Genomic DNA, 57176 nt, shown 5'->3' on the forward strand with positions numbered 1-57176 from the left:
ATGTTCCTGTGATTTTACCTAATCTGCCGTTCAATGATGAGGATTTTGATCTGACTTTTTCTGCGCATTTCCTATTTATGTATAGTGATCGGCTGGACTATGATTTTCATCTAAGGACTGTTAATGAACTTATGCGGGTGACTAGCGGAGAGCTTCGTATTTTCCCTTTAGTTGATCTGTCTTGCAAAAGATATGAGCATCTAGATCGCCTTATAGATGAGATGGTTCAACAAGGTTTCGCTGTGGAGGAGATGGAGGTTCCTTATGAATTTCAAAAAGGGGCAAATCAGATGCTGAGCATTAGAAGAATGAAGCCATAAGATAGTAGATAGCTATAGTTTGTAAAATAAAAAACGAGGGCGTTCCTAAGCAGTTTTCATCGCTTTGGAACACCCTCGTTTTTTAATATAGCCCTATAAAAAATTACGCCACTTTCTCTTTACGTTCTGCTACATAACAAGCAATCCCCAGTACCAGACCGAGTCCTACTAGAACGGCACCGACCCATGGCAGCGAAGTAATCGCAAGATGAGAAATGACCCATCCGCCGATGAAGGCACCTGTTGCGTTTCCGAGATTGCCTGCAGAATGACTGGTTGTAGAAGCGAGAGCAGGAGCGGCCTGAGCCAGACTCATGATCCGTATTTGTAGTCCTGGCATGACCGCAAAGGATACCAAACCCCAGAAGAATATTGTGATGACCGCAGCTACTGGACTATGCATTGTGAAGGAAAAGATCGTAAGAATGACACTAACCGCGAAATAAAGTCCCACGATAGAAGGCATCAGCTTCCAATCTGCAAGCTTCCCGCCAACGATATTCCCGATGGTAACACCACAGCCGAAGAGAACTAGAATCCATGTCACACTATGCTCGGCAAAGCCGGTAACTTCCATTAGCAGTGGCGCTATATAAGTGAACACTGTGAACAAGCTGGCGTTACCAAGCGCACCGATCAGTAAGAATAGAAGCAGTTTAGGATTAGCTAGCGCAGAAATTTGCTGGATTACACTAGCAGGTTTGTCTTGTTTAATCTTTGGAATGAAAATAAGAATGCCGATTAGTGCAGCGACTCCCATGACTGCTATCGCAGCAAATGAGGCGCGCCAACCCATGTTTTGCCCAATAAATGTTCCTAAAGGAACACCGATGATATTAGCAATCGTTAGACCAGCCATCATAATGGATACGGCTCCGGCCCGCCTATTGGGCTTGACCAGATTAGAAGCGATCACTGCACCAACGCCAAAGAAAGTCCCGTGTGTTAAAGCTGTGATGATACGAGCAACCATAAGAACGGTATAGTTTGGAGCAAATACAGAGATTCCGTTGCCTAAAATAAATAATACCATGAGCAGGCATAACAGTTTCTTTTGCGGAATTCGTTGTGTAAGGATGGTTAGAATAGGAGCACCGACGGCTACCCCAAGGGCATACATCGTGATGAGCTGACCTGCAGTAGAAATACTAACCTGTAAATCTTTGGCGACATTTGGTAAAATACCCATGATGACAAATTCAGTCATTCCAATCGCAAAAGCGCCTACCGTAAGCGAAAGAATAGAGATGGGGAAAGGTTCTTTGCGTGTTTTTTCCACACGGGCTGGTTCCTTGTTGAGGTTTGGAATTGCGTTCATGGTGCCGATGTTCAACCTTTCTTCTGTCTGTAATGAAGCTCCACCCTTATTAAGATGATAGATCCGACATGTAGTACTGCTTTATATTATTTAGTTTTCTGAAATTATTTTCAAGAGAAATATTTATTTCAGATATTTTCATTTTAAATAATCATAGAAGGGATGAATTATTCATGATGGATGAAGGTGTAGTCCAAGTGCTCGAATTACCGGAGATGAAGCTAATAGGCTTGAGTATTACTTCTTCCTTTGTAAGGCACGAGACGGAAAGAGTAGAAGCTATGAAGCGAGAGCAGTATGTTCATGTAAAATCCAAAGGTGATCCCTATGAGGTTCTTCATGGTTATGTAAGGGAAAAAGATTTGCATAGTAATGATCGTGCACTGGCTATTGAAGTTTATCAGTTTGCTAATCCTACGTGGCCTGATGAGGTTGATGTGTACATTCCATTGCGATGAGAAATAATTATAAGCAAGCAGCTTTAATGGCGCTCCAGCACTTTGACCTCGATTGGACACAGATTCGTTTCAATCAACGATCGGACACTTGCACTTTTGTAATAGAGACAAATAAAGAGGGGACTTTTTTGCTGCGTCTTCACTCGGGGAGATCTAAAGAGGAAATAAACTCCGAAATCGCATGGCTGGAGCTTTTGAAGAGAAAAATCGATGTCCCCCTGCCAAAAGGCGTTCATGATCGAACAGGTTCTGTTACGTTCAAAGTGGAGCAAGGTCATGAGGATGGTATATATGCATCTTTAATGCGCTGGGTTGAAGGCGAACATGCGAACGAAAGACTTACCGAAGAACAAATTTACAAAGAAGGCGTTCTATTAGCCAAGCTACATAAAGCGGCACAGGAGCTTGAGTTACCTCCAGGCTTTAATCGTCCAGTGTGGGATGAACATAGCTTTAGAAAAGCAATGCTCCGATTAAAGCTGCACTACCATAGTTTTCTTTCGGATGATGAGTTCGTGCTGTATCAGTCTGCGGCTGAGAAATTATACAACTGGTTGAGTAAGCAGCATAAAAATAAGAACAGAAGGACATATGGCGTCATCCACGGTGATTTACATCAAGGGAACATCATATTTAAAGAGGGTGAACCTCGACCCATTGATTTCGGAAGATGTGGCTGGGGCTATTATCTTTATGATGTGGCACATACCATTCTAGGGTTGTATCCTTTACAAAGAGAACTGGTCATTAAGGGTTACGAAAGTGTGGCCAAGCTTGAAGGGGAGTGGGTTCAGACTTTAGAGCATTTTACGGTCATGGTTATGATCGAAAATTATTGCCATCACGCACCCGACCCTAGAGAAACCGAGGGACTGAAAGCAGAACAGCCTTATGCACAAGCGATTCTAAGGAATTATCTTAAGGGAGATCCTTTTCTTTTTAACACAATTGAGATTTAACGTATAAAAATAGGGCCTCTTTGGGGAATTTATTAAAAGTTCCCTAAGGAGGCTATTATAATGAAAAAAAGCTGGATTGCACCTCTTCTTATCGCAGTTATGCTCTTGTTGGGGCAACAACCTTGCTCCGCTAATGGGTTAGTTCAACCGCAGCCCGAGGCTCCGTCCAGATCTGATTCGGAACCGAAGCTTCCAGATCAGGATTCCCGCGAGCTCATGTACAAAGACACACTGATGCTCTTTCTTTTACCCCATATTGAGAAAAAAATGGCTGAGATTTATTCGCCACTTCTGACGATAACTCCGACAGTGTATCCTTATTTAGTAGAAGTTACAGATATGAAGAGAGTGAATGGATTTCGTCGGTTTGATTTCTTAATTACACTCAACATACACCCTACAGTGGGTCCGCATCTTTCCGTTGGAGAGGATACTATGACTTTTAGAATCACTCCTGGTCCTAAGGTGAAGTTAGAATCATTCAAGCATTTGAGAGACCCGCGTAAGTCTGACCTTACTCCAAATTATCAGAATATCTTAAGATAATACGGTAATTAACTCTTGCAATCACAATTTCGAACGCTTACCCAGCTAACCACACACTCCGATCTATGGGGTGTTTTTTTTGTGTCTAGAATGGTGGTGGATTATTGGCATGTATGGTATTATGAAAATAGTGGTTATATTGATTTTGGTTACTAAATTCAAATTATGAGGTGTGAGGATTGAGTGATCATAAATTCGGAGACGAACACAGAGATGAAATTTTAAGTGAATTCAATGCTAAAATCACAAGCGATATCACAAGTAGCTCTAAGGATAAAGTTAAGGTAGGCATAGCTACTAAAGACGGGCAGTTAGGGTTTCTTTTTACGAGGGGAGGTCTTCGGGAAGGGGCTGGCAGAAAAAGCACCGGTATAACTAAAAAGGTATCTTTGACGTTACCAGAAAAAATCTGGCAGGAAATAGAGCAGGCTTGTGAGGAACAGAACGTATCTCGCTCCCAGGTATTTCGGAACATTATTGAGGCACATTTTGCAAAGGAATCTAAGGAGAGTTAGGTGAGGTCTTTGCTAATCCATGTGTCAAAAGATTCTCTTAGCACTGCACTACAAGCAGCCTTAAAAGCTATATCCCCGAATAGTTCCTCCCGTGTTCTTTCCGGAATACATATTCAGGCGCAAGCGGAGGGTCTGACTTTAACAGCCAGCAATATAAGAATGACCATTGAATATAAGCTTCCTGTGAAGATGGATTCGATGATTGTACACAAACCAGGTGAGATCGTAGTGCCCGCACGTTATTTTTATGAGATCATCCGCAAGCTTGACCCTGGATTAATTAGGCTGGAAATCGCAGAGACATTGATTCTAAATATCCAATCGGGCAATACTCAGTTTCGTTTATGCGGGATGGACACTGCAGAATTTCCGAGAATCCATTACGTGGATCATCCAAACACCCAAAAGATACGCATGAAGAACACACTTTTGAAGCAAATATTTAAACATGTGGTTTTTGCGGTCTCTTCGTTGGAAACTAGACCTGTGCTCACAGGTGTTTCACTTCAAATAGATAATCAAAACATTCGCGTAGTCGCCACTGATGGCATCCGCCTCGCTCAGCATGTTGTTGAGAACGTAGAAGATTACGGAGCAAGTCCTTTAAATGTCATTATACCGGGTAGCACCCTTGAGGATCTTTTAAAAATAATAAACGATGATGAGGGCAGCAGCACCCAAATCGAGATAGGTCAGAAACAAATCAGATTTATTTCTGATGGCTTGAGGGTTCAGTCTGCGCTACTTGAGGGCACTTATCCCTATGTCGATAATTTAATTCCACAAGTATATATATCCGAAGTGATCGTTAAGACAGAGCGTTTGTTACGTGTGGTTGAACGTATTGCTATATTGGCTGGTGAAAGTGTAACGCTCGGTGTATATCCATCCGGTATACTTCATTTAATATCCAGGACCGCCGACGTGGGTGAGGCAAAAGAGGAAATTCCATTGGAGTATCTAGAAGGTGAATATTTTCGAGTAGCTTTTAACGGAAAATATTTCAGAGACATCCTTCGGGCGATCGATAGTGAGACGCTTAGAATAAGGTTTGCTGGAAAAGAAAGACCACTAGTGATACAGCCTGTAGACATGACTTCGTCCACACTTTTTTTAATTACACCAATGAGGACGCAGGATGGAGGATAGGCATATGAGCTTGCTAAGAAGAGTTCTCTTTGCTGGAAAAATATTATATTAATTACTTGGAGGGATGATCTATGAATCTGTTTCAGATGGGATCAAAGCCGCTTGGGACCGAACGAATCACAGCATTTTTAGAGGATAATTATGTGAGTATCGGATATCCCGGAATAGGGGATTTGGAGAACATCAGTAAAGTGGAGCTCCGTGATCGGATGATTCATACATACCAATACAGTGAGTTGGAGCTTACAGAACATATACAAGCCATTCAACTCTTCGTACATACGATGCAGGATGGCGATTATGTGCTGGTGTGTGATAGAGATTGGGTACATTTAGGTGATCTAGGCGATTATTTTTACAATGAATTATTTGACGCACCAGACATCGGTACATGCCATCGACGTGGTGTAACTTGGCTGAAAAGTCTTCCTATAACCGATCTAAACGCAGAGATAAAAGAGTTTCTTAGCAGTAGTGGAGTGGTCAAACAGTATAAGGGGCCGATGCCTAGTGCTCGTGTGGATCTGTGGATTACAGGTTCTTCTGATTCAGAGCAAGCGGTGAGTAATCGAATGCATGTGGATGAAGAGACATTATCAATGGCGCTCGATATTTTGAAGGAAGCTCTTGTTAGTGAGAACACCGAACGACGGGAACGAGCAGCGATTGCAATTCTTCAGTATGCTAAGTAGTGAAGAAAGATTTACGCTCCACATCCTTAGTAAAAAAGCGTTCCATCCGAACTTCAAATATCGGATGAAACGCTTTTGTTATATCTATCGATATCTTCCAATAATCCTCAGATAAATTCAACGAATTCATTGACCGGTTTACGATAGCCACGTGGTCTGATTTTATGTTTCTTGTCTTTGCCGATAGTGATCAGCATAACCGGTACCATATGATCGGGTAGATTTAAAGTGGATTGAATCGCTTCCGGATCAAAGCCGATCATCGGGCAGGTATCCCAGCCTTTATCTTTGGCAATCAGCATGAAGTGCATGGCAGAGAGTGAAGCATTCCGAATAGCCTCATCTCTTTGGAAAGCATCATTTCCTTTGTATGCATTGTTAATCGTTTCTATCTCTGCATCATAATCCTCTTGACTCATAGCCCCTAAAGCTTTAAGTCCTCCGAAGATTTCTGGGGCTTTCAGATAAGCATTCTTATCCCCGAGTACCACTATTACCGCTGAGGCGGAGTGGATTTTATATTGACCGTAAGCCGCTTTACGAATCTCTTCTTTTAAATTCTCATCAGCAACCACTTTATAATTGGCATGTTGAAGATTATATGCAGATGGAGCCAATCTGGCGTAAGAGAACATTTCCTCTAGTTCATTCTGAGGGATCTTCACCCCTTCAACAAAATTCATAGCAGACCTGCGGGATTCAATCAAATCTGTAAAAGCGCTCATGAGTTATTCCTCCATTTGTTATGTATTTGCTTGTTAATTATAAATAAGTGATATTTATAAATGAACTAACTATTAGTTACTAACTCAAAATAGCACAGTTAATTATATTCGTCAATGATTAAATTCACTACATTTACATTCAGCTCGCTAAGCACTTTGGAGTGTCGAAGAATAAATACTATGTTGTAAAATATTGGGATGTAAATTAGGATATTAGGATACGAAAAATTTAAATTGCTTTTATTAATGAAAGGGTGGGAATGTTGAACGATACTAGAGAGCAGTTGATAAAAGACTTGCAAAGAATTGAAGAGAACGATTACGAGCTTAGAAGTGGGGAGCAATTAAGGGATTATGTGAAATTGATGCTTGAGTACATAGGAGATCCACAGCCGAAGCTACGAGATGACTTGATCTATTCCACCTTCTACAAATGGATTAACGAGAAACAATGGTTTAGTGATGCGGAGCTTCGTGAACTACTTTTGATTCTCCTTGACGAGCAGCATTTGTTCTATCACATTGGCAGCAAAGGAGATCAGGCTGTGTTCACAAGAACGTTTTCGGTACTGATCGTTGCGCTGATTCTTCAGCGGCATAGGGAACAGGCTTTTTTAGATAGCGCAGAGTGTACAAATGTGAAGGAAGCGCTGATTAGATATTATGAGGAAGAACAGGATTTACGAGGATTTATGCCAGAAGAAGGCTGGGCACATGCTGCAGCCCATGGCGCAGATGCCTTGGATGAACTGGTACTCTGCTCGGAGAGTGATGCTGCAATAAGGGAAGAGGTTTTGGCAGTCATCCAAAGGATGCTTTACAACGATCAGCACATATTTAGCGACGAAGAAGATGAACGGATCGCTACGATTGTAGCTACAATGATAGATCATCATTTACTTCCACAACAATCTATTGTCGACTGGATTCGTAACTTGGAGCAATGTGGGGGGTGGCCGAGAAGCCGCGGCCAGTACGTTGCTCGTGTGAACACCAAAAATTTCGTTCGTTCTCTGTATTTTAGATTGCTACCATTAAAGAACAATCCGGCAATGGTCGAGGCTTTATTGAAAGCGGAGATGAATTTGAATGAATTTACACAATAAGCATTTAATCATCTATGCAAGTATAAATAATATCGAAAATTATGAATGATTTATTTTAATGTAATAAAAATCACAAAACTTTAGAAAAAATCAAAAACTTTGTGACATTTATAACTTGATAAGTGCTATAATAGAAATATGGCGTTATAAGTTTTTATTTTTTTATTACTATTAAGCAGCAAAGCTTATTTGCAGAGGAGATTCGGATATGTCAGAAACAATCACTCAAACACAACCTGAGCAAGAATCACCAAAATTAGCTGTCACTCAAGAACAAATGAATGTTCTAGAGCAGCTATTGAAGCCTGAAGTTCAGGAGTCGTTAACTGTCTTAGTGGAACAGTTGCCAAAATTAACAGAGCTTGTCGGCGTGCTCACAAAGTCATATGACTTTGTTCAAACTGTTGCTGCGGATGAAGTCTTGAAAAGTGATACGGTAAGTGCAATTAAAGAACTTGCTGAACCAGTGGTGCATTCGGCGAAGAATATGGCAGCTACAGTGATCGAAGCGCAAGATCGTGCGAATGAAAATAGCGATGTGATCGGTGTATTTGGTCTTATGAAGATGATGAAAGATCCACAAGCACAGAAGCTTTTCCGTTTCGTAAATGCTTATCTTCAAGTTGCCGGCGAACGCAGTCAACAGAAATAATATTTTTTATATCTCATTCGTAAGGACGGAGGAAACATCATGTCTAAACATATTGTCATTCTAGGAGCAGGTTATGGTGGTCTACTAAGCGCCTTAACTGTACGCAAGTACCTGAAGAAGGACGAAGCTAAAATTACAGTCGTTAATCAATATCCTACACATCAAATTATTACAGAATTGCATCGTCTTGCAGCGGGTAGTGTTGCAGAAGGTGCTGTTGCTATGCCATTAGCTAAGCTTTTTGCAGGTAAAGATATCGACCTGAAAATTGCAAAGGTGAATTCTTTTTCTGTTGAGAACAAACAAATTACACTATCTGATGGTGTGACATTGTCCTACGATGCTTTAGTTGTGGGTCTTGGAAGCACTACGGCTTATTTTGGCATTCCAGGTCTTGAGCAATACAGTATGGTATTGAAATCGGCAGCAGATGCTAACAGAATTCATCGTCATATTGATGAGCGTATCCGTGAATATGCGAAGTCTAAAAATCCAGCGGATGCAAGCATCCTAATCGGTGGCGGTGGCTTAACAGGTGTTGAACTTGTTGGTGAAATCGCTGATGTGTTGCCAACACTCACTAAGAAATATGGCGTGGATCCTAAAGAAATTAAACTGATGCTGGTTGAAGCAGGTCCTAAGATTCTACCAGTATTGCCAGATGCATTGATTGAACGCGCAGTGGCAAGCTTAGAAAAACGTGGTGTTCAATTCTTGACAGGACTACCTGTTACGAATGTAGCGGATAATGTCATTGACTTGAAAGATGGTCAAAAAATTATTGCTAACACCTTCGTATGGACTGGCGGTGTACAAGGAAATCCACTGATTGGTGAGTCCGGTCTTGAAGTGAACCGTGGTCGTGCAACGGTAAATGAATTCTTGCAATCCACATCACACAAAGACGTATTCGTTGCTGGTGACAGCGCCGTTGTCTTTGCCGAAGATGGTCGTCCATATCCACCAACTGCACAAATCGCTTGGCAAATGGGCGAATTGATCGGGTACAATCTTTATGCATACTTGAAGGATAAATCATTTGAATCCTTTAGTCCGATCAACTCAGGTACGCTTGCGAGCTTAGGTCGTAAAGACGGTGTAGCCATCGTTGGTGCTAGCTCAACTCCGCTAAAAGGATTACCTGCAACCTTGATGAAGGAAGCAAGTAATATTCGTTACTTGTCCCACATTAAAGGATTGTTTAGCTTAGCTTATTAATTGTATTTTTGGAAAACCTGCTCTAATTTGAGCAGGTTTTTTTGTTGATCTCTAGTGGTTTCTACCATGAATTGTTAATGATTGTCCTAGTACGTAGTATTCATTTTTGATATACTATATTGGCTAATATTAACAGGGGAAAATAGGGGGAGGATTACGTGATGTTATTCCGACAAAACGATGTCATTCTGTTTCAAGGCGACAGTATAACGGATTGGGGTCGTAATTATGAAGATGCTTCATCGCTTGGTGTAGGTTATGCATTGATGATCGCCGCTCGTCTGGGGCATTTATATCCTGAGAAGAATCTTACGTTCTATAATCGTGGAATTAGCGGCAACCGTGCAGTAGATTTGCAGGAACGCTGGGAGAAGGATTGCCTGAATCTGAAGCCGACTTGGGTGTCCATATATATTGGGATTAACGATACTTGGCGCCGCTTTGATTCTGGTCAGGAAACAACGCCTGAACAATTTGAAGCTGCGTATCGTGACCTGATCGAACGCACGCAGCATTCGCTGGCTGCTAATTTAGTCTTAATCGAGCCATTTGTGTTGCCTGTCCCAGAAGATCGTAGAACTTGGCGCCAGGATTTGGACCCTAAAATTCACATTGTTCGTGAACTGGCACGTGAATATGGTGCATTGCTTGTTCCGTTGGATGGCCTGTTTGCTGCGGCATCCGTGAAAGCAGAACCTGCTTATTGGGCTCCGGATGGAGTACATCCATCACCTGCGGGCCATGCACTTATTGCAGAGGCTTGGCTTAAGACGGTAGGCGCAATTCAAGCTTAATCGTCTGATCATATCACTACATATTTACTTGATTTTATAAGACTAGAACCACTCATTAAAGGAGCAGGTTATAGTCTTTTTTTAAAAATATAAGAATTTATATGTTCCATGCTATAAATTATCCTTATATTTCTCGCTTAAACACTTCGGAAAGTCGATTTCTTTAAATTTATGGACGCTGTTATAATTGGGTTATGTTTCTTTTCTTGGAGGTGGTTCGCATTAGGAAATTACTATGGGTTGTACCCTTGTTCTTGGTTGCTCTTTTAAGCGGGTGTAAGAATGATGTGGGCTTCATCAATGCAAGGTGGATCGCCGGAGTGTCTTTAACTCCTGTAACAACTAGTGATCAGAACCAAGTTGATCGACCCGAACATTTTGAGACCCTAATACTGAAGGACTCCGCTCTGATTAAGGCGCTTGCGGAGGCTATGAACAAGAGTGAAAAATTATCAGGTGAGCTAGATTGGGCTCCTGATTTCGATATGGAGCTTGTTTATGGTGATGGCTACTCGGAGGATTATTACATAGCAATAGGTGATGAACTTGGCTATAAAGGTTTATTTACTACAGCTGAGAATAGTGGTCAGGGCTATTCGATTCCGGTGAAGAACGCAGATCAAATAAGAAAACTCATCTATGGAACAGCAGATCAGGCGAACATAGAACAGACGGAGTCGCTGGAGTCCTCTATTAAGGTTACAGGTCCAGTAACGATATCACATAATGTTCTCTATCCCTTAACTACTAGAACTGGATTCTTGAATCTGCAGCTTTTAGATGGAACCTACAGTGAGGATTGGACAACACGAGGTCCGTTGATGGGAAGGAATTGGAGTGGCAGATTTGGGCTTGTTCTTATCGATAATCAAGGGAGAACTTTGAATAGCTTTCCACTCAGTGAACATTTTGAGGATCCCATAATATTTAATGATTTTTTCCAAATTCAGTTTGAGGACTATAATGGCGACGGCGATCCGGATTTTACGATTGGTCAGTACGGATCCAGTAACGGTTACTTCTACAAGCTATTTACGCTTAGAAAAAATAACGTTATAGAGGAATTAGGGATCAAACTCGGCTCTGATTTATTTATCAGCGGTCCTAAGGGGTATTCGATAAAGCTTGATAAAGTGGATGATCATAGCTTCAAGAGAAGTTATTACGATAATGTAGCGGGTAAACAGATGGAAGATATTTTTCAGTGGAATGGAAGTGCATTTCAGAAGTTAGACAAGTGATTCATACCAGAAGTGAGAGGAATGTGTGATAGATGACGAGTGATACCATACAAGATTTAGAAGGGCTAAAAGCCATAGGGAAAGTAGTAGGACATACCATCGCCGAGATGAAAAAGAAAGTAACTCCAGGTATGACAACAGCTGAGCTTGATAAGATTGGAGCTGAAATTCTAGCGGAATTCGGAGCATCTTCAGCCCCAATGATAACGTATAATTTTCCAGGCAGCACCTGCATCAGTGTGAATGAAGAGGTTGCTCATGGGATTCCTGGTCCTAGAGTGATTAATGCTGGTGATTTGATCAATATTGATGTATCTGCTGAACTGAATGGTTATTATGGGGACGCCGGAGTTTCGTTTCAATTACCACCTTATAATGATGACATTCTTCGTCTATGCCAGAGTGCAGAGGAAACTATGATGAGCGTGATCAATCATCTGAGAGCAGGGATGAAGGTCAATGAGATTGGCAGAATGATGGAACTCGAAGCTCGGAAACGCGGCTATAGAGTGGTACGTAATCTGTGCAGCCACGGGATTGGCAAATCACTCCATGAGAAGCCTTTTGAAATCTTACCTTTCTACAATCCAAGAGTGACTACAGTGTTAAAAGAGGGACAGGTGATTACGGTTGAACCCTTCCTTTCTACTGGAGCAGATTACGTGGAGCAGCAGTCGGATGGATGGACACTGAGTGTTGTAGACAATGGCCGGGTAGCACAGTTTGAACATACGATTATTGTGACTAAAGGTGAGCCTATTATCCTAACCAAGCCATAAAGAGGAGAGTGCGAAATTGAAAATCGCCTTTATACTTTTTGACGGGATTACGTTCTTAGATTTTGCGGGGTTCTATGATGTTATTTATCGATTGGGGCAATTTGAAATCGGCAAAAATTTGTCTTGGGATATATGTGCAGCGTCGGAGGAAGTGACGGATGAGTTAGGTTTCACAGTTAAAGCTGGAAAAGTGCTGCCAGAGCTTTCGGAGTATGACATGGTATTTGTACCCGGAGGGATGGGGACACGGAAACTTCGTTATGATGAAGGTTTTGTCTCGTGGATTGCTGGCGCTCACAATGTTCCTTATAAGGTATCCGTCTGCACCGGCTCACTGCTGCTTGGGGCTGCGGGGCTACTAGGAGGGAAAAAAGCTACTACCCATCCATCTGCCTATGAATTACTAAAACCTTACTGTGAAGAAGTTGTGGAGTCCCGTATTGTGCATGATGGTAATGTGATTACAGGTGGTGGAGTTTCTACTTCCATTGATCTGGGGTTATATCTGATTTCATACTTGGCTGGAGAAGCAGCGATGAATTCGGTAAAAAAGCAGATTGATTATCCATACGAGATGCAGGGGATTGTTAGAATCTGAAGTTAAATCAGCAGAAAAAATACACAACAGGAGGGGTACGATGAGCGAGCGACTGCCCTGCCAAACCGCAGATTGTAAGGCAAGTATTCTTCCTGCAACTGCTTTAAAAACAGGTGGGATTTGCATGCCATGTCATCAGAGGAAGATTGCTCTGGAGAAACAGGCGTTTATTGAACAGAATCGAAAAGATGTTGATTTGTATGCAGGCGTGAATGATCCGGTTGAAATTCTTAAAATCATGCATAAACCGCGGAAGTACAATCCGCTTGAACACGAAATCCCCTTCCACAAAACCGCGCAAGAATTGTATCATAAACTGACTGGAAGCGAACGGGAGCGATTGGAGACTTACGCGATTGCATTGCTGGAAGAAGATGATTTTGACCAGGCTGAAACCATTCTGCTGTCGCTTGCATGTTTTTCAAGTGCGCATATTGAGCGGGGGCTGGAGGCCTTTTTTCGCAAAGGGAAGTATTATCCTGGCATTCTCTATAAGGATGCAGGTCAGGATATCCGCGATAAGCTCATTCATCAATTGGAGTTCGATTCAGCTAACCGTAATCACTTGCTGCTTGCTCTCGCCTGGATTGGCGATGAAGTGGTTGTTCGGTTATTCGAGATATGGCGGCAGCATCCGCCGAGATGGGCATCGGAGTTAAATGTGTCTCCGGAAACCTATGCCCATGAAGCAGGGTGGGAGTTAGATTTCGATGGCGGGAAACGGCTGCTTTTTTACCCCGAGAGTTATCATTTTAAAGTATGTGGTGAAGGAAAAGAAGGGATAGATCGAGCTCCTTTGACGGTAACGGCATTGCAAGCAGGTGAACAATCCTGCCCTTGGTGTGGCAGTAAATTGACAGTCCTATTTGATTACAACTTGCAGAACCCGCTTTTTCAATTTATGAAGCTGTCTGGTCAACGGTTAAGGATTGCAGCTTGTATACACTGTAATTGTTATGGCACCGTGTTTATGAATGTAGATCTTGATGGCAGGTACTCGTGGAGTGAATATAATGCCGTTCCTGATTTTTTGCCTGAAAATGAAGATATGGAGCAATTCTCATGGCATGTCATGCAGCTATCAGAACGTCAGATGGGAGCCTATGATAATGCGTATTGGATGCTAGAGGCGCCTGCGTCGAAGATAGGAGGACATCCGACCTGGATTCAGGATGCAGAATATCCTGAGTGCCCTTGCTGTTCGATGACGATGAAGTTTATTGCGCAAATGGACATGGAACAGGCCGAGGACAGCGAGGGGATTTATTATGCATTTCTGTGTGAGGCTTGTCTGAAGGTAGCGGTGAATTACCAGCAGTCATAAGTAGTTTTACATGCATTTAACATGCCACATATGCTCAAGTGATATAACAGAAGGAACTAGGTGAAAAGGTGGCTGTTAGATGAAACTAAGTAAAGAGGAAAAATCATGGATTTTATATGACTGTGGAAATTCGGCTTATTCGATGGCGGTTACAACGGCTTTACTGCCTATTGTATTTGGGATGTTTTCAAATGTTAACAACAGCATGGATTTGGGTTATTTTAATTCCATAGCGAGTATTCTGGTGGCCATCCTTAGCCCGATTTTAGGGACGATGGCAGATTATAAGGATAAGAAAAAACGCTTCTTCATATTTTTCTCATTAATCGGCGTAATAGCTACAGCTTCGCTGGCTTTCGTTGCACCTGCGAGTGGGCAGTGGCAGTTATTGATTGTATTTTATATTTTGTCAGTCATAGGATTTGCCGGGGCCAATATTTTTTATGATTCTTTTCTGGTGGATGTAACCACGGATGAAAGGATGGATAAGGTATCCTCAAAAGGGTTTGCTTTTGGATATATCGCCAGCGTTATTCCATTCGGTATCAGCCTACTGCTGATTCTGTTTATGGGGATGGATAAATCAATCGGCTATCAGATTGGATTTATAATCACTGCCCTTTGGTGGGGACTGCTGACCATGCCTATGATCAAGGATGTGCAGCAAAGATATTACATAGAACCTGAACCCAAACCGATCATTAATAGCTTTAAAAGACTGGGAGACACGTTTAAAAATGTCAGACAGCATAAAGTAGTATTTGTATTCTTGATCGCCTACTTTCTCTATATTGATGGGGTAGATACGATTATTAAAATGGTAGTGCCATATGCCACATCGGTACTGGGTGCTGATGCTTTTGATACCTTTACTTTACTGGGGATCTTATTAGTTATCCAAATCATCGCATTTCCGTGTGCTATCCTGTACGGTAATCTTGCCAAAAAATACTCAGCTAGAACGATGATCATCGTGGGGATTTTTACATATATCATTTCTTGTATCGCGGCTTACTTTATTACTTCAGTGTGGCATATATTTATTCTGGGAGCGCTAATTGGATCTGCCCAGGGAGGGATTCAAGCGCTCAGCAGATCTTATTATGCGAAGATTATTCCGAAGGAAAAATCCAATGAATTCTTTGGCTTTTACAATATCTTTGGCAAGTTTGCGGCGATTGTGGGTCCTGCTATAATGTCATTAACAACTACCCTAACAGGCAACGCTAAATTTAGTATTTTAGCGATTATCCCACTATTCATTATTGGATTCTTCGTATTTATAACTTTACCAAAAGAGAAGCTTGAACAAGATGAACCGAAGGGACTTATCCTATGAAGTCAAGCAAAGAACAAATGGCAATGGCCAAACATCTGATTGTCATCTCTTACGATGCCTTTTCAGAAGACCAATGGGAAATGGCCAGCCGTCTTCCAAACCTATCGAAATTGATTAAGAACGGAGCGCATAGTAATCAATTAAAAAGTGTATATCCCACGCTCACTTATGTGGTACACACTACGATAGCAACCGGTGTATATCCAGATAAGCATGGTATCCACCATAACAATCCATTTCAGCCGTTTGTGAAGGAAAAGGAGCAAAGCTGGTTCTGGTTCAGAAATGCGATAAAGGTGCCCACGATTTATGATGCTGCGCGCGAGCATAACATGAGTACCGCAGGAATCCTCTGGCCGGTATCAGGGAAATCCTCAATCCAATATAATATCCCTGAAATCAGAGCCATCAACAACGAAAATCAGGCACTGAAGGTGTTAAAAAGCGGGAGCCCGTTATATTGCATTGAAATGGAGCTGAAATATGGACGGCTTCGAAAAGGGATTGAACAGCCTTATCTGGATGACTTCACGACAAAGTGTGCGATAGAAACGATTAAGCGTAAAAAGCCTAATCTTCTTATGATGCATTTGATTGATCTGGATGACGCCAAGCATGTCTACGGCACTGACAGCGATGAAGTGAAGCGGGTAATGACACGTATGGATAAGCGGTTAGGTGATATTATACAAGCAGTGGATGAAGCCGGGATAAAGGATGACACGGTTTTTTTAGTTTTGGGTGACCATGGCCAGTTCAATGTTCGGTACAAAGTGCATTTGAACAACCTTTTGCAGGAAAAAGGGTTGATCTATGAAGAGAACGGCGAAATGAAGTGGAGAGCTTACTTTCAGTGTGGGGGCGGATCCGCTTATCTGCATATTAAAGTAGGTGATGAAGAAGCTGAACAATTAGCGTTAGCTGTTATTCAGGAATATATGGATGATGACGCTTCAGGTATAGAGGAAATGTATACTAGAGAGCGGCTGAATCAACTTCATGTGGGCCCATCTACTAAATATATGCTTGAAGCTAGGAGAGGCTATTGTTTCGATGAGAGTATGGATGAACCTACGATTGTTGATTTGGACAAACAAGGGATTAAATATGCTACGCATGGCTACTCTCCCGATAAAGAGGATTATAGATGCAACTTGGTGATCTCAGGGAATAAGGTGAAAAGTGATTTTCCCATAGGGGATCTCAAAATGGTAGATATAGCTCCTACGATGGCAAAGATTTTAGGGATTGATTTTAATCCTTGTGACGGAAGACCTTTAGATGAAATTTTCATTTACTAAAGCAAGCTGTGAGAAAAGCATTCATAATTACTAGATAACGCGTTGGTAGAGAAGAGCCGTACTCTTGCCAGCGCGTTATTTGTTTACCTAGGAGGAGAGCTTGTGCTTGGTATAGATTGAATATATATAAAGTCGGAATACTTACGGGAGCTATATCCATATACAATGGAATTAAAATGGAGTAAGAGGAGAATTGGATATGGATGCTGATATTAGACAAAAAATTCTAAATAAAAATGACAGACTTATTAGTATGGTTATTGAACGTGCTAAGAGAGATTTTCCTGATGACATTGCAATCATTGGGCTTACAGGTTCTTTCAGTACCGGAGATTTTCATGAAAAAAGCGATCTTGATCTAATTATAATTAATAACACGGCCCAAGGCTGGGGGATATCTTCGTGTTTTATTCTGGAGGATGTTGGATACGACATCTATTGTACGCCATGGGAAACAAGGATAGAAGATCAAGCGAACCTAGAGAGCCCAATGATTTCGTGTCTGATAGATTTAGAGCTGTTATATTGTGCGAAACCCGAATATTTGGAAAAGCTAAATTTATATAAACAGAGAGCTCTCGATGCTTTGGCAAAGCCTATAGGGAGTGAATGTATTAGTAGAGCGAAAAAGAATATAGTCATAGCAAAACAAGAATATACGAATACATTACTTTCTGAAGATATCGGAGCAGTGAGGTATGCTTCATGTGAAGTTGTATACAATTTGGTAAATGCTCTAACACATTTGAACAATACCTATTTTAAAAGGGGACTTAAGAGATATCTGGAGGAAATAGCTACGTATCGTTATGTTCCTGATGATTTTGAAAATATATATATGGCTGTGATCGATGCGAAGACAATTATTGAAATCAGAAGTGCATCATATAGATTTTTAGAAAGCGTCAATGATTTATATAATAAAATGTATAAGGATTTTGTGATTCAGCCTGTCCCTACCTATGATAATCTTGGTGGCACCTTTGAGGAATTATGGTGTAATTGCCGCAATAAGGTTATAGCAAGTGTGGAATTAAATGATAAATCTTATACTTATTATGCAGCCATGGGCATACAAAATTTTCTTGATGAAATGACAGAATCAAGGGGAACGAAAAAGTTTGATATTATGCAGTATTTTGATTCAGATCATCTGCATTTATTTAAAGAGCAGTTCCTGCAGGTCATGGATGAATATCTTGAAGAATATAATAAGGTGGGAAGGAAAGTTGAACGATACGATACTTTTGAGGAATTATATAACGAATACATGAAGGTGTGATAGAGAAGATTACCAGATTACGAATTTTCGTAGTCTGGTTTTTTATTTTTTTGTGGAACGATAAAATTATTTTAAGTCAGATGGGTAAAATAAACGATCATTATACTAGTGATGTCCGATTTGCCAAAGTAGTGAAAATTGTTATAGACTATTTTTTATCGGCTTTTGTCCAGTGGATGTTTTTCACTTGCAGTGATATAAAAAACTAATTTGAAGTGGGGAAATGGAATGCATGGAATAAGACAGCATCAAAAATCAAATAAGCTGAAGATATTTTCAAAAGTCATATTAATTATTATAGGGGCACTTATAACTTCATATGGCCTGGAATCCGTATTAATACCTAACAATGTTTCAGATGGTGGTGTAACAGGCCTAAGTATCGTTGGCTCACAGCTGTTTGGATTACCACTAGGGCTGCTAATTGTTATAATTAACATCCCTTTTGTTTGGTTAGGATATAAGCAAATTGGTAAAAGCTTTGCTATTTATTCCATTATCGGTATTGCCTCACTAGCCATTGGTACAAGCCTAATGCACCATGTGCCAACGATTATTGAAGGAGATACATTATTAATTACTGTTGTAGGCGGGATTATCATCGGTTTTGGTATGGGTTTAGCGTTACGTAATGGTGGGGCGTTAGATGGGATCGACATGTTGGCTGTATTGCTTTCACGAAAAATACCTTTTGGGACAAGTGATCTAATCTTATTCCTAAACATGTTTGTCTTTATTGTTGTTTCAACTGCATTTGGGCTACAAGGGGCGATTCTATCCGCACTTGCTTATTTTATTGCTTCTAAAGTGATACATATCGTTGAGGAAGGTTTGAGCGGATCTAAAACTTTCAAAATCATCACCGTTCAACCGGAAATTATGGTGGAAACGATTCGTGACCGATTGGGACGTGGGGCAACCTATACCGATGCATACGGTGGTTACTCTAATGAACAATTCAAAGAAATTACCTGTGTAATTAACCGTCTGGAAGAAAGCAAAATCAAGGAAATCATTCATGAAATTGACCCTAACGCTTTTGTCGTAGTATATGATGTAGCAGAAGTTAAGGGCGGTAATTTCAAAAAGCATAATATTCACTAATTACGATCCTGAAGTGCATCTCCTTAAGTGTTTGACAAATGCATAAAATGTAACTATTATTGTTGCATCTGATTAATGCACTTGTTGCTAGCCGGGTAGTATGGCAAAAGGAGAGATTTATAGTGAACATCAGCACCCGTTTTGCGGTAGCCATTCATATATTAACGTTAATCGACAGTAATAAAGAGGGTAAAAGTACCTCGGAGTGGATAGCTGGTAGTGTGAACACCAACCCTGTAGTTATCCGCCGGCTAACTAGTATGTTGCAAAAAGCAGGACTGGTAACGGCCCGCCCCGGAGTCGCAGGAGCCTCACTTTCACGTAGTAGCGCTGAGATTACACTACTTCAGATTTATAAGGCAGTAAACGCGGTGGAGGAGGATTCGTTGTTCTCGGTTCATGAGCACCCTAACCCGGATTGTCCAGTCGGCAAAAATATAGCCAGCGCCATTGTGCCGGTATTCTCGCTCGCGCAAAAGGCGATGGAGAATGTCCTTCAGGAGGTTACTTTGGAGCAGATTGTGAATGAAATGCCTGAAATATAACCACTCCATATCGCAACGTAGAATGAAGACCACAACATGTGCTAACGTGATTGTGGTCTTTTTTTATTGGAAACATATCAAGAGGCTCCGAATGGCTCGGGTCAGGAGAGTAGTGACTTAAAGAAGGGAAGTAGAGCGTAATCATAGAATCTGTATTTAGAAGGCATAAAACAGATAATACTTCATATAGGGAAACTCTAATATGCTGAAGTAGAAAATGAACGGAGGATTTACAGTGGAACAAATCGCATTAATCTCAGATATTCATGGAAATATCCCGGCTTTGACAGCCGTATTAGAGGATATTAAGCAGCGTGGAATTAGCAGGATATTTTGCCTAGGTGATATTGTTGGTAAAGGACCAAATTCAGATCTAGCCGTTGATATCATTAAGAACAATTGTGAAATCAGTGTTATGGGAAACTGGGATGATTTAATGAATCAGGATGTTGATTTTGAAATGGCCCGGTGGAGTCGGAATTTGTTAGGGAAAGACCGCCTCGCTTATTTAGGTACATTACCGTTCTCGATTGAGTTTATGATGAGTGGTAAGTTTATCCGATTATTTCATGCCTCACCGCGAAGCTACTATGAACGGATTCAGCCTTGGGACGATTATGAGAAGCGGTTGTCTATGTTTGGTTGTTCTGATCTCTGCCAGGAGAAGCGACAAGCGGATATCGTAGGTTATGGGGACATTCACAATGCTTTTATACAACATTTAGAAGGGAAGACTTTATTTAATGTTGGCAGTGTGGGGAATCCTCTAGATATCACTCAGGCATCTTATGTGATTTTGGAGGGGGAGTATGGAGGCCTGACAACAGCGTCTTTGAATATACAATTTGTAAGAGTTCCTTATGATATTGAGTTAGCCATTCAACAAGCCATAGATGCAGTTATGCCAGCTACAGAGCCCTATATTCGAGAGCTTAGAACTGCGCAGTATAGAGGGAATGTACGGTGATAGATATTGAACGGTCGAATTGCAACGCTAATTCACAACATCAAAAAGTAACGGAGGGAACGAATTGAAGCTTAGTCATGTATTTGAGCAATTCCCTACTTTGGAAACCGAACAACTAACACTGAAAAAAATTGAAGTTAGTAACCTTGAAGAGGTATTTGGAATTTATAGCAATGATCAAGTGTTTGAGTACTGCGGAATTATTCCGAAACATAATAAAGATACAGTAAAGAATATGATCGGACATTTCGAACGTGATTTTAATAAAGGGTTAAGAGTGAAGTGGGGAATTTTCCGTAAAAATAATCCGTACATACTGCTAGGTATCATCGAAGCTATGGATTTTAATCAAAAAGTGGATATGGTCACGATTGGTTATTTTTTGGCGGAGTCTTATTGGGGGAAAGGGATTGCAACTCAGGCCGTTGAAATGGTGAAAAAATATTTATTTGAGACGGCAGAGGTCAATCGAATCCAAGCTGAAGTCATGCCTTTTAATGAGCGGTCCAAGCGGGTCCTTTTGAAAAGTGGCTTTCTGAAAGAGGGGACGTTAAGACAAGCCCATGTATGGTCAGGTAAAGGACTCATTGATTTGGAGATTTACAGCATTCTTGCTGAGGAATATGGAAAGGGAGAAAACAGATCCTAGTGAAAGTAGGGGAGATTATGGGGACTATCGTGGTAATCGGTGGGGGAGAGCTAATCGATTTAGAAACGCTTGAAATGGATCGTGAAGTTGTGAAGTTAACCCAGAAAGTTAATCCGAAAGCGTTATTTATTCCAACAGCTAGTAGTGATGCACCAGGTTATTGTGATACGTTCAACAAAGTGTACGGCGAGATTCTAGGATGTGAAACAAGTCATTTATTGCTTGTGAGCCAAACCTATACCCATGAAGAAATCGCAGAGTTAATTATATCCGCTGATCTGATTTATGTTGGTGGTGGTAATACCCGAAAGATGCTGGAGATTTGGAAAAATACCGGCGTAGATGCTCTTCTAAAAGAAGCGTACAACTCGGGGACTATTTTGGCAGGGCTGAGTGCAGGTTCCATTTGCTGGTTTGAATATGGGCATAGTGACTCTGAAGCGTTCGACGACCAAGGGAACTGGCAGTATATTAAGCTTGAAGCGATGGGGATTCTGCCAGGTATTCATTGTCCACATTATAATGAGGATATTCGGGTTGAGGATTTTTCGCGTATGGTAAAAGACGGAGGTTTGCTCGGAATCGCAGTGGATAATAACTGTGCCATCATCTACAAGGATAATGAATATAAGGTGATATCAACCAGAGAAGAAGCTAAAGCCTACCGTGTGATGGACTCGGAGCGAGGTGTTGTAGTTACGCAAATCCAAGAACACCCAAGCTACAGACCACTTCATGAAGTGTATGGTGGAGGTGATCAATGAAGTCTAATCAAATCTCAATTATCGTGGCGAGTCTTATTCTAGGGATTTCATTTATTATTGGATGTTCAATAACTAATGGCGATAAAGAGTTGGAAGTTGATCAAGACCAGACTCCATCCATAGTAACGGCAGATAAGCTTTTGATGGATATTAAAGAGACGGCCTTATACTTAAATCTGACTGAAGATCAAGTGATGAATATTATTAAAACGGAGCATGAGAATTTAAGTAGATCGGGCATTTTTCAAGGAACTATGTTTCCTTATATCAGAGTTGGTAATGAATATCTTTTTAACAAAGACTTATTAACAACATGGGTTTCGGATGCTTCCTTAAATAGGAGGGTTTATCTAAACCGACAAACGAAATAAGGTTTAACTCGGATAAGGAAGGTGCTCTTTATTAAACTACTGTTTGTCTGCAGCCAGAATCGCTGGCGAAGTCTAACTGCGGAGAAGATATTTCAAGGAATTGATGGTCATGAAGTGAGATCTGCTGGGACAGAGGATCATGCCAGAATCAAACTTACTGAGGGGCATGTGGGCTGGGCAGATGTTATTTTTGTGATGGAGAAGAAGCATGTTCGAAGAATTCAAGATAAATTCAGAGACGGTGTAATCGGCAAAAGAATAATTTGTTTGAATATATCAGATGATTATAAGTATATGGATGAAGATTTAATTGGACTTCTTGAATCCAGTGTATCTGAATATTTACAGGAATGGCACTCCTAAGGATGAAGTGTTCTTATGAATCATGTTTGGCTGTGAATCAGTCAGCATGATTTTTTTGTTGGTAATTGACAAACATATAGAAGGTAACTATACTAAAGATAGTTAATTTGTAACTGATCAAGTTACAGGAATAGTGGGAGGAAACATAATGACAACTAAAACAACACTTCATCCGGACGTAGAGATTGGTCTGGTACAAATTAGAGTAAGTAATTTAGAGCGTTCGCTAACCTTTTATCAGAACGTGGTGGGGTTAAGTGTCTTGCGACAATCTGGCCGTGAGGTGGAAATGACTGCTGACGGTCAAAATGTGTTATTGATTCTGCGGGAGATTGAGAATGCAAAGGTTCTACGTCCGAACTCAGTGGCTGGATTGTATCATTTTGCTATCCTTGTTCCGGATCGTCCTAGCTTGGGACTCGTTGTACGCAATTTGATCGCGTCGGGAATTGAAGTGGGTCAGGGAGATCATTTGGTGAGTGAAGCACTGTATATTCAGGACCCGGATAACAACGGAATCGAAATTTATAGAGATCGTCCTAGGGATACATGGAAGTATGATGCGGAAGGGCATGTAATGATGACAACGGACCCAGTGGATGTAGATGGTTTGTTGGCGGCTTCTGAAGGTTTACAATGGAACGGGCTGCCAGCTGGAACGGTGATCGGACATGTACACTTTCATGTTGGTAATTTAACTAAGGCGAAGGAGTTCTACGTTGGTTTGCTTGGTTTTGATCTAGTAGCTAATTATGGCAGTGCGGCAATGTTTATCTCAGCAGGTGGGTATCATCACCACATTGGATTGAATATATGGGCAGGGCAAGGCGCACCTGTGGCACCTGCTGATGCAGTAGGAATTGATTATTTCACCTTACTTCTTCCGAATGAAGAGGAGCGTACGTCTGTAGTGGAGCGTGTTAAGCAGGCGGGTTACACCGTTGTTGAAGAGAATGGAGCCCCTACATTCAAAGATCCATGGAACATTGGAATCAGACTTATAGTGAAAAGTCATACGAAATAACTAATCACCAACAGAATTCACCTTTTTCTGGATAGAATGAACTATCCATTTTTGTCCATTTATTTTATAATATTTGGAAAAAGATGGGCGGAAGGGTGAAGGTTGTTGGAATCATTCAAAATGGCGTATGTGATCCTTTGTCACAAAAATCCTGAGCAGATCAATATGCTAATCGATAGTTTAACTAATGACTCCGTAGAGTTTTTCCTACATGTCGATCAGAAGAGTGGTATTGAAGCTGATATTACTCACCGTAACGATATTCATTTTGTCAAAGAGCCTATTGATGTACGGTGGGGACATTACAGTCAGATTGAATGTGTTTTGAAGTGTTTTGCGCTGATCAAAAAACATGGGAAATTCAATTATATCCACATCATAAGTGGTCAGGATCTGCCCTTAGCTTCCAACGAAGTTATTCTTGATTTCTTTAAGAAGAATCAGGGGGACGAATTTGTAAAGTATCAGCAATTACCGAATACTTCTGAAACGTGGGGATGTTATGAGAGGGTGTCGGTTTATTATCCTAGATTCCTGATCTCAAGAACCAGGCGTATGGCTGCCATTAGGATGAGGTATATTAAAGCAGTAATGAACGTTCCATTCTTGCAAAGAAGGTTGGGTGTTCTGCCAAAATCGCTGTATAAAGGCTCTAACTGGATGTCTATTACAGGTGAATGTATGGAATACATCATGGAGTTTACTTCTACGTCTCCAGAGTATGTTAGATTTTTTAAGAAGACATTATGTGGAGATGAAATCTTCTTCCATACGATTATTTTGAATAGTGGGTTTAAGAACAATGTACGGAGTGAAATTAAGAGGTATACAGACTGGGGAACAGGACCGGATTATCCAAGAACACTAACGATAGAAGATTATGACCGGATCACTCGTACGGGTACAGAATGCTTTTGGGGGAGAAAGTTTGATCTCGATATCGACAGAAGCATCGTTCAGGATCTCCTTGATATAAATACTAAAGTAAAAACATCGTAAACATATACAGGAGGAAATAATATGAAAATCGCAGTTGTAGGAGCAAGTGGAAAAGCCGGAAGCCGAATCACTCAGGAAGCGCTAGATAGAGGCCATGAAGTTACAGCCATTGTACGGGATGCATCGAAAGTTGCAAATCGTAAGGCAAAGGTCATCGAAAAGGATGTATTTGCACTTACCGCTGAAGATTTGAAGGGTTTTGATGTTGTTGTGAATGCTTTTGGAGCACCATTTGGACAAGAGCATCTGCATGTGGATGCCGGAAATGTGCTTATTGAAGCATTAAAGGATGCCCCTAATACAAGATTGATTGTAGTTGGAGGTGCGGGAAGTTTATATGTAGATGAAGCTAAGACGCTTAAAGTGGTAGATACCCCTGATTTCCCTGACTTTATCAAGCCAACGGCTACGAATCAAGGGAAGAACCTGGAGATCCTGCAAGGTACAGACTCGCTGTCTTGGACCTTCGTTAGTCCATCCGCTAATTTTGCAATTGGGACAAGAACGGGTTCTTATGTGAAAGGCAAAGATCATCTGCTTGTGAATTCCAAAGGTGAGAGCTATGTCAGCTATGAAGATTATGCGATTGCTATTGTAGATGAAATTGAACAGCCGCAGCATATTCGTGAACGGTTTACAGTTGTTTCGGAATCATAAGTGAGTATAACGAGTAAGGACTATATATAAAAAGAAAGCAGAGCCAGATAAGGGCTCTGCTTTCTTGCATCAGTCTATTCTCTTGCTTCCGCAATTTCAGCAATCCGTTTGTTTGCGTGTCCGCGATAAATTCCGCCATGATAGCAAATGACCGTTTCAATCTCATACTCGGCGAACTTTGTCAGAGAGATTAAAGCTTGCTTCATGTCAGGCGTTGCCGAAGGAGTGGGGCCGTGCAGTTCACCGCCTTGAACGGTAAGAGCATCCGCGGCAATTAGCGTACGGCTATCGTGATGGTATAGACTCAGATGTCCAGGGCTATGTCCTGGTGTATGGATAATCGTAATTCCACCGGCAAGAGGCAGTATTTCCCCATCCACTACGGTTCGATCTACTCTTCCTTTAGGGGGATGAGATAACACGGATAGGAAAGCGCGGCGCCATTCCTCTGGTACATGAGGGGGGATCATGGCTTCTACCGCAGCTAAAGCTTCAGGGGTGTGTTTAAGGAGCATTCGCTCTCCTTCAATATAAGGCTGCTCGATTTGGTGAGCCAGAACTGTCAGTTCTAGACATTCTTCTGACAGTAAATCAGGTAAGCTCCCGATGTGATCTAGATCTTGATGTGTGATGATTACGGTGCGCAGTTGTTCCCAAGGCAAGTGGGTTTCTTTTAGAGCTTCTTTGAATTTTGGGAGCAGGCCCGGAAATCCAGTGTCTACGAGTACAGCAGAATTTTGATCCCAGAGCAGCGTGGGGTAAATCGTGTCACTCCCGCCCATAACCTGTGCTGTAATCTCTAACATTTCTATTCCACTAGCAATATGCATAAGATCCCTCCATGATTAATGATAAGAGCGATGCCGTTAGGCTAATGCATATAATACCTAAAATAAAATGTGATTTCAACAGAGTAATTTATTATTATAACATAAATAAATATTTTTGTCAATATATATCTGATGTATTTTTTGTGTAATTTCTAGGGGACATTATTGATGAGAACTTCTATTTCTATATTTTTCACTTGCCCGAAGCTTTACGATATAATAACCAAATAAAAAAGGGAGTTGATGTGGTTTGGAGACTTTTCTAGTTGTACTCGTTCTACTGGGCCTTATCGCAACTTCCAACATCATAAACCGATTTATTCCCTTTGTGCCAATACCGTTAATTCAAATTGGTCTGGGTGTAATGGTTGTGTTAATGCCTTTGGGAATACATATGACATTGGAACCAGAGCTGTTTTTCGTATTGTTTATTGCACCGCTTTTGTTCAATGATGGGAAACGGACGCCAAGAAATGAATTATGGAACTTACGGGGTCCGATATTAATGCTAGCGCTGGGATTGGTTTTTGCTACGGTGCTTATTGCTGGATATTCGATAAACTGGATGATTCCAACGATCCCGCTAGCAGCTGCATTTGCTCTGGCAGCGATCTTGTCACCTACAGATGCGGTCGCGGTCAGCGCAATCGCTGGAAGAGTGCATCTTCCTAAGAGTATTCACCGCATTCTAGAGGGCGAATCATTAATGAATGATGCTTCCGGGCTTGTTGCCTTTAACTTTGCCATTGCTGCAGCAGTTACGGGTATGTTTTCTTTACCGAAAGCCTCCATTAGCTTTGTAGTTATAGCTGCAGGCGGGTTGATCGTTGGGGCATTATTGGCTTTTCTTCTGATTCGGCTAAGCGTAATTATTCGCAGACTGGGGATGGAGGATATCACAGTGCATGTGCTGCTGCAAATCCTAACTCCTTTTATTATTTATTTGATCAGTGAAGAGATAGGTGTATCTGGCATTTTGGCAGTGGTTGCAGGGGGGATTATTCATGCGGTTGAGAAGGACCGTGCCGTATCTCCGCAGTATAAGCTACAACTGGTATCCGCTAGTACATGGTCTGTTCTGCTCTATATATTGAATGGCCTAGTCTTCGTTATTCTTGGCTTATCTATTCCAGACGTTATTGAAGTGATCTACCGTGATACGGCCGTGGATAATCTTATAGTTGTAGGTTATGTATTAGCCATTACTATGCTGCTGTTTGTACTACGGTTTGTATGGGTGTATGTGTTCTCTTTAGTAGGATCTCGTCTGCGAAAAATGGAGAAATCATCTGTTAAGTCACTATTAATCCTCACGATTTCAGGAGTGCGTGGAGCGGTTACCTTAGCCGGTGCGTTCTCGATTCCCTTTTTTCTTGGGGATGGATCACCATTTCCTGAGCGTGATTTAATCATCTTTATCGCCGCAGGTGTTATTCTAATGTCGCTGCTGATCGCTAGTATCTTTTTGCCAATTCTAGCAGGTAAAGAAGAGCCAGTTGCCGAATCAGGTGAGACAGGAGCCGAGCAGGCCGCCAAGTCTAAAGTTATTGCTGCCGGTTTAACCATGCTGCAAAGTATGATGACAGAAGAAAGTAAGGAATCCGCACAACCGGCTTTGAGTGAATTTAGAGAAAAGGTTTATAGTCTAAACCGTGAGGACCAATCGAATGATCCAGCACTCGAGAACTTCCGCCGACTGGGTGTTGAAGCGAGGATTGTGGGTCTGCAAGCTGAACGTAAAGAACTGAACCGATTGCTAGAGAACAATGAGATTCCCGCATCAGTGGCTCAGAAGCTGGGAGAATTCTTGGATCATAGTGAGGTCTTTCTAGCCAGAAGTCTAAATTCACAAATCAGAATATCGATTACCGAGATTAGACGGCTGTTTGCGGGAATGTTCTCAGGACAGAATGAAGGGGAAGCTAGCCAACAAATGCTGCAACAGGCTGAGTGTGCTAGAGAAGCAAAAATTGCAATGGCCCGTGCTGCTATAGCTGCTATTAATGTCAGTAAGAATGAGAACAACCGAAGTGCAGCCGAGAAGGTTGCATGCAGTTATGAGCAGTTAATTTCTCGTCTGGAGCAAGGGAAAGGCTGGACAAAGGATGGTCTTGTTGATGATCAAAAGCTTGAAATGAAGCTGAAAGCCATTCAAGAGCAGCGGGATAAGGTGCAGCAAATGTATCAGGATGGAACCATTAACCGCAAGCTAGCCGGTAAATTACGCAAGTTCGTAGATCATTTAGAGACATCGATTTGGGAGGATTAGCTGTGCTGAACACCACGGTATCTTTTCACACGGAGCTATTAAGCTCGGATGCAATATTTGAAACCAGCTTATGTGAGTAAAAGAACAGGACAGCATGCATTGGGCTTTATTCGCCAGCTATCAGAAAATTTTAGGGGGAATCCAGATATGAAACTTGCGGAAGCGTTAGTGAACCGAAGTGATCTAACCCGTAAAATCGCGCAGCTAAAGCAGCGGCTGGAGCGAGTCGTTAAAGTTCAAGAGGGTGAGGAGCCGGCTGAACAACCTGAAGCTCTTTTGCAGGAGTTAGAAAGAGCTGTGAATGAACAGACGATTTTGATCCGAGCGATCAATCGAACGAATTCATCCGTAGCCTTCAATGAGAATTGGAGTATCGCTGATGCACTAGCGGAACGGGATAAAATGCTACAGCTACGCAAGCTGTTTAGCGATTTGCTTGAACAGGCTTCCATTACGCAGGATCGTTACAGTCGCTCGGAGGTTCGTTTTCAAAGAACGGTAGATGTCGCTCAGATTCAGAAGCAGATGGATGAGTTGTCCAAGTCTTACCGTGAGTTGGATTTTAAGATTCAGGAGAAGAACTGGACGGTATCCTTAATTACACCATAGTAAGATTTACCACAGCAGCAGGTAACTGATCTTCATAAAGGTGAACGCAACCCGCCAACAGGGAAAGTTGGAAAATTGACGGATGCCGGGCCATATCTGACCAAATTATTATTTAGCCCCGTACTGTTACAAATGTATAGTGTACCTATTAATGTAACTACCAAGCGTTGATTTATGGAAGAACAGTGAGGGCGGGGACGGGGATATTTTTGCTGTGGTTTAGCTTTTTCATAACATGAAGTGGCTCTATTAGGATAGGTATATTCGTCATATATAATGTGAAAAAATGTCGAATAATGTTGAATTAAATAGATTGAAATTTGCATGAACGGCCTGTTTTGCCTATATTAACGCTTATTATCCTGTATAATTTACGAATACGCAGATTACTTAACCGCTGTTCAATTCTTAAGTTGATTATTCAGGGTGAGCGTGTGATTCACTGGTTTGGAATTCTTGGCCCTTGTCTCCTCATTCATTCTACTATTCCTTTTTATGAGAGAGAGAAGTGACAAATGACCATGAAATCAATTGCCTGGGTAACCGACAGTACAAGTATCATAGATCCGGAGTTCGCTAAGAATAATCATGTATATATTATTCCGTTAAGGATTATTATCAACAACGAATGTTATAAAGAGAATATAGATATTACGATCGATGACTTCTATGAGAAAATGCGCCAGCATGAAAAGGTAGGTAGCTCGCAGCCTCCAATCGGTGAGTTTATTGAGCTATACGAACGGTTGAAAGAAGAATACGATGAAATTATTGCTGTACATCTTTCTTCAGAGCTCAGTGGCACTTACAATGCTTCGATGCAAGGCGCCGAAATAGCGGAGGCCAATGTAATTGGAATTGATGCCAAGGTTGGCGCTTATCCTATCCGAGAAATGATCATGCGCGGTATACATTGGCAGAAGAAGGGTCTTTCTGGACTAGAAATTAAAGCGAAGATTGAAAATATTATTCAGAATATGTCCTTTTACTTAATTCCTGCAAGCTTGACACAGCTTCATCGCAGTGGACGTGTTTCTGGATCACAATTTGTACTTAGCCAATTGCTGCGTATAAACTTGCTGCTTCGTTTTGACGAAGGGAAGGTCGTTGTTGTGGAGAAAATCCGTACAATGAAGAAAACGCAACAGGCGCTTTTGGAGATATTTAAACAGGATGTAGGGCTTGTTAGTGATGTATGTATCATGCATTCAAATAATTTAGAGATGGCACTCAAGCTAGAAGAGGACATAAAAGCAATGGCGCCTGACTTACGAACTGAGATTATGACCTATATTCCTGCTGTGGCTGTTCATGCGGGTGAGGGTACTGTAGGGCTGTCCTGGATCAAGAACACTAGCATCAATAGTATTCATCCGGGTGCTGCGCCTTTAGCCTTCCCTGAAGTGTTATTTGCATAGAGATGAACAAAGAAATCGCCCCTTGGGAGATGGATGGGTGACCACCATTGTACCAACGGGCGATTTCTTTTTTTGAAGTAGGATGCTGTTATTTGATTGCACGACGACGGAACATTTGTCCCATTACATCACTTAGCACGAGTCCAGCTGCAATGGCTCCAGAGAGCATTAATGCCCGTACAGCGATTTCTACGGCCAGAGTATAGTCCTCTTCCACAAATTTACGCATAGCATCGTAAGCGAGACCACCCGGAACAAGCGGGATAATACCACCTACACTAAAAATAATAACCGGCATTTTGAAGGATCGCGCAAAAAATTGGCTGACGATGCCCACTATTACACTAGCTGCAAACGTAGCTACAACAGGCCCGAACTCTACATTAAGAAGCACATACACCATCCAGCCCACCATTCCGGCAAAACCACACTGTAGTAGTGAGCGCTTAGGCGCATTAAATAGAATACAGAAGGTTGCCGCGGCGATAAAACTGGTTATAAGTTGCAAAATCATGAAGGGCTAACCTCTTTCACATGGATATTAAAATAGTGATAGTACAAGCCCGATACCTGTACCGATCGCAAATGCAGTTAGAAAGGCATCGGCTCCCTTGGATATGCCTGAGACCAGATGACCGGCCATCAGATCACGAACGGCATTAGTAATGAGTAGTCCGGGTACTAGAGGCATAACGGAGCCGATAATGATTTTGTCCATCTCTTGACCTATCCCCAGCTTTACAGAACAGAAGGCTAGAAGTCCGATCAGGAAGGAAGCAGAAAACTCTGCAAAGAATTTAGTCTGCACTAAACGATGCAGATAGATGACCGCAGCGAAGCCTAGTCCGGAAATCGGCAAGGCGGGGAGAGCATCCCACAAACTGCCTTTAAACATAACGGTGAAGCAAGCACCAGTAAGGGCGGCTGCTAAGATCTGCAGCCATACGGGATAGACAGGTGAGGCTTCATCGACTTCTCCTAATTTTGCACGAGCTTCCTCAGCTGTAATCTGACGTTCGCTTAAACGCCGAGAAATGTCATTGACCTCCGATACCTTCTGCAGATCTGTTGTTCGCTCCGCAATTCTGTATAACTTAACAGGTTCTATTCTATTTGTGGTGAACATAATAACGGTTGGCGTCACATAGCTATGTGCTCCTGGGAACCCGAGGGATCCTGCCATTCGTGTCATCGTATCTTCAACTCTGGATGTTTCTGCACCATTCTGCAGCATGATCTTGCCAGCAAGAAGACAGAGATCAACGATTTCATAATACGTAGTGTTAGTGTTGCTCGTGCTATCCAACTTCTCCGGTCCTCCTCTGGAATGTGATTATCTATGTTTACATATTTCGATTGTCGCTTCATCTACGTGAAAATAACAATCCCAATATAGCATTATAAACGATATGGTGTGTATTTTAATATAGTTTTTATTTATAGTGTCCGCCGATCTTTCCAGATCTGTCCTTAAGCTGCCCGGCATCTGTAAAAGAAGCTGCTCGCCCAATGATCGTCTCCCCATATTTATTCTTGAGGGCATCGGTCGCACGTTCGAGTTCACGATAGCGAGGGCGAGACTCAAATAGGGTTAGCTGGTACTGGCTTTCGTCAGATAGATTGGACAGGTTTAAGTGGACTCTACGCACAGGCTGACCGTCCCAGTGGAGCTTGAAGAGAGAGAGAGCTGCCTCATATACCAGCAGGGTGGCATTCGTAGGATCGCTCATTGTAGTCTGTCTTGAGAAGCCTGTGGGGTCATCAAAGCTGGCACCTTGGCAGCCGATAGACACGACTGCACCATTCACTTTCAATTTGCGGCAACGTCTACATACAAGCTCAGATAGCTCAAGAATGATGGTCTTAATATCTTGCAGCTTATAGTAATCCCGGGGCAGCGTCATTTGGTGCCCGACACTCTTGGGTGCGACTTCATAGGTGCTTGGGCTCACAGGGCTGTCATCGATGCCATTGGCTATCCGCCAATATAGCTCGGCGTCGATATCACATTTTTTGTGAAATTTCTCCCGCATGCGCCATTTTAGCTCGCTTAGCGGCATCTGTGCCAAATGACCAATCGTCGTAATACCCATACTTTGGAAATGGGCGGACATGCGGCGACCTACCATGAACAGCTCGCTAATGGGGAGAGGCCAGAGCACATTCGGAAGCTCCTCGTGAGCGAGGGTGAATATACCATCCGCGTTCTTCTTGGCCCACAGGTCGCAAGCCATTTTGGCGGTAACCTTGGAATATCCTATGCCGATGCGCGCACGCACACCTGTGTTTCTACGAATTAGATCCTGAATGGCGGTAGCGATCTCCCTTGGACTGCCAAATAAGCTGAGGCTACCGCTGACATCAATAAACTGTTCATCGATAGAATAGGGCTCTACCTGGTCGCTAAACTTACGTAGAATATCTGTGATTTGAGAGGAGACATCGATATATTGCTGCATATGTGGTCTGACCACGATGACTTCGGGGCATTTTGCCAGCGCTTCCTTCAACGTCTCAGCGGTAGTAATGCCATAGGATTTGGCTATAGGGCAGGCAGCCAGCACAATACCGCTCCGTCTAGCTGGGTCTCCAGCAACGATCAGCGGCTTATTGCTGTACTGCGGATTAGAGGCTTTTTCCACGGAGGCATAGAAGCTTTGGCAATCAGATAGCATAATGACACGCTCTTTATTCATAGGTTCACACGCTCCAGGTGAGGTAGAGATACCTTATATTTTTTCTCCTTATTATAATACGAACATACGATCGTGTGTATTCGTATTTATTTCCATTTATTTCGTCTCAAGTGTGCATAGACCCGTAGCCACGCCCCCAGAGATAATTGTGAGGATGGAGTGGAAGAAGGTTTCCTTGGAAATCAGGAGTCCCCCCGCGCCGATAATCATAAAGTCGGTCAAAAAAATGATGAATCCAAGGTTCAGCGGGACATACCTTTTTATAAATTGAGCGAGCAGATCGGTGCCCCCCGTACTTGCTTTAAACCGCAGCATAATTCCAAGTCCCGTTCCCATCAAAAAACCGCCAATAATGGCGCTAGAAATGGAACCAAACTCAAAATAATATAGAAAGTGATATTGGAAAGGACCGAGAAGCTCGATCAGAAATGATGAGATCAATAGGCCGAGTACACTGTTGTAAAAGATATCGCGTTCCTTTAACCAAGCGAGCAGAAAGATAGGAAAGCTGCAGAGAATTATAGCTACGCCAATTTTAGCGTCGGATAAATAATTAATAATGAGGGCTATCCCTATTATTCCCCCATCCAGGATTTTATATGGTACGAGAAAAAAATTAGTTCCCGCAGCAACGAGTAAGCTTCCTAAAAGAATGATAAGGTATCTTAATGGCCGCATATTTAACATCTCCACATTAAAGGCATGTCTATAAATATGCTTGTCACTTCCAAAAAATTGCAGTTGAACAAAAAAAACTGATTATGAATCAGGGTTAAAAAGTCTTATATTACATAGTGTGTGAGGGATAGGGGGTTCCTACCACTCAAAAGAATCCAATTAACTAGCGAGACAGACATCATACGGACTCAGGAGACCTAGACCTGCCATTTCTATCGATTCTTACGCTCTGGTTCTCATGCCTTAATTCTCACACCTTTAATACTCACTCAACCATTCCATCCACGCCGTTCACCAAACCACAGAAAACCTGCAAAAGTACAGTATTTTCCATGCTTAAGGGCTCAAAGCTACTTTTGAAACGAAAATTACTGCAGATTTGCAGGAATCAGTGCTGTAGCGATCCTTTCATCTTAGAAAAATGTACTTTTGCAGGTTTTTTCGCCATATCGAGTGTTTGGGCAATTGAAGTTCCCTTATTCGTGGGCAATATCTCCTTACGTGAGAACCTCTATGCTGTTAGCGCAGAAACAAATTTAAGGTTTAGGATAGCTGGGATTTACGCTTTATTGTATGCTATATTTGATCGGGACAAGGTAGCTGATTATTTTACAGAAAATATTGGAGGCATCACAATGAGCAAACGTTATCGAATTACACGAGCTATGCAAAATGATGGAGGTTCAACACAAACCATATCTTTAGAAGAGTGCAAGCAGTATTTCGCATCCAAACCTGATTTCACCTATACATCAGTTTATACAGTAGCAGGCGCCACTACGATGTCCATTGAGGGAGATTTCTTTATGTGGGGCTTTGGTGATACTACAATCCCATTTAGGCATTATCAGGGGGATATTTACGTTTCTGGAAATAATGAAGCTGTGATCCCGAGAATGCTTGAGGTTGCGAGTGATTTAAGAGCAGATGTTGTGGAAGGGTAAAAAAAAGACCCCTGAAGAGTTCAGGAGTCATCCAGCGTTAATTATAGATCCGCCCAATCGTTCAAATGAACGGTTGAGCGGATTTTTTTAACCCAGTTCTACAACTACTTGGTGTACAGCACCGTCTCCAACTGGAGCAATGATGTTACCTTCTACAGCTGTGCCATCCAGGGTAAGACTAACTACACCTTTGGATACATGGTTCGGGTTCTTGATTTGAATCACATAAGTATCTCCACGGAAGACACGTGTGATTTCAAAGCTATCCCATTCAGTAGGAATACAAGGATCGATCTTCAGACCATTGAAATCCGCTTGGATGCCAAGGATCGATTGAGTGATGGCTACATAGTTCCAAGCAGCAGTACCGGTCAACCAGGAGTTTTTAGCTTCCCCGTGACGAACGGCATCTTTACCTGCGATCATTTGGGAGTAGACATAAGGCTCTGTGCGGTGAATTTCACTGATATCCTCCAGGTAAGCAGGAGCAATTTTTGCGTAAATTTCAAACGCTCTGTCGCCATGTCCAAGTACAGTTTCAGCGATCATGATCCAAGGGTTATTATGGCAGAAAATACCGGCATTTTCTTTGTAGCCCGGAGGGTACGTAGAAATTTCACCCAGGTTCAGATAGTACTTGGAATACGGTGGCTGTTGCAATACGATACCGTATTTAGTATCCAAATGCTCTTGTACGGATGATAGAGCTTTTTCAGCTTGACCATTTTCCACACCGATACCGGCCATTACGCAGATCCCTTGTGGTTCGATGAAGATTTTACCTTCTTCATTTTCTTTGGAACCGATCTTGTCGCCATAGTGATCATAAGCACGCAGGAACCAATCGCCATCGAAGCCGTGCGTCAATGTGATTTCTTTCATGTTGTCAATCTTAGCTTCAGCATCCACAGCTACATCGTTAAGTCCGCGCATCCGGCAGATTTCAGCATAGTCCGGTCCAACGAAGACGAACAGACCCGCGATAAATACAGATTCTGCAACTCGACCTTCGATGTTGGCAGTAGTTTGGAAAGATTCACCCGGCTCAGTAGAGAAGCAGTTGAGGTTCAAGCAGTCATTCCAGTCTGCGCGCCCGATCAGCGGCAAGCCGTGAGGTCCGAGATTGTTAGTCACATGCTCGAAGGAACGTTTCAAGTGCTCAAACAGCGTAGCGGTGTTATTCGGATCACTGTCAAAAGGAACCTGCTCATCAAGAATCGAGGTATCGCCAGTTTCTTTAATGTAAGCAGCCGTTCCAAGGATCAACCAAAGCGGATCATCGTTAAAGCCGGTGCCGACTTCGTTGTTACCTTTTTTAGTGAGAGGTTGGTATTGGTGATAGGCACTGCCATCTTCAAATTGTGTAGCCGCAATATCGAGAATACGTTCTTTAGCACGTTCAGGAATTTGATGAACAAATCCGAGCAAGTCTTGGTTAGAATCACGGAAGCCCATACCACGGCCAATACCTGATTCAAAGTAGGAAGCAGAACGGGACATGTTGAAGGTAACCATACATTGATATGGATTCCAGATGTTAACCATCCGATCCAGTTTCTCGTCGCCGCTTTGGATTTGATATTTAGACAGCAGGTTATCCCAGTGAGCAGCAAGTGCAGCGAGTGCAGCATCTACTTGAGCATCTGTAGCAAATTGTGCGATCATAGCTTCTGCTGGTTTTTTGTTGATTACATTCAGGGATTCCCATTTATCTTCTTCAGGGTTCTCGATGTAGCCGAGTACAAAGATGAAGCTTTGTTCTTCACCTGGTTCAAGCGTAATGTTCAGTGCGTGTGATCCGATAGGGGACCAGCCGCTAGCTACGGAGTTAGTAGGTTCGCCTGCAACTACAGCTTGTGGGCTTTCCAGACCGTTGTACATCCCTACGAAAGCTTCACGATCAGTATCGAAACCAGCGATTTCTTTATTTACGGAGTAGAAAGCATAGTGATTTCTGCGCTCACGATATTCAGTTTTGTGATAGATAACGGAATCCTTCACTTCAACCTCACCGGTGCTGAGATTGCGTTGGAAGTTAGTCATATCATCTTGTGCATTCCAGAGACAGAACTCTGCAAAAGAGAACAGTTTCACGGATTTTTTAGCGGAGCCTGTGTTCTTCACTACAAGACGATGTACTTCTGCATTATGACCCATAGGGACAAAAGCAAGCTGGTTCACAGAAATTCCGTTCCGTTCGCCAGTAATGGAAGTGTAGCCAAGACCGTGACGGCATTCGTAGAAGTCGAGATCACGTTTTACTGGCATCCAGCCTGGGGTCCAGAAATCACCATCGTCATAAAGATAGTAGTAACGGCCGCCAGTATCCAGTGGGATATTGTTATAACGGTAACGGGTCAATCTTCTGAGACGAGCGTCTCTATAGAAGGTGTAACCACCAGCTGTATTAGAAATAAGTCCGAAAAATTGCTCATTACCAAGATAGTTAATCCAAGGGTAAGGGGTTTTTGGGGTGTTAATTACATACTCTTTACGAGTGTCGTCAAAGGTTCCGAATTTCATGTGAGAAAGTCTCCTTTCGATTGTGAACGCGCGTTTATAAGTTTCAGAAAAAATTCCCTCGAGGGAAGGGAGTTTTTTCAATGCTTTTAAGCAGGACAATTAAAGCAGTAGTTTCGATACCGAATCAAATAGCAGCTTCACGGAAAAATATGTAGATTTCTTCAGCGAAGGATTGATCTTAAGCTATTTCTTCGGCGGTTGACAGGAATCTCTCTCCACTAAACGAGCTGGAAAGCTGATCGTGCTAAACGTCGGCTGCTGTGAATCACACAGCTCGATTACTTTTTCCACTGCAGCCTTAGACATTTCATAGATCGGCAAGCGTACAGAGGTCAGCTTAGGCTGAATACGGGATGCTAGCTGAATGTCATCAAATCCGACCATGGAGAGATCTTCAGGGACAATGATTCCGTGTTCGGAGAACGCTTCCATCGCTGATATAGCCATATCATCGTTGGAGGAGAAGAAGGCCGTTGGCAAAGGTTCTCCAGAAGCAAGAAGCTTCTTAACCTCTTCGTAAGCAGTCTCTTTCAGAAAATCACCTTTCAGAATAAATCTCTCATTTACAGGCAGGCCATGTTTCTTCAGCGTATCTTCATAAGCCGTATAACGCTCTCGTCCAGAGTACGTATTCATTTGCCCACAGATGATGCCAATCTCTTGATGACCCAGAGAGATCAAATATTCAATCGCTTCTGTGGTGCCCTCGTAATCTTTGGAGTTCACAATGGCCAGATGATTGCGGTCAAGATGTTCTGACATAATCTCAGAAATATCATAATCAATTAATACGAGAGGAGAGTCGAGCCCTACCATTTCTCGGACGATATTAATATCCTTCTGAGTGCCGACAATGATACCGCCGTCAATCCGTTTTTGAAGAAAAGCTTGCTTTACCTTGATGAAATCGTCGGGAGAGTAAACCGTATGAATCAGTACATAACATCCGCGGGCATTCGAGGTGTCGACTACGGCATCAACGAATGGAGCAAAGTAATTGTTCTGATAAATTCGGGTAGTATTCTCCTTCTCGTTCATACTGATGGCGAAGAGTCCGATCGTATCGGTCTTCTTACCGGCTAAAGCCCTTGCAAAGCTGTTCGGTTCGTACTGATGTTGCTCAATCACCCGCAGCACTTTGGCCCGGGTCTCTTCAGGGACGTTGGAATAATTGTTGATCACGCGGGATACCGTACTTCGGGAAACCCCGGCCAACTTAGCTATATCTTCGCTGCGCATGTTTCCCCTCTTTTCATAAACGCGCGTTTATGAGTTTATTGTAAGCGAAAGCATTGTATAAATCAATCGTAAATAAAAAGAAATTTGTGAAGAAGGGAAGAAACTAGTTAATAGTTTGTATAAGATTTTTGCAGAGAAAGTGCATTGAAAGCTATAAAAGTCATGCTACTATTGTGATAATGATTATTGAGAATGATAATCAATGAAAATATAGCATTGGAGTGAAGGGATAATGGTAAGATGGGGTCGGAAGTTTTTATGGTCAGCAGTACTTATTATGGCATTGACCGCGCTGGCGGCATGCGGAACGAATAGCAATACTACGAAAGATAATGTTGCTAAAACAGAGAATGCAGAGGAATCAACCTCAGCTAGCAGCACACCGAGCGAAGGAAGTGGAAATGCTTCGGAAGAGGTTGCAACTCGGACGATTACAGGGGAATTCGGAGATGTTGAGATTCCAGTCAACCCTAAACGGGTGGCCGGGATTTACCTTGAAGATTATTTGAAGGCATTGGGGATTACCCCGGTGGTTCAGTGGTATCATCCAAGCTGGGGCAAACAGGATTACTTAAATCTCGATGTGCCAGAATTTGATATCACCGGAAGCTTGGAAGCGTTGTTGGAGAAAGACCCTGACTTGATTATTGCGGACGGAGGCGCGGATGCGGCGAGGTATGAACAATATTCCAAGATAGCACCAACGTATCGTCTCCCTGAGGCGGCGCTGCAGGACTCAAGACAAGTGCTTACAGCGATTGCAGATGCTCTCGGTATTCCGGAGAAGGCTGAGGCTGTGCTCGCCGAGTATGATCAGAAAGTGGCAGATGGAAAAGCTAAACTGCAACAGGCTCTGGGGCAAGAAAAAGTGGCAGTGATCCGGCTCAACGTAGCGGATAAGACCTTTGCTTTGTTCGGTGTTAAAAACCGTTTTATCGGTGTGATTTATTCTCAATTTGGCCTGACACCCGTGCCTATGGCTGCAGAAATGACTGAATATCAATCTATTATTTCCGAAGAACTTATTCCTCAGCTCGAAGCGGATCATATCATCGTATTCCCTGACAACGGGGGCTGGGATACTGAAGGGAATCAGGAAGCGATCCAAATTCTTGATGGGCCGCTGTGGAAGAGCCTACCCGCAGTGAAGAACGGGAATGTTTATAGAATGGAACGTTCCCACTGGCAGACTGGTGCCATCACGGCCAATTCGATGAAGCTTGATGACCTGCTGGAAGCTATGGTGAAATAAATGACAGCCGCCTTGAAGGAATAGCAAAAAGAAGGTCTATCAGCACCCTTGATAGACCTTCTTTTTTGTTTTACACTGAAGTGAATGAAAATGGTTCTCAATTGGGGGCGGGAGAATGGCAAAAGATTTGCAAGACAGCAATAGAAGGAAGCTATTCTATAGCTTGATAAATATAGAAACCCAATCTCTGTCAGGAAGCGGACAGAGTGAGGTGTTTCAGGATCATACGCTACTCATTGTATCGGAAGGACAGGGGTATGTTGAGGCTGAGTTAAGGCAGTTTCCACTGGAAAAAGGTACTGGGTTCTTGTTCGAACCAGGGTTATTAAGCAAAATCAATGCCGAGGAGCGGGGGCTTAGCTTTTATCGGCTTACTTTTGAAATCATCGAAACCGGGGGAAACAGGCAGAGTGAAATAGAAAGAAGGACTAAAGAGGACATCCTTCGATCTGGTTTGTTAAGCTGTAGACCCTTTTCACAATGTAAATTACTGCTAGAGGCTATCTACCATAGCCGTAGAAGCACAGATGAGATCGAATGGTTCGCAGGCCATACGCGCTTTCAGGAGCTGCTACTGCTAATCATGCGTGCAAATTCCTCTTTCGTTCAGGTCACGGGTGATCATGAGGCAATACAGCGATCCATTCACTATATGGAGGAGCATTATAACCAAGCCGTAACCGTCGATCAATTGGCTGAAGTTGCAGGTATTACACGTGCGCGTTACACACAAACTTTTAAAGAGGTGACAGGGAGGGTTCCCTTGGAGCATTTGAACGGGCTTCGTATCGAAAGAGCGCAGCAGCAGCTACTGCTGACGAATGACCGTATGCATGATATCGCGGTATCCGTCGGATATAGTAATGAGTATTATTTTAATCGGCGTTTTAAAAGATCGGTGGGTGTTACTCCAGGCCAATACAGAAGTTTCCATCAGGATGGATTGAGGGTGTTTGCTCCTTTTTTGGAAGATTATCTATTGGCTCTGGATATTATGCCTGTGGCGCAATATTCTCACGCCGAGTGGGGGAAACAAGAGTACTTGGCTCTCCATAATGTGCCTGAGGTAGATATTTCGACTCGTAATTGGCAGGAGCTCTCCCGGTATACGCCCGAATTGATCTTGCTGGATAATGGATTTCATCGTTGGCATCTGGAGGAGTGCAGCCGGATCGCTCCGTTGTTCAAGCTGCCTGTTCATCAAGAGGATTGGCGTGCCACATTGTATTCCGCAGCAGCAGTCTTTGGCAGAACGGAGCGTGTCCAGGAAGTGATCGACAATTATGAGCATCAGGCACAGCAAGCCATGCAGCTGCTTACCCGTTCCGTCCATAGTCAGACCATAGCTTGTTTAAGAATCTCAGTCTATGGAATCACTCTCTATGGATGTGAGCATTTGGGGTATACAGGAAGCGTGCTTCATCATGATTTGGGTTTGCAACCCCATAGCTTGGTTCGGAAGTTGACCCGTGGAAAGAATCGGGTGAACCTGACAAAAGAAGAGCTTGCCAATCTGACTGCGGATCATTTGTTTATTACCTTTGATCAGCTTGAAGGGGGAGGACGGGAACTGCTGGATACACAACTCTGGCGCAACTTGCCTGCTGTACGTAACGGCTGCGTATATGAGGTGGATTTCATGGCCTGGATGAATTACGGCGTATTGTCGCATCAGCGTAAGATTGAGGATGTATTAAGAGCGTTAGGATAAGTCAGAAACTAGACCAGATAAAAAAGAGGACAATAAGTGCCACTATACTGCTGACGCGGGTCATTAATAAATAAGCATCACTCGGCTCAACGTCACCTTTGACCATCCATCCGTATCTCATGTACCATCCGAATCGTGGGAAAAAGATGTTAAGTAGCGCTAACAGAACAAAGAGGAAAATAAAAAAGCCCATGATTTATCACTCCTTTATGTAATGTATACGCGAAACTGTATGGAGGGTGTCCCGATTCATGTGTGAGTTTCCATATATTTATTTAAGCTTATGCAATATAGACTGATAAAAAATGAAAATTGCTTAAGGAGCGGATAAATCGTATGGAACACACAGGTCTTTTTTTCGGAGGGGGAGTAGGTGTTTTGTTCTTTTTAATTTGGTTGATATCAATTGGCTTGGGAATCTACTTCTTCGTCCTGCTAGTAAAATTGGCACGTAGAGGAATAGTGGCTTTAGATTTATACATCTACGCTAAAAATCGTGAAATACGTACTCGTTATGAGTCGGTTCAAGACAGGTCAGAGGAAATTTAAGGCCATTAAATGATTAATGATACTTAGAGTATGAGATACCCTAGCCACCTTAACAGGTAGTTGGGGTATTTTTGTGGAAATATTCAGGACTATGCTATCGATGGGGTATGTTTAGCGGTGTACTGTTGTGTTTACATAAAAAAAGAGTTCGTTAAATAAAAAATGGTTTTTTAAAAATAAAGGAGGAATTGATCGATGTCTAACCAATATACGATGCAAGATCCTACCACTCAGTACACCAAGGCAGGACCTGAATTTCAACAGCAACAACAAGAGCCGGGGCTTCAGAAGAAGATGAATCCCGTGCCTGATACAGGTGAAGATACCTATCAAGGCACCGGACGTCTGACTGGACGAAAAGCGATTGTTACCGGGGCGGACAGCGGGATTGGTCGTGCTGTTGCGATTGCTTTTGCTCGTGAAGGCGCAGATGTTGTCTTATCCTATATGCCGGAGGAAGAAGAGGATGCAAAGCAGGTTCTCAAGCTGGTGCAGGAAGCAGGACGAACCGCAATCGCCATCCCAGGTGATCTTAAGGACGAGGAGTACTGTGAACAGCTCGTCGATACTGCGGTCAAGCAGTTGGGTGGGATTGATATTTTAGCCAATGTAGCGGGCAAACAGCAATTCGTCCCCGATATTGCTGATCTTACTACGAAGCATTTTGACGATACCTTTAAAACGAACGTATATGCTATGTTCTGGCTGTGTAAAGCGGCAGTGAAACATATGCAGCCGGGTAGCACCATCATCAACACTTCTTCCATTCAAGCCTATAACCCTTCGCCCATCTTGTTGGACTACGCGACGACCAAGGCTGCGATCAATACATTCAGTAAATCTCTCGCTCAGCAAGTCGCTGGTAAGGGGATTCGAGTCAATGTAGTGGCGCCAGGTCCCGTATGGACACCTCTTCAGGTGGTGGGTGGGCAACCAGAGGAAGTGCTGAAGGAGTTCGGTGCGAGCACACCACTAGGTCGGCCGGGACAGCCTGCAGAGATGGCTCCGGCATATGTATTTCTTGCTAGCCAAGAATCGAGCTATATAAGTGGAGAAACGCTAAATGCCAATGGCGGAACCCCAACCCCATAGAATATTTAGTGGAATGTTGGTATTGTAAATATGTAGAATTATTCAAAAGTACCCTACTAATTATAGCTGTGGGGTGCTTTTGTTTTTATATGGAGAAAGGTGTATTATAGAATTTAATACTTTTTATCCCATTATTTTCATAGAATATGATCTAGAACTGATCAAGATTGTCGAATACATAGATTTCCTGCGATTACCCGAGAAATATTTGAGTTGGTACAAGGTTTAGAGTTTAGTGTAGACCATAGAAAGAATTAGGAGCTGTATTATGTGTAAAAAGAAACTAGCAATACTCATTTTTTCCTTTGTTCTGATCATGGCGTGTTTTTCATCAGGAGCAGTCTTTGCGGATAAAGGAAACGGAGCTGTAATGGATAGTGGAACAAAGGAAAGGCTGATGGAAAAGTATGATCTTGTAGAGCCTGAACTTACAAATCCAAAATCACTTTGGAGTCAAAGCGATTTTGGAGTCAGTAACCCTATTGCTATATTTGTAGGTATCAGTAGGTTATATCTGAATCCATATGTTTTTGCTGCGCAAGAAATGATTAATCATTTGATCGACCGAAGCCGTCAACATTAATGACCCATGAGAGGGTCTTTTTTTAATAAGAGATAAATTAATCGCTCGTTATTTGTATATCTTTCAAAATATAATCCCAGCTATCATAATCGTTCATATCATCAGGAAATTCTAACACACAAATATGATTAATATTCCAATGGATTTCTCGTACTGATGTTAATTCACGAACGGGATAAAGGATAAGGACAGTGAATTCGTTCGGTTTTAATATATCAGACAAAATCGCTTGTAGCTCTACAGCCTGTTCGTATGTGGCGAACCATCTAATGAATAGAATTTTTTTACTGCTTAGTAATTTGTCCCAAAATCTTTTAATTCGTAAATCCAGCTTTGCTTTATAAGATGGATAGGTCGTAGACCAATGTTTACCCAAGGTGATTGGGAAATCATGTACAGAGATAATGTTATACAAGGTATCCTGAATAAAATACGATTTCACTAACGCATTCTTGTTTCCATTAGGATAAGCGGGCACTCCATCCTCTAGAAAAAAATGTGTCTATAGCAGGAGCACAAGACATACCTAAGCTTACGATGAAATCATAGCTCTTCTTTACATCTTGTAAGTTCATGGACTCACCTAATTTGGATCAGATTCAGGTTCTATTCAACGTTAAAAAAGAGCAGCAACTTAGTTGCCCTCTGATAATATTAATGGCGTTGTAACAGCAAATAGCCGCTAATCCTTGAAGTTTTTTTACGAAACACAACTTTAAAACCAATGTCATTATCTAATAAACAAGCTAAGACGGTGTCAAGTAGCCCGTTGGGTCTTAAGCTAGGTCGACAAGGCTCAGCATTTCCAATGATGCGGACAGAAATAATCCTACGTGCAGAGCCACGAACCAAAGGATTTCTGCTCCAAGTGATCAATACCAAATCAGGTTGACGAGTTGCCATTCTGATCCACCCCTTTCTATTAAGCTTCTCTATATAAAATGCACAATAGATTGTAATGTGCTAAACAGAAGCGGAGTGCTATTTTGATCAGCGGTGAGAATTAAAGAGTTACACTTGTTTAATTTAGGTTTTCAGAATACAATAAAGTAAATTTATGGATGTTCGAATGGCGTAAACGTAGATGACCACAAGGGAGCATATATTCATAACACCGTACGACTGAGCAAGTATTTGATCAATGATCAAATACTTTTTTATTTTCGTTTATAAGAAGCTAAATAGGGGGACACGATGAAGATAGTGAAACCGATTAGAAAGAAGGTATACGGATTTATTTTGCAAGACAATGAAGTTGGAGAAAAGACCTTATTAGTTTATCTTAATGAACCAGAAGTACCCTTTAGATTAGTAGGTGGTAATGTCGATGCCGGGGAAACAGAAGAAGAAGCCTTATTCAGGGAAATTCAAGAAGAAAGTGGACTTAAACAATTTAAATTAGTAAAGAAAATAGGACAAGATTGCCTGAAAAGTGGAGATTCACTGGAGAGGGTGAAGGAGAGGACTGTGGGTCTGTTTTTAACTAACTACCAGTGGATAAAATAAGATGAAATATACTTATTAGATAAAGAATTTAGAGAATATATGTCGGAAAAATACATACAAGAATTGTTCGGCAATGGATAGGAGGTAACTATCATGTCCATTATATGATCCTTACTCTGAGGTGATAGATATGAATAATCGTAAAATCTTCTCTTTTCTTCCTTTGATCATTTTTTTATTTATAATATGGTACCTTTTGATGGCAGGTACATCTGCTGTTGTTAATGTAGTGTCAGTAGATAAAAGAGAAATAGTAGTACAAAATATGAGCGGTGATCAAACTACAGTCACAATCCCAAAAGGAATATTTAAGTTGATTAATATAAATGAGGAGTACTTTGTTTCCTATAATAGTAGAATAGGGCAAAAACCTTTTTTAACTTCAATAGAACCAAGTGCTAAATGATTATTGGAAGCAGATTTAACAATAGAACTTATGAATGAAACGGCTGATATATAAAGCATAAAATTGGTGGGATTACTTTGCGTGTAGTTAAGCATATCATGTTATGGTTTGTTTCGACGATTTTATTCACCTTGGCCACTTTTGGATTAGAGCTATGGGAAGGAAATAAGATCAGTACGACTGAATACTATGGGTTTCAAAATATAGGGTTTGTTTTTATTTTCTTCGCATTTCTTTTTTCAGCCGTTCTTTACCCAATTATAATTTTTCCTTTCTCTTGGGTTGTTCGAATGATTGCAAATCCTTTGATTACCCGCATAATGATATTGCTTCTGAGTGGTATCGGGGGATATGTTTTCTTTTACAAGGCATACGATGAACGCTTTATACAGGAATATCATTTGAATAGTAGTATAGCCATTATCCTTTTTGGTATTGCCGGTTCCATATATGTCTTGGTGGATTATTATCTTGATCAGAGGAGTTGAATATGTGAGCTATTTTGAAAGAGTTAATAAAATATCAAACATTTTATTTTGTGTTTTTGGATTGTTTTTTATTTTGACTATAATTTTCTTTTCTACTAGCAGCTTCTCAGAAATCTTGTTTTATAATTTCACAAATGACTTAAGAGGAGCAATGATTACAGTCATTAGTTTTATGATCTCTTTATTTTCACTTGCCCTGGGCATTACTTTGAAATGTCTTGTAAAAGACTCTGATGAAACGATCCAGCTTATTGCCACAAGAATAAAGTAGTTGTTGAAATCTCAGCATGTATAACAAATCCCTGCAACATTTGCTTATGATGAAACCATTATATTGGATATTCGTATTCCTATAAAATGATGTTGAAAGGTCGTGTGCGTGATGGATAACGGGTATTTTGTTGGATGGGGTACATTAGCATTAATAAATGCTGGGTTAGCACAAGGTAAAAATAGGAGTGGATTAAACTGGTTTTTAATTTCTTTGCTTTGTGGCCCATTGGCTACATTTTTTCTTGTAATATCGAGTAAGCTGCAAATTCATTAGCCCATTTCGGGAGGGGATTTTTTGCTGAAAGCACTAAGGCTGTTCGGTATTCTATTTAGTGCAGCAACAATCATTCTGGCAATACTATTTTTCCGCGGTCAGGATCAAGTGATCATGTCTTGGACAATGATGGGGATGTGTGGAGCTCTGATTTTTAATGGAGGAGCTACCTATTTTAAAACTAAAGATAAAATGGCGGCTCTATCTTCGATTGTTGGGATGGTACTCTTAATATTCTCGCTTACTAAATTTCCATTTTAATAAAATACCCCATCAACCTATAAAGGTCGGTGGGGCTTTTTTACGTTTTATCGCTTTTTCAATCAAGTTATAGTAGGTTGCTGCAGGTAATGCTTATTTCTTTTTCTTCTTTGTGGGTCCAATCTGGCGCCTTACTTTATTGTTCTCATCAACCTCAATAATATAAATGTCCTTCACTGTACCGGAAAGAGTAAACCATTCACGTAGAGCATCAGCTTCAGTCATTGGTCCCAATATTGGTTTTCCCCTATAACATATAAAAAACACTCCTACTCCTTAGTGAGTTTGCGAAAATGCAATAATCCTCAAAACGATACTCATTAAAGATTTTCAGTGAGTCTCATTATTTTATATTAATGCTAAATTATAGGAGATGCAATGTAGAGAGATTATTCCTGTTTAGTTCAAGTAACGTTTAGATCCATGGCTATGTTATTTTTGACTTTTCGAAGTTCATGCGACGCTATCAGCAAGCACGATACTAAACTGCGATTGACAAAATAGAAGAGCTGCCTAATACTAATTGATAATCATTATCAATGTTTAAGATGTAATTAACTTAAATAGATTGTGTAACGGATCGGAGTGAAATGCAAGATGAAGTTGGAAGATCATATTGCCGCATGGAATTATGCAGCCGTTAAAGTGCTGGATATTCGACATGCTGTGATGGAGCCTGGGGACAAGCTGCAAGGCTATATATTACCTGCATGTGGATTTATCTACTGTGTGCGGGGGGCGGCCAGCTTGAATCTCAACGGTATAGATTACGACGCAGACCGTCATTTTATCGTGCATGGTGGCAAGGGTATGAGACTAAGCATAGAGGCAGGGAAGATTTTTGAATACTATTTATTATTCTATAGAGCCTCCTTACCAGGAAGAAAGGATTTAGCAAGACTTTTGGAACGAAGCAATCCATTTCGGATGCAGTATGGCTTCGAGTCTTTAGAGCCATTGCCACTGCACTATCAACTAATGGCAATGGAACAACTCTGGGCACAAGGAAGTTTATTGGAAAGAATTCAAGTTAAAGGCTTGTTCTATCAGTTTATACATGAATTATTAAAGCAGTTTACAAAGGATGGAATTAACCTCAGGCAACCGGATGTCATTGGGCAGGTTGTCCGTTATATTGAGGTGCATTATCGTCACAATTTATCACTAGAATCAATAGCGGAGCAATTTAATTATAGCCCTCGTCATTTATCAACGCGTTTTAAAGGGGAGACGGGGTTCAGCTTGATCGAATATTTGATACGATATCGGCTTGAACATGCAGAAGAGCTATTACGATGTACCGATGCTCCACTTCGCGATATTGCAGAAGAAGTTGGATATAGCGATGTATATTACTTCAGTCGTATGTTTAGTAAATATAATGGTCAATCTCCCATCCGATTCCGCAAGGAAAGTAGGCAGGTGAGCTCATCGGAGAATCGTCCATTTACCACCGCCAGATTCTCCATTGGCGAGAACATATCCTCCCGATATAATGTTGTTGAATATGATAATCATTATCAATACTGTTATCATAATAAAATAACCGGAGGGTCTTCACCTATGCGAATAACAAAGACATCAAGTTTTATTGTAGCGATGCTGCTTAGCTTTACCTTGCTTTTAAGTGCATGCGGATCTGCAAACGTTGGTTCTACTGCCACGAATTCTAAGGGATCCAAAGCTTCTGAAGTTACATCAGCATCAGCCAATAATTCAATTGCAACTGACAATAACAATAAGGAGGCTCAGACAAGAACTATCTCTACGGTAAAGGGAGATATTGTCGTTCCAGCTAATCCAGAGAGGGTTGTCGTGTTATACCTTCAAGGGGATCTTGTTGCCCTCGGCATTAAGCCAGTAGGTACTTCGAGTGTCTTTGAAGGAGCGGCCTTTGCAGAAGAGCTGGGAGGTATTGAAGATCTTGGTTCATGGTATGAGCCTAATCCAGAGGCTATTATGGCAGTAAAGCCGGACTTGATCATAGCTGCTTCTGAAGAAACTTACGAAATCCTTAAGGATATTGCACCGACCATTCCAATTCCTTATGAAAAAATGGCGACGGACGAACGTATAATGAAGATTGGCGAGGTATTTGGCAAGGAGCAGGAGGCACAAGCTTTATTAGATAATTTCCATGAGAAGTTGGAGAAAAGTAAGCAGAAGCTTGGTGAACTTGGAATTTTAGATAAGACGGTAACCATTATCGAGGGCGGCAAAAAAGAGATGGCGGTGATCGATAGCAAGCTTTACGGAAGAGGCTCTCAGATCATTTATGAATATTTAGGACTAAAAGCACCAGAGATTCTTCAGAAGAAGATTGATGGCAGGGAGAAGGCTACTGGAGGGTTTGTTTCCTTAGAAGTGTTACCTGAGTATATAGGAGACTTCGTGTTCCGCTCTGTATGGGATGGGGCTGATGATTTGTCGGACAACCCCATTTGGAACAGCATTCCAGCAATCAAAGAAGGTAGATTGATCGAAATTGGGTTTGATTTTTCATATTATTCCGATATCTACTCTCTTGATAAGCAGCTAGATTTTGTAGTTGAGAAGCTAGTGTCAGCGTATGAAAAAAAATAGAAAGCTAGATGATAGAACAGCTGTTATTCCTAATTTAAGAGGGAAATCGTATTTCGGTCTGTTTCTACTCCTAGGGATACTGCTGCTGCTGCTTTCAGTGGCAGCTTCTATCTCTTTTGGCTCTGCTTCCATGAGCCTGAAGATGGCATGGACAGCGATTTTTAATTTTGATCCTGAACTGACCGAGCATCAGATTATTCATGCCCTTCGTATTCCGCGTACAGCAGCTGATATTATTGCGGGTATGTGTCTCGCGGTAGCAGGAGCGGTTATGCAAGGTTATACGCGAAATCCCTTAGCAGATTCCGGATTAATGGGAGTAAATGCAGGAGCAGCTCTTGCAATGGCCGTTACACTAGTTTTTCTTCCAGGGCAACTGCAGACAACAACCTTGCTGGTTAGCTTTATTGGCGCAGGACTTGGAGCAGGATTAACGTATCTTGCCGCTTCATTGAATCGTTCAGGAATGACACCTCAACGATTGGTGCTAGCTGGAATATCAATTACAATGCTATTTGGAGCTGTGGGATCATTTATCTCATTAAACTATGGAATTGGTCGTGCCCTTGCTTATTGGACTTCGGGAAGTGTGGCTGGAGCCACATGGATGGAAATTAGGCTAGTTATTCCTTGGTTCTTAGGTGGGCTGGCTTTATCACTATTCATTGCACGCTCTATCACTGTTTTAAACTTGGGGGAAGAGATCGCGAAAGGCTTCGGGCAACGGATCGTTCTCGTTAAGATGATAGCTACGCTTGCGGTCCTTTTACTAGCGGGTGTAGCTGTTGCACTTGTAGGGCCAATCGGCTTTGTAGGGTTGATTATTCCGCATATTATACGTTTTTTTGTAGGTGTAGATTATCGTTATATTATTCCGGCATCAGCCATTTACGGCGGCGCACTTATGGTAATAGCGGATATCGCAGGAAGGCTGATTAATCGTCCGGCGGAGACAGCATTGGGCATTATTTTTGCAATGATTGGTGTTCCTTTCTTCTTGCTAATTGCGAGCAAAGAGAGGAGAGCCTTCAAATGAATATTGTTAAATCGTATAAGGCTACAATATGGATTCTATCTCTCATAATACTGCTTATTGCAGGAGCTATTCTTAGTCTTAATATGGGAAAGGTGTCTCTCAATCCACTTGAAGTATTTCAAGCATTGCTTGGACAAGGTCCAGAGGAGCATAATCTCGTTGTTTATAAGTTTCGTCTTCCTCGGATAGTATTAGCGATACTTGTTGGATTTGGGATGGCACTGGCAGGTGCAGTTATGCAGGCGTTGCTGCGCAATGATCTGGCTGATCCCGGCATGCTTGGTATTAGCTCAGGTTCAGGTCTTATGGTGTTGCTGATTATCTCAACGGTAAGCATTCAAGGCGCCGCTATAACATTATTACTGCCGTCTATGGCATTCTTAGGTGGTCTGCTGGCAGCAGCTCTGATCTATGTTCTAGCCTATAGAAAACGTCGTATGATTTCTTCTACACGACTTGTCTTGACTGGTGTTGCGATCAATATGGGGTTTAGTGCGCTGTCGCTATTCCTGACCTTAAAGCTTGATGACCAGAAGTATGAGTTTGCGCAGCGTTGGCAAGCAGGATATTTATGGGGGGACAAGTGGTCTTATATCAGCTTACTGGCACCTTGGGTATTGCTGCTATTCGCATATATTCTTTCTAATTTCAGGACATTGAACGTCTTAGTGCTAGGCAACGAAATTTCGATAGGATTAGGAGTCGCTGTAAAGAAGAAATTTTTGCGCCTGGCGATTGCGGCTGTAGGCATTGCTTCTGGCTGTGTAGCGCTCGGGGGCTCGATCTTCTTTATTGGATTGATTAGTCCGCATGTGGCGCGCAAGCTGGTAGGTCACGACTACAAAGTACTTCTACCAACTTCAGCACTTATTGGTGCGCTATTGCTGCTTGTAGCGGATACGCTTGCTCGGACGTTTAGCTTTAAGTCGGATATTCCCGCAGGAATTATTGTAACAATGCTGAGTGTGCCTTACTTCCTATATTTATTGATGCGTTCAAAATAAATATCGATTATTACTCCATCTGGATATTGATTGCGGAATTGATTTTAAAAGTTTACGGTATCCTTTTTGCGAACTCCAATATCTCAGGTAAAAAACATGGTGTATGGCTTCGGCAGAACAACGGTTCTGGAGGTTCACCAAGTGCACAGAAGTTATCAATGGTTCAAGCTTACGCCTTACAAGTACATTGACCAGGTATATCGTCACTTTTGATACAAACTCACTCGCAGGGAAAACGTTTGGGAACAACGAAGATGATTATCTGGAAATTGCAATATCATATCAATGGGGTCGACACTTGGGGTAAGAGTTGGAGAGTCTAAGCTTGAGACGATGCGCGGGTCCGGGATTATCAACATTACACAATTACAAGTCAACGCCGGAGCTGAACCCTTCCGTTTCAGCCACGGACCTTTGCGAAAGAATTACCAGCATGCTTAAGGTATTACGAATGTAGCTACAACTATGGAGTTGTGGCTTGGACCATTACCCCCTTGTGCACCTACTAATGACATATCCAGTTATCATTTGTCATTTAAAGATAAGAAAAGGATAGCAACGTTCAATTTATTTGCCTTGGATGGTACGGCATCGCGAGTAAGTATTGTTGGCAGCGTACTAAAGACTACATTAACTACAACAGCAAACCAATCCTCAGATAATGGATTTAGAGGTTGGAACGCAGTGGGAGCGGGCAATACGCCAAGCAGTAGTCGGACAGCGTTTCATTTTGTAGCAGATGCCGAACTATAAGGAGGAATGACATCTATAAACACTATATAGGCGTGGAGGCTGACGGCAACGTCATCCACGCTTTTTCTGATGCCTTCGAGCAGCCGGAATCAGACAACATTCTGGTCACAGAGGACAGCGGAAGGCACTTTAATCTGGATCAGGTATAACAGAGTAACCCCACGCTGGCATGTGTCCGGGGACGAGATGATTGAAAGGGATTTGTGATTTAATAATAAAAAAGTTCTTTCCCATTGAAAACGTGAGTTTCATTGGATATCGTCTACGCAAAGTTACTTATTATAAAGTCTTTTATTTTTGTTCAAAAACTTTTAATTGTGAGTTATAATGAAAAAAGATTGGAGGGAATTAATTGAATAAAAGAAAAAATTTGATATTTAAAATATTTATCATCATTTTGTGCATCGGGTTTATATCTGGATTTGATATCCAAAAGAATAACAAAATTGAGGAAATATATACAGATATATATCACCCTTTTATTGATGATGATTACTCTCTTTGGGGAATCAGTGGCAGTATTCTTAAATGGTCTAATGATTATGGAGATTCTTGGAGTGAAGTATTTGATTTTGCAACTATTGGAGGAGGAAAAGCAAGACCTCCAATATATGGAGCGGTGTATGTTTCGCGCAAAGGATATGTTTTTGTGGGTCTAGAGGATGGGAATGTTTATCGTAGCGAGACTAAGAGAGAATTGAACAAAAAGAGTGAACTAAATTTCGTCATCTCTCTTAAGTTAACTGACTCTAGAACAACAGCCACACCTTGGAGTATAGCCGAAGATAGTCAGGGCATTCTTTATATAGGTCAGTATGGCATTATAGAAAAAAATGCTGCTTATCTTTATAAGAGCGTGGATGATGGTCAAACATGGGAAAAAAATTCCTATTTCACTCAATTTGTCGACCGACATATTCACCAAGTTTCTGTAGACCCTTACACAGATGCTTTATACGTTACAGCTGGTGACGGACCAAAAATGACTTTCAAAAGTATAGATAAGGGCGAGACCTTTAAAACGATTTTAGGACCCGATCCTTTTGGTGGTGACACGGGATTAACGTATTTCAGAGATGGTAGAATATGGGGAACTGATTTTTTCTTTAATGGCAATAAGAATCCTGATAGTAAGGGATATATCAATCAAATCCGTAAATCATCTGGCGATGATGATATTTTTGAAACCAAGCTTATACTTGATAAAAATCCTGACAACGCGCCGTTTTACGATTTGCATGCTGTGAAGGGAACGCTAATTGCTTATGCTCTTGCTCATGATGAATGGGATGACGATTTAACAAAGAGGTCTTCAATCTGGATTACTACAGATAAAGGTGAGAGCTGGAGAAGAATACTTGAGACTGACATTGGTTCAAAAGCTCCGGTATTTATGGGCATTGCCCACGGAAGAAATAGTCTGATACCAGAAGGATTTCCATATTTAATTATCACTAATCATTTCACTAGAGACAAGCTATATCCACGCGAGGGAGAAATGCATTTAACTAGAATTAAAATAAAAGACACGATTTTTAGAAAATCAAGCTAAATTCTAACTCCTTCAGAAGAACTGGGGGAGTTTTTTTAATAGGGGATCTTCCTGAATAAAAAAATGGATGCGATTGACTTTCTTATCATACGACAAAAACTTTGTACCGGGCGGAGCGTTAGTAAAGTCCTATACAGAGATAATGAGGGGACAAATGGACTCAATTCATTTTTCGGATTGACTTTAAAGGATCTACTTGTGGGGAAGACACCGCCTACTAAACTTATGGAGGCGGATGAACTGTCAGCAGAAGAAAAGAAAGAACTTTCCTCATTGCGGTCGGAGGTCAAGGCTTTATCGGATACAGTGGCTGGGCTTACCAATAGCAAAGATGTACTTAAAAAAGCTGTGACAGAGCAAGGGCAGAGTATCGCTAAAGTTTTATCTAGGGTGGATAAGTTGGAGAGTAGGGCAAGCCTAACTGAAACACCTGCTTGGGCAAATGATTCTGTACAAGCAGCGTTTGATGCAGGATTAATCGACACACCTAAAGTTGGGAGTTTGGACTTCTATCGAGTAATAACGGTGCTCGCTCGCGCTGGACTTTTGATCACGAGATTGGAGGATAAATAATGGACAATCAAAACCTTACTAATGTATTGGCGTTCGCCTCGGTGATCGCCGTTTTTGTGTTGGCAGGAGTACAGTTCGTGAAGACTACTGTTAACGTACCTAAAAACATATTACCACTGATTGGTTTGGTTATCGGCTTACTGGTTGGCGCTGCTGCTTATCCATTTATGGAGCTAGAACTTGTACTTCGGTTGTGGGCTGGGGGATTGGCTGGTTTGTCAGCTACGGGATTGTTTGAGTTGGCATTCAGCAAGCGGGAAGGGTCTTCTAAGGAAAAAAAAGAGAGCTTTTTACAAGCTCCCTTTACCGGTTATTTTTTATTGATCTCTGAATATGGGATGGTAATGTCGACAAATCCTTCTGAGAATGGTGCTACATCATAAGGATAAAATCTAACTGTGATCCCTGAATCTCTTAAATAAAAAGGCATTTTGGAAACATCAAATGGTGGATCGTTGATGACATCTTCAAAGAGGTTAGCACCTTTTTTATATTTTGCATTCAAAACATAAACTGCATATTTTTTTGCTTTGCTTTTTTTCTCATCGGTATTCAAGATACTTTTTAAACTTATCTGTTTTCCAGTGGTTAGGTCATAATTAAAGATTGTAGTATCGTACATGCCATGAGCTCCACCAGCGTACATGTAATCATAATAGCCAACTGAAAGCTTACCATCTTTATTATAATACAACTGTACTTTGCTTGTGATAGAGTGAAAATCATCCTCTTTCTTCATATTTTCAGATGCCTGAGCGTTGTTCACTGCATGCCATTTTAAAACTTTATTAATGGCATCTGTGTTGGTTGTATAGTTAGACTTCACAATTTGGATATAGGGGTATCCTTTGTATGTATAATTCTTAACACTTACAGCAGTTCCGGCGGCGTGTCCAACATGTAGCGGTAAGAATAACAATATGAGTGCCAGGAAACCCATAGTTATTCTGTAGACTTTCTTCATTTCAAACTCCCCTTCTATTTTTGTCAAAATTAAGTATAAGTAGAAACCTTAGAAAAATCCATGATTTATATTCATTGTTTACTAGTCCCGCCATATAAGGTGGGGCTTATTTACTTTTAGGGAAAGGAGATTTGTGTATGTTTAATCGAGGAGCATTTAATCGCATCGCCTTTAACCGTGAGTTTTCGGTGATTGTGTTCGGAAGTGCTGTCTTGCGTGGCGAAGGCAATTTGAAAGCTGGAGTTAACGTTATTGCAACGGGCTCAGCACTCCTTAAAGGAGAAGGAAACATAAAGGCATCATTTGTACGGGAGATAAGTTTCGCTACCAAAATGACCGGAGAGGCGGTATGAAGGCTACGTTTATCCGTGAACGACTACACCAAGCAATTATGCATGGTATCGGGACTCTTACTGCAAATGGGAGCCGGTACCACATGGATGAAATAGGATTTACCGGATCATTTGTACCAGGTGGCCGCATAGTTATCGATTCCAAAAACCTCACTTTCACAAAGAACGGAGTTAACGCCTTGCACATGATGGATGGAGATTTCTTTGATCTTAATCTTGGTAACAACAACATCGTCTACACAGATCCGGCAACTGGCTGGGAGATAATGGTTTCAGGGAATTCAAGCGATCCAGTGGTTCCAAATGGGGGGCATAATCATAATCCGGATTACACACCGGGATAAATTTATATAGAGGGGACTATAGATGCCTAAAGTACCAGTAACAATATAAGATGCTCAGATGCAGCGTGTGCACATACACATGGTATAGACTACGGTATTTATTCAGGTCCTACACGAACCAAAATCACTATAAGAGTCGATGGTAATGCTGTACAATTTACACAGACAAGTGGAGAAGACAATGATATCATTCCATACTTGAGTAAGGACGGAAGTGGATGGGTTGAACGAGGGAAGTTCCATGAAATTAGCCTTACGCCCGATACTCTCGGGCGTATTGAGGCTACAGTCGTCAGCCAGATATTTATTATGAGTCGTAGCGGAGGTAAATATTGAACATCGTCCAGCGAGATAATAGCAGCATCAATAAGTGGAGTAATATCGATATTTGAATTTGCATCTGATGATAATTTAAATGATTGGTCACCAAAATGAAGTTGTCCATCCTGAGTTAGCGCTATAGCAATAGAACATTGTTTTGCTATGTCGGGATACTTCTTAGCTAATAGTTCAACTAATTGGGTCCTTTTATCGTATAAGTTGTACTTGTTAATTGATCATTTTCCACAATAGTTCCTCCTTTCGATTTAAGATCAATGGACTTCTTCGTGTTGTCATACTCCAGTCCATAGCCTGTCATTTCAACTACTTCGC

The 57176-nt window shown here is 41.7% G+C and carries 64 protein-coding genes and 1 pseudogene (2 of these 65 running past the window's edge); 50 read left to right on the top strand and 15 right to left on the bottom strand.

The genetic code is table 11. The features are described 5' to 3' along the window. Positions 1-320: the final stretch of an SAM-dependent methyltransferase gene (locus MKY52_RS23980; protein ID WP_341053983.1), read on the top strand. Its footprint begins 385 nt before the window's first position; 320 of the gene's 705 nt are visible here — the last part of the coding sequence; the start codon falls outside the window, past its left edge; the stop codon is at positions 318-320. Positions 321-423: 103 nt separating this feature from the next. Here the strand turns inward: MKY52_RS23980 and MKY52_RS23985 are convergent, their stop codons facing one another. Beyond that, a complete protein-coding gene (locus tag MKY52_RS23985) occupies positions 424-1638 on the bottom strand; it encodes an MFS transporter (protein WP_042193708.1) in 1215 nt (404 codons plus the stop codon). A 173-nt stretch (positions 1639-1811) separates the two neighbouring features. On the opposite strand from MKY52_RS23985, the gene MKY52_RS23990 reads away from it, so the two are divergent. The 6 genes from MKY52_RS23990 (at position 1812) to MKY52_RS24015 (ending at position 5957) form a co-directional block, all read left to right on the top strand. After that, positions 1812-2096: a hypothetical protein gene (locus tag MKY52_RS23990; RefSeq protein WP_341053985.1), complete on the top strand. Its 285-nt coding sequence runs from the start codon at positions 1812-1814 to the stop codon at positions 2094-2096. Next, the gene (locus MKY52_RS23995) at positions 2093-3055 is read left to right on the top strand and encodes a phosphotransferase enzyme family protein (RefSeq protein WP_341053987.1); all 963 of its coding nucleotides are present in this window, start codon (positions 2093-2095) and stop codon (positions 3053-3055) included. The genes MKY52_RS23990 and MKY52_RS23995 overlap by 4 nt, the downstream gene beginning before the upstream one ends. A gap of 60 nt (positions 3056-3115) precedes the next feature. Continuing rightward, positions 3116-3601, top strand: coding sequence for a DUF3888 domain-containing protein (locus MKY52_RS24000; RefSeq protein WP_341053988.1), 486 nt, complete (start codon positions 3116-3118; stop codon positions 3599-3601). 179 nt (positions 3602-3780) lie between these two features. Continuing rightward, positions 3781-4116 (top strand): hypothetical protein, encoded by a 336-nt coding sequence (locus MKY52_RS24005; protein ID WP_341053990.1) that lies wholly within the window; start codon positions 3781-3783, stop codon positions 4114-4116. Continuing rightward, positions 4117-5265: a DNA polymerase III subunit beta gene (gene dnaN / locus MKY52_RS24010; protein WP_341053992.1), complete on the top strand. Its 1149-nt coding sequence runs from the start codon at positions 4117-4119 to the stop codon at positions 5263-5265. A gap of 71 nt (positions 5266-5336) precedes the next feature. After that, positions 5337-5957, top strand: a complete 621-nt coding sequence (locus MKY52_RS24015; RefSeq protein ID WP_341053993.1) for a hypothetical protein — start codon at positions 5337-5339, stop codon at positions 5955-5957. A gap of 107 nt (positions 5958-6064) precedes the next feature. On the opposite strand, the gene MKY52_RS24020 is transcribed toward MKY52_RS24015, so the two are convergent. After that, entirely contained in the window at positions 6065-6682 is a 618-nt protein-coding gene (locus MKY52_RS24020; protein ID WP_341053995.1) for a nitroreductase family protein, read from the bottom strand. Between the two features lie 263 nt (positions 6683-6945). Here MKY52_RS24020 and MKY52_RS24025 point away from each other — a divergent pair, with 263 nt between their 5' ends. The 21 genes from MKY52_RS24025 to MKY52_RS24125 all read left to right on the top strand — a co-directional run bounded on the left by MKY52_RS24025 (position 6946) and on the right by MKY52_RS24125 (position 25759). Further along, a complete protein-coding gene (locus tag MKY52_RS24025) occupies positions 6946-7788 on the top strand; it encodes a DUF2785 domain-containing protein (RefSeq protein ID WP_445671046.1) in 843 nt (280 codons plus the stop codon). Between the two features lie 208 nt (positions 7789-7996). Continuing rightward, the gene (locus MKY52_RS24030; protein ID WP_042187214.1) at positions 7997-8440 is read left to right on the top strand and encodes a DUF1641 domain-containing protein; all 444 of its coding nucleotides are present in this window, start codon (positions 7997-7999) and stop codon (positions 8438-8440) included. A gap of 39 nt (positions 8441-8479) precedes the next feature. Beyond that, a complete protein-coding gene (locus MKY52_RS24035; RefSeq protein WP_042187216.1) occupies positions 8480-9658 on the top strand; it encodes an NAD(P)/FAD-dependent oxidoreductase in 1179 nt (392 codons plus the stop codon). 161 nt (positions 9659-9819) lie between these two features. Further along, positions 9820-10452: an SGNH/GDSL hydrolase family protein gene (locus MKY52_RS24040; protein ID WP_341053999.1), complete on the top strand. Its 633-nt coding sequence runs from the start codon at positions 9820-9822 to the stop codon at positions 10450-10452. 320 nt (positions 10453-10772) lie between these two features. After that, complete coding sequence (locus MKY52_RS24045) at positions 10773-11693, top strand: hypothetical protein (protein WP_341054000.1); 921 nt, start codon at positions 10773-10775, stop codon at positions 11691-11693. A 32-nt stretch (positions 11694-11725) separates the two neighbouring features. Next, the gene (gene map / locus MKY52_RS24050) at positions 11726-12472 is read left to right on the top strand and encodes a type I methionyl aminopeptidase (protein ID WP_076299489.1); all 747 of its coding nucleotides are present in this window, start codon (positions 11726-11728) and stop codon (positions 12470-12472) included. A gap of 16 nt (positions 12473-12488) precedes the next feature. After that, a complete protein-coding gene (locus MKY52_RS24055) occupies positions 12489-13070 on the top strand; it encodes a DJ-1/PfpI family protein (RefSeq protein WP_341054001.1) in 582 nt (193 codons plus the stop codon). Between the two features lie 40 nt (positions 13071-13110). After that, positions 13111-14394, top strand: coding sequence for a DUF1963 domain-containing protein (locus MKY52_RS24060; RefSeq protein ID WP_341054002.1), 1284 nt, complete (start codon positions 13111-13113; stop codon positions 14392-14394). A 79-nt stretch (positions 14395-14473) separates the two neighbouring features. Then, on the top strand, positions 14474-15733 hold the full coding sequence (locus MKY52_RS24065) for an MFS transporter (protein ID WP_341054003.1): 1260 nt from the start codon (positions 14474-14476) through the stop codon (positions 15731-15733). After that, positions 15730-17034, top strand: a complete 1305-nt coding sequence (locus MKY52_RS24070) for an alkaline phosphatase family protein (protein WP_341054005.1) — start codon at positions 15730-15732, stop codon at positions 17032-17034. Before MKY52_RS24065 ends, MKY52_RS24070 begins: the two co-directional genes overlap by 4 nt. A 199-nt stretch (positions 17035-17233) precedes the next feature. Then, on the top strand, positions 17234-18316 hold the full coding sequence (locus MKY52_RS24075; RefSeq protein WP_341054006.1) for a nucleotidyltransferase domain-containing protein: 1083 nt from the start codon (positions 17234-17236) through the stop codon (positions 18314-18316). 228 nt (positions 18317-18544) lie between these two features. Next, positions 18545-19420: a YitT family protein gene (locus MKY52_RS24080; RefSeq protein ID WP_179085712.1), complete on the top strand. Its 876-nt coding sequence runs from the start codon at positions 18545-18547 to the stop codon at positions 19418-19420. A 122-nt stretch (positions 19421-19542) separates the two neighbouring features. Next, positions 19543-19965: an Rrf2 family transcriptional regulator gene (locus MKY52_RS24085; RefSeq protein WP_042187235.1), complete on the top strand. Its 423-nt coding sequence runs from the start codon at positions 19543-19545 to the stop codon at positions 19963-19965. A 235-nt stretch (positions 19966-20200) separates the two neighbouring features. Next, positions 20201-20932 carry a metallophosphoesterase family protein gene (locus MKY52_RS24090; protein ID WP_341054009.1) on the top strand — a complete coding sequence of 244 codons (732 nt, stop codon included), beginning with the start codon at positions 20201-20203 and terminating at the stop codon, positions 20930-20932. A 64-nt stretch (positions 20933-20996) separates the two neighbouring features. After that, the gene (locus MKY52_RS24095) at positions 20997-21581 is read left to right on the top strand and encodes a GNAT family N-acetyltransferase (RefSeq protein ID WP_076299485.1); all 585 of its coding nucleotides are present in this window, start codon (positions 20997-20999) and stop codon (positions 21579-21581) included. 17 nt (positions 21582-21598) lie between these two features. Beyond that, positions 21599-22345, top strand: a complete 747-nt coding sequence (locus MKY52_RS24100) for a Type 1 glutamine amidotransferase-like domain-containing protein (RefSeq protein WP_341054010.1) — start codon at positions 21599-21601, stop codon at positions 22343-22345. After that, a complete protein-coding gene (locus tag MKY52_RS24105) occupies positions 22342-22716 on the top strand; it encodes a DNA-binding protein (protein WP_341054012.1) in 375 nt (124 codons plus the stop codon). Before MKY52_RS24100 ends, MKY52_RS24105 begins: the two co-directional genes overlap by 4 nt. A 30-nt stretch (positions 22717-22746) precedes the next feature. After that, complete coding sequence (locus tag MKY52_RS24110; protein ID WP_341055616.1) at positions 22747-23079, top strand: low molecular weight protein tyrosine phosphatase family protein; 333 nt, start codon at positions 22747-22749, stop codon at positions 23077-23079. Between the two features lie 148 nt (positions 23080-23227). Then, positions 23228-24103, top strand: coding sequence for a VOC family protein (locus MKY52_RS24115; RefSeq protein WP_076282982.1), 876 nt, complete (start codon positions 23228-23230; stop codon positions 24101-24103). Positions 24104-24208: 105 nt separating this feature from the next. Continuing rightward, the gene (locus tag MKY52_RS24120) at positions 24209-25102 is read left to right on the top strand and encodes a beta-1,6-N-acetylglucosaminyltransferase (protein ID WP_341054014.1); all 894 of its coding nucleotides are present in this window, start codon (positions 24209-24211) and stop codon (positions 25100-25102) included. Between the two features lie 21 nt (positions 25103-25123). After that, positions 25124-25759 carry an NAD(P)-dependent oxidoreductase gene (locus tag MKY52_RS24125; RefSeq protein WP_042187246.1) on the top strand — a complete coding sequence of 212 codons (636 nt, stop codon included), beginning with the start codon at positions 25124-25126 and terminating at the stop codon, positions 25757-25759. Between the two features lie 74 nt (positions 25760-25833). Here MKY52_RS24125 and MKY52_RS24130 read toward each other — a convergent pair whose 3' ends face one another. Further along, positions 25834-26589: an MBL fold metallo-hydrolase gene (locus tag MKY52_RS24130; RefSeq protein ID WP_341054016.1), complete on the bottom strand. Its 756-nt coding sequence runs from the start codon at positions 26587-26589 to the stop codon at positions 25834-25836. Positions 26590-26839: 250 nt separating this feature from the next. Between MKY52_RS24130 and MKY52_RS24135 the strand changes: the two genes are divergently transcribed. The 3 genes from MKY52_RS24135 (at position 26840) to MKY52_RS24145 (ending at position 30885) form a co-directional block, all read left to right on the top strand. After that, a complete protein-coding gene (locus MKY52_RS24135) occupies positions 26840-28858 on the top strand; it encodes a Na+/H+ antiporter (RefSeq protein ID WP_341054019.1) in 2019 nt (672 codons plus the stop codon). A gap of 147 nt (positions 28859-29005) precedes the next feature. Then, complete coding sequence (locus MKY52_RS24140) at positions 29006-29467, top strand: DIP1984 family protein (protein ID WP_341054020.1); 462 nt, start codon at positions 29006-29008, stop codon at positions 29465-29467. A gap of 515 nt (positions 29468-29982) precedes the next feature. Continuing rightward, positions 29983-30885 carry a DegV family protein gene (locus tag MKY52_RS24145; RefSeq protein WP_341054021.1) on the top strand — a complete coding sequence of 301 codons (903 nt, stop codon included), beginning with the start codon at positions 29983-29985 and terminating at the stop codon, positions 30883-30885. 88 nt (positions 30886-30973) lie between these two features. On the opposite strand, the gene MKY52_RS24150 is transcribed toward MKY52_RS24145, so the two are convergent. The 4 genes from MKY52_RS24150 to MKY52_RS24165 all read right to left on the bottom strand — a co-directional run bounded on the left by MKY52_RS24150 (position 30974) and on the right by MKY52_RS24165 (position 34268). Beyond that, complete coding sequence (locus MKY52_RS24150) at positions 30974-31399, bottom strand: threonine/serine exporter family protein (protein WP_341054022.1); 426 nt, start codon at positions 31397-31399, stop codon at positions 30974-30976. Positions 31400-31426: 27 nt separating this feature from the next. Then, positions 31427-32191 carry a threonine/serine exporter family protein gene (locus tag MKY52_RS24155; RefSeq protein ID WP_042187254.1) on the bottom strand — a complete coding sequence of 255 codons (765 nt, stop codon included), beginning with the start codon at positions 32189-32191 and terminating at the stop codon, positions 31427-31429. Positions 32192-32318: 127 nt separating this feature from the next. Beyond that, positions 32319-33581: a DNA polymerase IV gene (locus tag MKY52_RS24160; RefSeq protein ID WP_341054024.1), complete on the bottom strand. Its 1263-nt coding sequence runs from the start codon at positions 33579-33581 to the stop codon at positions 32319-32321. Between the two features lie 96 nt (positions 33582-33677). After that, the gene (locus MKY52_RS24165; RefSeq protein WP_076283375.1) at positions 33678-34268 is read right to left on the bottom strand and encodes a YitT family protein; all 591 of its coding nucleotides are present in this window, start codon (positions 34266-34268) and stop codon (positions 33678-33680) included. A 626-nt stretch (positions 34269-34894) separates the two neighbouring features. Here MKY52_RS24165 and MKY52_RS24170 point away from each other — a divergent pair. Further along, a complete protein-coding gene (locus MKY52_RS24170) occupies positions 34895-35203 on the top strand; it encodes a hypothetical protein (RefSeq protein ID WP_341054025.1) in 309 nt (102 codons plus the stop codon). Positions 35204-35290: 87 nt separating this feature from the next. Here the strand turns inward: MKY52_RS24170 and MKY52_RS24175 are convergent, their stop codons facing one another. Both MKY52_RS24175 and MKY52_RS24180 read right to left on the bottom strand, forming a co-directional pair. Then, entirely contained in the window at positions 35291-37726 is a 2436-nt protein-coding gene (locus MKY52_RS24175; protein ID WP_341054028.1) for a GH36-type glycosyl hydrolase domain-containing protein, read from the bottom strand. Between the two features lie 183 nt (positions 37727-37909). Further along, positions 37910-38965 (bottom strand): LacI family DNA-binding transcriptional regulator, encoded by a 1056-nt coding sequence (locus tag MKY52_RS24180; RefSeq protein WP_042187264.1) that lies wholly within the window; start codon positions 38963-38965, stop codon positions 37910-37912. 232 nt (positions 38966-39197) lie between these two features. On the opposite strand from MKY52_RS24180, the gene MKY52_RS24185 reads away from it, so the two are divergent. Together MKY52_RS24185 and MKY52_RS24190 are read left to right on the top strand one after the other, a co-directional pair. Further along, on the top strand, positions 39198-40217 hold the full coding sequence (locus tag MKY52_RS24185; RefSeq protein ID WP_256989875.1) for an ABC transporter substrate-binding protein: 1020 nt from the start codon (positions 39198-39200) through the stop codon (positions 40215-40217). Between the two features lie 115 nt (positions 40218-40332). Continuing rightward, positions 40333-41928, top strand: a complete 1596-nt coding sequence (locus tag MKY52_RS24190) for a helix-turn-helix domain-containing protein (RefSeq protein WP_341054030.1) — start codon at positions 40333-40335, stop codon at positions 41926-41928. A 1-nt stretch (position 41929) separates the two neighbouring features. On the opposite strand, the gene MKY52_RS24195 is transcribed toward MKY52_RS24190, so the two are convergent. After that, on the bottom strand, positions 41930-42121 hold the full coding sequence (locus MKY52_RS24195; RefSeq protein ID WP_341054032.1) for a DUF6199 family natural product biosynthesis protein: 192 nt from the start codon (positions 42119-42121) through the stop codon (positions 41930-41932). A gap of 551 nt (positions 42122-42672) precedes the next feature. Between MKY52_RS24195 and MKY52_RS24200 the strand changes: the two genes are divergently transcribed. Together MKY52_RS24200 and MKY52_RS24205 are read left to right on the top strand one after the other, a co-directional pair. Continuing rightward, complete coding sequence (locus tag MKY52_RS24200) at positions 42673-43569, top strand: SDR family oxidoreductase (protein ID WP_341054034.1); 897 nt, start codon at positions 42673-42675, stop codon at positions 43567-43569. A 268-nt stretch (positions 43570-43837) separates the two neighbouring features. Then, the gene (locus MKY52_RS24205) at positions 43838-44152 is read left to right on the top strand and encodes a hypothetical protein (RefSeq protein WP_149644136.1); all 315 of its coding nucleotides are present in this window, start codon (positions 43838-43840) and stop codon (positions 44150-44152) included. Between the two features lie 37 nt (positions 44153-44189). On the opposite strand, the gene MKY52_RS24210 is transcribed toward MKY52_RS24205, so the two are convergent. Both MKY52_RS24210 and MKY52_RS24215 read right to left on the bottom strand, forming a co-directional pair. Next, positions 44190-44630, bottom strand: a complete 441-nt coding sequence (locus MKY52_RS24210) for a DUF1796 family putative cysteine peptidase (protein WP_341054036.1) — start codon at positions 44628-44630, stop codon at positions 44190-44192. Positions 44631-44806: 176 nt separating this feature from the next. Further along, complete coding sequence (locus MKY52_RS24215; protein ID WP_341054038.1) at positions 44807-45055, bottom strand: hypothetical protein; 249 nt, start codon at positions 45053-45055, stop codon at positions 44807-44809. 291 nt (positions 45056-45346) lie between these two features. Here MKY52_RS24215 and MKY52_RS24220 point away from each other — a divergent pair, with 291 nt between their 5' ends. The 5 genes from MKY52_RS24220 to MKY52_RS24240 all read left to right on the top strand — a co-directional run bounded on the left by MKY52_RS24220 (position 45347) and on the right by MKY52_RS24240 (position 47360). Further along, positions 45347-45658, top strand: a complete 312-nt coding sequence (locus tag MKY52_RS24220) for an NUDIX domain-containing protein (RefSeq protein ID WP_341054039.1) — start codon at positions 45347-45349, stop codon at positions 45656-45658. A 130-nt stretch (positions 45659-45788) separates the two neighbouring features. Further along, positions 45789-46064: a hypothetical protein gene (locus MKY52_RS24225; protein ID WP_042187280.1), complete on the top strand. Its 276-nt coding sequence runs from the start codon at positions 45789-45791 to the stop codon at positions 46062-46064. Between the two features lie 77 nt (positions 46065-46141). Further along, on the top strand, positions 46142-46552 hold the full coding sequence (locus MKY52_RS24230; protein WP_341054042.1) for a hypothetical protein: 411 nt from the start codon (positions 46142-46144) through the stop codon (positions 46550-46552). A 4-nt stretch (positions 46553-46556) separates the two neighbouring features. Beyond that, entirely contained in the window at positions 46557-46823 is a 267-nt protein-coding gene (locus MKY52_RS24235) for a hypothetical protein (RefSeq protein WP_340968955.1), read from the top strand. Positions 46824-47120: 297 nt separating this feature from the next. Further along, positions 47121-47360, top strand: coding sequence for a hypothetical protein (locus MKY52_RS24240; RefSeq protein WP_076282962.1), 240 nt, complete (start codon positions 47121-47123; stop codon positions 47358-47360). A gap of 93 nt (positions 47361-47453) precedes the next feature. On the opposite strand, the gene MKY52_RS24245 is transcribed toward MKY52_RS24240, so the two are convergent. After that, on the bottom strand, positions 47454-47594 hold the full coding sequence (locus MKY52_RS24245; protein ID WP_156113100.1) for a hypothetical protein: 141 nt from the start codon (positions 47592-47594) through the stop codon (positions 47454-47456). Positions 47595-47957: 363 nt separating this feature from the next. On the opposite strand from MKY52_RS24245, the gene MKY52_RS24250 reads away from it, so the two are divergent. From MKY52_RS24250 to MKY52_RS24280, 7 genes and pseudogenes are all read left to right on the top strand, one after another. Next, positions 47958-49943, top strand: a complete 1986-nt coding sequence (locus MKY52_RS24250; protein ID WP_341054043.1) for an AraC family transcriptional regulator — start codon at positions 47958-47960, stop codon at positions 49941-49943. Continuing rightward, positions 49930-50979: a FecCD family ABC transporter permease gene (locus tag MKY52_RS24255; protein WP_341054045.1), complete on the top strand. Its 1050-nt coding sequence runs from the start codon at positions 49930-49932 to the stop codon at positions 50977-50979. Before MKY52_RS24250 ends, MKY52_RS24255 begins: the two co-directional genes overlap by 14 nt. Next, positions 50976-51983 (top strand): FecCD family ABC transporter permease, encoded by a 1008-nt coding sequence (locus MKY52_RS24260; protein ID WP_341054046.1) that lies wholly within the window; start codon positions 50976-50978, stop codon positions 51981-51983. Before MKY52_RS24255 ends, MKY52_RS24260 begins: the two co-directional genes overlap by 4 nt. A gap of 465 nt (positions 51984-52448) precedes the next feature. Then, positions 52449-52736 carry a hypothetical protein gene (locus MKY52_RS24265; protein WP_341054048.1) on the top strand — a complete coding sequence of 96 codons (288 nt, stop codon included), beginning with the start codon at positions 52449-52451 and terminating at the stop codon, positions 52734-52736. A gap of 352 nt (positions 52737-53088) precedes the next feature. Beyond that, complete coding sequence (locus tag MKY52_RS24270; protein WP_341054049.1) at positions 53089-54288, top strand: WD40/YVTN/BNR-like repeat-containing protein; 1200 nt, start codon at positions 53089-53091, stop codon at positions 54286-54288. 198 nt (positions 54289-54486) lie between these two features. Continuing rightward, positions 54487-54861 (top strand): hypothetical protein, encoded by a 375-nt coding sequence (locus tag MKY52_RS24275; RefSeq protein ID WP_341054051.1) that lies wholly within the window; start codon positions 54487-54489, stop codon positions 54859-54861. Further along, a pseudogene (locus MKY52_RS24280) lies at positions 54861-55136 on the top strand (holin); the annotation flags it as partial. The gene MKY52_RS24275 and the pseudogene MKY52_RS24280, both read left to right, overlap by 1 nt. A 35-nt stretch (positions 55137-55171) precedes the next feature. Here the strand turns inward: MKY52_RS24280 and MKY52_RS24285 are convergent. Further along, positions 55172-55825: a DUF3298 and DUF4163 domain-containing protein gene (locus tag MKY52_RS24285; protein ID WP_341054053.1), complete on the bottom strand. Its 654-nt coding sequence runs from the start codon at positions 55823-55825 to the stop codon at positions 55172-55174. A gap of 137 nt (positions 55826-55962) precedes the next feature. On the opposite strand from MKY52_RS24285, the gene MKY52_RS24290 reads away from it, so the two are divergent. Both MKY52_RS24290 and MKY52_RS24295 read left to right on the top strand, forming a co-directional pair. Continuing rightward, entirely contained in the window at positions 55963-56178 is a 216-nt protein-coding gene (locus tag MKY52_RS24290; protein ID WP_341054056.1) for a hypothetical protein, read from the top strand. Beyond that, positions 56175-56522: a phage distal tail protein gene (locus MKY52_RS24295; RefSeq protein ID WP_341054057.1), complete on the top strand. Its 348-nt coding sequence runs from the start codon at positions 56175-56177 to the stop codon at positions 56520-56522. The genes MKY52_RS24290 and MKY52_RS24295 overlap by 4 nt, the downstream gene beginning before the upstream one ends. Before the next feature lie 514 nt (positions 56523-57036). On the opposite strand, the gene MKY52_RS24300 is transcribed toward MKY52_RS24295, so the two are convergent. Continuing rightward, positions 57037-57176, bottom strand: partial view of a stalk domain-containing protein gene (locus MKY52_RS24300; protein ID WP_341054058.1) — the 3' end only. The gene runs 184 nt beyond the window's last position; 140 of the gene's 324 nt are visible here — the last part of the coding sequence; its start codon lies off the right edge, out of view — the gene reads right to left on this strand; its stop codon occupies positions 57037-57039.

It is taken from the genome of Paenibacillus sp. FSL P4-0184 (genome assembly GCF_038004625.1).
Lineage (GTDB): Bacteria > Bacillota > Bacilli > Paenibacillales > Paenibacillaceae > Paenibacillus_AQ.

What these genes read in the sequence shown, in the direction of transcription:
- MKY52_RS24075 (WP_341054006.1), top strand. Translation starts at nt 17,234, where the DNA reads ATGGATGCTGATATTAGACAAAAAATTCTAAATAAAAATGACAGACTT.
- MKY52_RS24195 (WP_341054032.1), bottom strand. Translation starts at nt 42,121, where the DNA reads ATGGGCTTTTTTATTTTCCTCTTTGTTCTGTTAGCGCTACTTAACATC.
- MKY52_RS24265 (WP_341054048.1), top strand. Translation starts at nt 52,449, where the DNA reads ATGGAGTTGTGGCTTGGACCATTACCCCCTTGTGCACCTACTAATGAC.
- MKY52_RS24145 (WP_341054021.1), top strand. Translation starts at nt 29,983, where the DNA reads ATGACCATGAAATCAATTGCCTGGGTAACCGACAGTACAAGTATCATA.
- MKY52_RS24200 (WP_341054034.1), top strand. Translation starts at nt 42,673, where the DNA reads ATGTCTAACCAATATACGATGCAAGATCCTACCACTCAGTACACCAAG.
- MKY52_RS24060 (WP_341054002.1), top strand. Translation starts at nt 13,111, where the DNA reads ATGAGCGAGCGACTGCCCTGCCAAACCGCAGATTGTAAGGCAAGTATT.
- MKY52_RS24065 (WP_341054003.1), top strand. Translation starts at nt 14,474, where the DNA reads ATGAAACTAAGTAAAGAGGAAAAATCATGGATTTTATATGACTGTGGA.
- MKY52_RS24160 (WP_341054024.1), bottom strand. Translation starts at nt 33,581, where the DNA reads ATGAATAAAGAGCGTGTCATTATGCTATCTGATTGCCAAAGCTTCTAT.
- MKY52_RS24030 (WP_042187214.1), top strand. Translation starts at nt 7,997, where the DNA reads ATGTCAGAAACAATCACTCAAACACAACCTGAGCAAGAATCACCAAAA.
- MKY52_RS24115 (WP_076282982.1), top strand. Translation starts at nt 23,228, where the DNA reads ATGACAACTAAAACAACACTTCATCCGGACGTAGAGATTGGTCTGGTA.
- MKY52_RS24185 (WP_256989875.1), top strand. Translation starts at nt 39,198, where the DNA reads ATGGTAAGATGGGGTCGGAAGTTTTTATGGTCAGCAGTACTTATTATG.
- MKY52_RS24000 (WP_341053988.1), top strand. Translation starts at nt 3,116, where the DNA reads ATGAAAAAAAGCTGGATTGCACCTCTTCTTATCGCAGTTATGCTCTTG.
- MKY52_RS24205 (WP_149644136.1), top strand. Translation starts at nt 43,838, where the DNA reads ATGTGTAAAAAGAAACTAGCAATACTCATTTTTTCCTTTGTTCTGATC.
- MKY52_RS24165 (WP_076283375.1), bottom strand. Translation starts at nt 34,268, where the DNA reads ATGTTAAATATGCGGCCATTAAGATACCTTATCATTCTTTTAGGAAGC.
- MKY52_RS24080 (WP_179085712.1), top strand. Translation starts at nt 18,545, where the DNA reads ATGCATGGAATAAGACAGCATCAAAAATCAAATAAGCTGAAGATATTT.
- MKY52_RS24190 (WP_341054030.1), top strand. Translation starts at nt 40,333, where the DNA reads ATGGCAAAAGATTTGCAAGACAGCAATAGAAGGAAGCTATTCTATAGC.
- MKY52_RS24040 (WP_341053999.1), top strand. Translation starts at nt 9,820, where the DNA reads ATGTTATTCCGACAAAACGATGTCATTCTGTTTCAAGGCGACAGTATA.
- MKY52_RS23990 (WP_341053985.1), top strand. Translation starts at nt 1,812, where the DNA reads ATGATGGATGAAGGTGTAGTCCAAGTGCTCGAATTACCGGAGATGAAG.
- MKY52_RS24100 (WP_341054010.1), top strand. Translation starts at nt 21,599, where the DNA reads ATGGGGACTATCGTGGTAATCGGTGGGGGAGAGCTAATCGATTTAGAA.
- MKY52_RS24130 (WP_341054016.1), bottom strand. Translation starts at nt 26,589, where the DNA reads ATGCATATTGCTAGTGGAATAGAAATGTTAGAGATTACAGCACAGGTT.
- MKY52_RS23985 (WP_042193708.1), bottom strand. Translation starts at nt 1,638, where the DNA reads ATGAACGCAATTCCAAACCTCAACAAGGAACCAGCCCGTGTGGAAAAA.
- MKY52_RS24250 (WP_341054043.1), top strand. Translation starts at nt 47,958, where the DNA reads ATGAAGTTGGAAGATCATATTGCCGCATGGAATTATGCAGCCGTTAAA.
- MKY52_RS24290 (WP_341054056.1), top strand. Translation starts at nt 55,963, where the DNA reads ATGTTTAATCGAGGAGCATTTAATCGCATCGCCTTTAACCGTGAGTTT.
- MKY52_RS24295 (WP_341054057.1), top strand. Translation starts at nt 56,175, where the DNA reads ATGAAGGCTACGTTTATCCGTGAACGACTACACCAAGCAATTATGCAT.
- map (WP_076299489.1), top strand. Translation starts at nt 11,726, where the DNA reads ATGACGAGTGATACCATACAAGATTTAGAAGGGCTAAAAGCCATAGGG.
- MKY52_RS24170 (WP_341054025.1), top strand. Translation starts at nt 34,895, where the DNA reads ATGAGCAAACGTTATCGAATTACACGAGCTATGCAAAATGATGGAGGT.
- MKY52_RS24150 (WP_341054022.1), bottom strand. Translation starts at nt 31,399, where the DNA reads ATGATTTTGCAACTTATAACCAGTTTTATCGCCGCGGCAACCTTCTGT.
- MKY52_RS24140 (WP_341054020.1), top strand. Translation starts at nt 29,006, where the DNA reads ATGAAACTTGCGGAAGCGTTAGTGAACCGAAGTGATCTAACCCGTAAA.
- MKY52_RS23995 (WP_341053987.1), top strand. Translation starts at nt 2,093, where the DNA reads ATGAGAAATAATTATAAGCAAGCAGCTTTAATGGCGCTCCAGCACTTT.
- MKY52_RS24225 (WP_042187280.1), top strand. Translation starts at nt 45,789, where the DNA reads ATGAATAATCGTAAAATCTTCTCTTTTCTTCCTTTGATCATTTTTTTA.
- MKY52_RS24070 (WP_341054005.1), top strand. Translation starts at nt 15,730, where the DNA reads ATGAAGTCAAGCAAAGAACAAATGGCAATGGCCAAACATCTGATTGTC.
- MKY52_RS24125 (WP_042187246.1), top strand. Translation starts at nt 25,124, where the DNA reads ATGAAAATCGCAGTTGTAGGAGCAAGTGGAAAAGCCGGAAGCCGAATC.
- MKY52_RS24215 (WP_341054038.1), bottom strand. Translation starts at nt 45,055, where the DNA reads ATGGCAACTCGTCAACCTGATTTGGTATTGATCACTTGGAGCAGAAAT.
- MKY52_RS24260 (WP_341054046.1), top strand. Translation starts at nt 50,976, where the DNA reads ATGAATATTGTTAAATCGTATAAGGCTACAATATGGATTCTATCTCTC.
- MKY52_RS24105 (WP_341054012.1), top strand. Translation starts at nt 22,342, where the DNA reads ATGAAGTCTAATCAAATCTCAATTATCGTGGCGAGTCTTATTCTAGGG.
- MKY52_RS24220 (WP_341054039.1), top strand. Translation starts at nt 45,347, where the DNA reads ATGAAGATAGTGAAACCGATTAGAAAGAAGGTATACGGATTTATTTTG.
- MKY52_RS24015 (WP_341053993.1), top strand. Translation starts at nt 5,337, where the DNA reads ATGAATCTGTTTCAGATGGGATCAAAGCCGCTTGGGACCGAACGAATC.
- MKY52_RS24285 (WP_341054053.1), bottom strand. Translation starts at nt 55,825, where the DNA reads ATGAAGAAAGTCTACAGAATAACTATGGGTTTCCTGGCACTCATATTG.
- MKY52_RS24020 (WP_341053995.1), bottom strand. Translation starts at nt 6,682, where the DNA reads ATGAGCGCTTTTACAGATTTGATTGAATCCCGCAGGTCTGCTATGAAT.
- MKY52_RS24255 (WP_341054045.1), top strand. Translation starts at nt 49,930, where the DNA reads ATGAAAAAAAATAGAAAGCTAGATGATAGAACAGCTGTTATTCCTAAT.
- MKY52_RS24035 (WP_042187216.1), top strand. Translation starts at nt 8,480, where the DNA reads ATGTCTAAACATATTGTCATTCTAGGAGCAGGTTATGGTGGTCTACTA.
- MKY52_RS24180 (WP_042187264.1), bottom strand. Translation starts at nt 38,965, where the DNA reads ATGCGCAGCGAAGATATAGCTAAGTTGGCCGGGGTTTCCCGAAGTACG.
- MKY52_RS24175 (WP_341054028.1), bottom strand. Translation starts at nt 37,726, where the DNA reads ATGAAATTCGGAACCTTTGACGACACTCGTAAAGAGTATGTAATTAAC.